The organism is Shewanella sp. 125m-1 (assembly GCF_052977065.1).
In genome coordinates, this window is sequence record NZ_JBRILT010000011.1 from 57672 (window position 1) to 103564 (window position 45893).

Consider the following 45893-nt stretch of genomic DNA (forward strand, 5'->3'; position numbering starts at 1 on the left):
ATTAGGACTAATACATGGTTGGAGTTACTGCCGCGAATACTGACAGATGTTGCCTGACCCGCACCGCCATTGCGCGATACACTAACACCCGGAAGTGTTTCTAATACGTCAGCCACAGACTTTGGATTAAGACGCGCTATCTCTTCACGTTCAATGGTATTAATGACGGTTAGCTGCTGATCGGCGCTTCTATCAAAACGAGAACCGGTTACGGTAATCGTTTCATCAACATTTGCTAAGTGAGATGCGACTTCTTCGGCCGAAACTGAAAAGGCTGATAAGCTAACAAGACTACTGACTAGTAGTGCGATTTTTGATGGTTGTGTTCCCATTTACCTTTTTACTCCTAAAGGAAAACGGGGCAAATACGTCACGGTGACACGACCCATAAATGAAAAAAATCACTCGTTTATTGGTTCGTTTAATTGCCGCATTTCGAGATCTGCCCGCCGAAATCATCGAAATCACTTTGCTGGCCGGTCTCCGGACTTAGGTTCTGTATTAACGTATTAATACCCGAATACAAGCTTTCAACACCTATCCATTAAGGCGCACTTGTCTCTCACCATTCACCGTTGCGGGGGCAGTGTCAGAATTTAACTGACTTCCCGATTATCCCTAAGTTACAGCCGTAACCTGAGGCACCAATAAAGTTGACTAAATATCGTTATAAGTTTTTGTTACTCAAAAGTGAACAAATATCACTATCAAGAGTGCCGCGCATTATAGACGTCTATACGGTTAAATGTCTAACTTAACACCACTTAAAACCCGTATTTAAGCCGAGGAATATTCACCTTGTACCTAGCGATCTAATGTTTCACATTAATATCAGCAACATATAATTATCACATTGAGTCTACCAAGCCTTTAATACAAGCTCAGAGGGGTAATACTAGATAAAAACTCTTGCTGATTTTGCGCTTTGATGGGAGGATTTTCTTTGCTAAATGCGTCACCACGAATCGATTTATGAATTAAATACAGATCCAGTTTCCCCCTGATAGCGGTGTAATGGCCAATCTCTCCTAGAGTTTGCACCTCATCATAAGCAATACCTGCTACCGACTTAATATGAGAGTTGGGCATCTTAGTGCAGCCGATAATCGCGCTTGCAGCTTCATGGCCGTTGAGTGGCTCACTTTGCAAGGTTTCAAACACCGTTTCCCCTTGGCAACTGTCGAAGTATACCTCTGCCATAGTCTCTAAAAATTTTTGTGGGCTCACATCTTCAGCGATCCCTTTAAACCCTTGCACACACAGCATAGATGACCAGGTTTGTAACGCTTGAGAAGCGGGAACAAACTCAGCAGAGAACATCGTCTCTTGTTGATTTGAATAAGCGAGTTTCCAGTCTAACGGCAAACTAAAATTAAATGTTTGACTAAAAATCGCTAGTTGCTTGGGAGTTTTATCGACGTGCGCTGTAACCGCTTCATCACTTAAACCGTATGATGGAAAAGCTAGAAATATTACACATAACAGGCCTGCTGCCATGCGCGGAGATAATGACGTCATACCTTTACAATCCTTGTTGGGGGTACTTTTATGAACAGATATTCTATCTGTGCATCTGTCAAAGTGGTACTTAAAAAGTCATTAAATTGAATCCGCATAAATGCACAGTCATCTTCAATGGCTATCACCTCCGCCCTTCCATATTTAACAATAGCTTATATACCGACAGCTAATCTAGAACAAAAAAACACCAAAAAGTACTTGCGCAATACAATTACATTTGTAATCTTAAATATACATTACAGCTGTAATCGTAAAGAACATTCAGCAAAGGATGACTTTGAAAGAGGCCGACTTTGAAAGAGAGCAACTATGAAAAAGGTTTTACTATGAAAGAGGTTTTACTATGAAAGAAATCAGTAATGCCGAGCTGTGTGTGCTCAATATCCTTTGGCAATCATCGCCAATGAGTGCTAACGATGTCATCAGTGAATTATCTCGCAGCAATGACTGGCACGAAAAAACGGTCAAGACGCTACTTAACCGCCTAGTAAAAAAACAAGCCATTGGCTTTGACAAGCAGGGCCGCTCATATCTTTACTTCCCTCTCATCGAACAGAGTGAATACCAGCTTAAAGAGAGTGAGTCTTTCATCGAGCGCTTATTCTCTGGTCGCGTCGCTCCCTTAGTGGCCGGTTTTGCCAAGCAAAACAAGCTCAGCGCCGAAGACGTGGCCGAATTACAACAACTGATTGATACCTGGCAAAAGGACAACAAATCATGATGCTATGGATGGCACAGCAAACCCTGTTACTTACTCTTGTTTGTGGTGGTTTACTCATAAGCCACCGCTTTTTACAGCAGCGATTGGGGGCACGTAAAACCTACCAGCTATGGTTAGCAGTTCCCGCTTTACTGATAAGCTCTGCGTTAATCGCAAGCATGCCCAACACTCTTGCTGCAGCCCAGGCAGAACAATTCGCTCACTATAGTGTTATCGCTAGCAAAGCTATGGCTACAGTTCAAACCAGCGATTACGCCAAGATTGCGCTGTCGATATGGTTAGTTGGCATTGCGGCTATGGTGACTCTGCTCAGCCTACAAGCGATAGCTTTAACTCGCATATTAAGCACTGCGACTAGAGTCCATCACACTGGCGCCAACTTACCGACCTATAGCCACCCCGGTGTGCAATCACCTATGCTCGTCGGGGTCATTAACCCGAAAATCATACTGCCCTCTAATTTTATTCAGCTTAACGCCGATGAGCAGCAATCGATTATCGCCCATGAGCAATACCACCACCAGCGCCGAGATCTGCTCAGTAATTTATTGGCCTACAGCGCACTCAGCCTGTTCTGGTTTAATCCTATTTGTTGGCTCGCTTATCGACGCTTTAGAGATGATCAAGAGTTAGCCTGTGACGCCTTTGTCACTCAATCATTGAATAAACAACAAAAGATCTGCTATAGCCAAGTGCTGTTAGCCTACTCCCAGCAAGCTCATCACGGCCTGCTACACACACATTATGGAAATAAAAACATACTCAAGGAGCGTATTATGCAAATGAAGACATTTCAACAAGGTCAGAGCGGTTTTGCCATTATCGGTTTGACTATCGCATTAGGGATCAGTGGCTTGCTGCTCAATCAGCAGGTGCAGGCCGGCGATCACAACCATGACGCTGTTCACCCAACAATCCGTATCGAGCCTAAGTATCCTATTGAGGCAGCTAACGCTCACCAAAGTGGTTTTGTTGTCTTACAGTTTGATATCAGCCCAAGTGGTGCGGTTAGCAATGTCAGCGTTGTTAAGTCATCACCTGAAGGGGTATTTGATAGCTCTGCGACAACTGCACTTAAGCAGTGGCAGTACAGTGAAAGCAGTAAAGGCCTTAAACAGGCAAAGGTACAGCTCGACTTTATGATTGATCCACCAGCGACTGACGTTGAGCGCATCAAAGTTACGCCTTAAACAAGCGGTTATCACTTAAACGAGCTCTGATAAAGAATCTCGCGATATACATGTGATGTGATAAAAAATAGCTAAACCGATAAAAGCGCCAGCAGCTGGCGCTTTTATCGGTTAAAAAATAATGATATCAATAGGTCACACCTCAACCCTTGTTTATTTAAACCTTAGCTTATTTAAACTTTAACTTATTTCAATAAAACGACCGCTTCTTTCAACGCCGCTACAAGTTCAGGATTTCTCAACACTTGCGTTTCCATATCGAAGTTATCAAAAAAGCTTGGCACTGAGAGCGTTGCCCTGACATCTGCAGCAAAGTATGGCGCAGATCCTGAAGCTGCAGCTAATACGCTTGATGCACCGCCCGGCCCCGGAGAGGTAGCAAGTAATAGCATTGGCTTGTTTTGAAACACTTTCATGTCGATACGTGATGTCCAGTCAAACAGGTTTTTATAAGCGGCAGTGTATGAACCATTATGCTCAGCAAAAGAGATAATAATGGCGTCGGCTTCACCAATCTTGGCAAAAAACTGCTGCGCCAGCTCTGGGTGACCAAGCTCTTCTTCTCGGTCCTGACTAAAAAGTGGCATCTCATAATCGTTAATATCAAGAATTTCAACCTCAGCTCCCTGCACTAATGATGCTGCATAGGTTGCAAGTTGCTTGTTGATTGACTTAGTGCTGCTGCTAGCTGCAAAGGCTAATAGTTTCATAATAGGACTCTCATATTCAGTGACTGCAGTTAACTCTGCAAATTGCGTTGGGTTCAAGTACCGTGCTCACAATTAAGCAAAGGTTAAGTTTAGAACGACAACTCGATGTAGAGCAGTGTATATTGATGACAAATAAAGATTAATAACCTCAAAAGATATTTACTATTTCCATATGGCTTTTAATTAAGGGGGATATGACTATAAATAAACTATTTGATGGAATTGTAATATTTGTCCAAGTCGTAAAAAGTGCTGGCTTCTCAGCCGCGGCAGAGGCTTTAGGTCACTCTACCTCTTATGTGAGTAAAGAGGTCAATAAGCTTGAAGCTCGACTTGGGGTCAGGCTACTCAATAGAACCACCCGCTCTATCGGCTTAACACCCGAGGGAGAGGCTTACTATCAGCAGTGCTTACAGTTAATAATTGATGCCGAACAGGCGGTGGGCTTGGTCACTCAACACGATGTCAGCCCCCGCGGTGTACTTAAATTAAGTTGCCCGGTCGGCTTTGCGCAAAACTACCTTAAGCCCATTATTTCTGAATACCTGCAGCGATACCCCAATGTAAGTTTAGACTTAGATTTAAGCGATAAACGCACCGATGTGATTGCCGACGGTTATGATTTAGCCATTAGAGCATCAGCACACCTTGAAGAGTCGAGCCTTATTTGCCGCAAACTTTATAGCTGCAAAGCCTACACTGTGGCGTCGAAAGCGTATATTTCACGCCACGGAAAACCCCACCATCCCAGAGAATTAGAAACACACTACGGCATCTGCTACTCCAATCATAAGCAGCCAAGCCGCTGGGATTATATTGATCATGACGGCAAACATTTTGTCGTTGATATTCGCCCAAAAATACTCTGCAACAATGGTGATATGCAGCTGGATATGGCACTGGCGGGTCATGGTATCACTCGTTTACCGAGTTTCTATATGCGAGATGCGCTTGAAAGTGATCAGTTAGAGATTTTATTTGAACACTTGCCTAATTCCGATATCGATGTTTTTGTCGTTTACCCGAGCCGTAAACACTTATCGCCTAAAGTCAGGGCATTTATCGACTTAGCGGCTAAACACTTAACCCGCTGCTAATGTTAACCTTTATGCCCAAATTTTAAATTTATTACTTTAAAGTAAACCAATACCGAACTTATAATAAATAACATTTCCCAGTCACAGTTAACGCTTCTTTTTAACTGTGCTAAAAATCTTTCCACTGGGATCTCAAACTACTTAGGTGATGTGCGTGCTAAAGAAAGCTCTTGCAATGTCCAGCTCAACCCAGATGTTAGTGGCCATGTTTGTTGGTTTTGCCGTGGGGCTGTTTTTCGGGGAATCCATCGCTTGGATGGCGACCATAGGCACAGGGGTGATCTTGCTGATGCAGATGACGGTACTGCCCTATATCGTTGTGTCACTCGTTGGCGGTATTGGTAAACTGCAAAAAAATACAGCCAAACTTATTTTTAGCCGCGCCGGTCTTATCATGTTGCTGCTTTGGCTATTAGCGATTGTAATGATTGCTTTAATGCCGCTGTCTTTCCCCGTTATCGAATCGGCCTCCTTCTTTAGTACCAGCAGCATTGAACCTGTTACACCAATCGATTATTTCAAGCTGTATATTCCCTCTAATCCCTTTGAGTCCATGGCTGATGGTTATGTACCTGCCATGGTGGTATTTAGCATCGCTATGGGGCTTGCGCTTATCGGCATGCAAGGCGAGCATAAGCAGCAAATACTGACCTTTATGCATACCAGCTCAGAAATTTTTTCGCGCATTACTCAAGGTCTAGTGAAAATTCTACCTATCGGTATTTTTGCTATGTCGGCCTCGGCAGCAGGCACCATGGGAGTCGATGAGTTTGCCAGTATGCAGGTTTACCTTATCAGCTACTTTGTGCTGTGTTTGCTACTCACATTTTGGGTATTGCCCTGGATTGTAGCTTCGTTGACGCCCATTACCTTTGCTCAAGCACTGCGAATTTCAAAGTCGAGCCTAGTCACCGCTTTTGCTACCGGTAACATCTTCATCGTAATCCCGGTGATTGTTGAAGAGTGTAAGCAGGTGATGCGCGAGCACGACGACTTATGCGAAGACGGCGCCACCTTGATTGAAATTTTGGTGCCTATCGCCTTTACCTTCCCTAATATCGGTAAGCTCACCGTTATTATGTTTATCTATTTTGCAGGTTGGTTTAATGGTACTCCTGTTGATATTACCAGTATCCCTTCGCTTTCTATCAGTGGGCTATTAGCGCTATTTGGCAGTGTCTATGTGGCCATTCCGTTTATGCTCGACTTAGTTAAACTCCCAACTGATCTATTCCAGTTATTTGTCATGTCTGGCTTTATCACAGGTAAATTTAATTCTATTGCGGCGGTAATGAACCTGTTTGCACTCACCTTATTAACGGCATCGCTGTTTCAAAAATCACTCAAAATACGCCCACCGCAACTATTGAAGATGAGTTTAGGCATTGGTATCAGTGTGTTTGCAACCTTATTAGTTTGCCGTGTCGGCATGGGGATGTTTATTCATAGCCCAGAGATCACCAGTGGCGTTATCGCCAACATGCAGGTGGCCGATAAAGTACCGACCAAAGTAAAAAAACAGTTCCCGATTGTAGGCCAAACTCCCGCAACCCCCATCCGAGGGGTACAAGCGATTCGAGATGCGGGCACCCTCAGAGTGGGTTATATCCCAAGTAACGTGCCCTTTAGTTATTACAACAATGCTGGACACTTAGTCGGGTTTGATACCGCTATGGCGACGAAACTTGCAGAAGACTTAAAGGTGAAAATTGAATTTATTCCCTTTAAAAAAGACCAACTGGTCGCCTCTCTAAAAGCGGGTTTTTTTGATATTGCCATGTCAGGCCTTGCCATGGACATCGAGCAGATGGATGCCTTAAGTTACGCTAACCCAGTGCTTGAGCTTAACCTTGCTATAGCGACTAAAGACTATTTGGTGAACGACTTTAAGAGTAACGAAAAAATTAAACAGATGCAGGGCATGACCATAGCTTATGTTGAACATAGCGATGCTATCGAAGAGGCTAGGCGTTTCGCCCCCAACCTCAAGTTTGTAAAAATTGAAGGCTACAAAGACTTCTTTAGGCAGAAAAAACACAAATATGATGCGGTAGTGATCAGTGCCCAGGCAGGCTCAGCCTGGACCTTGTTCTTCCCGGGCTACGGTATTGCACTGCTGGAAAATAAAACACATTATCCTGTGGCGTACGCGGTCGCACAATATAACCAGTCGCTGCTCAACTACATCAATAATTGGCAGCGCTTACGTAAAGTTGATGGTACCCAAGCAGCTATTTACGATTATTGGATGCTAGGTAAAGGCGCTAAAAAAGTAGAGCCGCGTTGGTCAATCATTCACAATGTACTGCACTGGACAGACTAATCACTAAATGAAGCTGGTGCCCAGTGAGTTTAAGTTTGAGCCAAGTGGTTACTTAGCAGACTATTGCTTTAAGGGCTATGTCGGCGTTGGCGTCGACAATTGCTTAACTTCAACCTCGCTCAGATAGCGCCACAGCCCCAGCTCAACATCGAGTTTAAGCTCGCCTATCTGCTCACGATGCAAGCCGTTGACGCGATTCCCCACTGCGGCAAACATCCGCTTCACCTGATGATACTTGCCCTCGGTAATGGTAAGTAACACCTCTTTAGGCGTGACAATCTCAAGCTTCGCTGGGAGTGTTAGCGCCTTTTCATTTTGCAATTGCACACCCTGTTTAAACTTTTCAGCAACGTCTTCGGCAACTGGGTCTCTTAAGGTCACTCGGTAGGTCTTTTCACACTGTTTGTCGGGTCTGATAATATCAAACGACCAACGACCGTCATCGGTCAGTAGCACTAAGCCTGTCGTGTCGGCATCAAGCCTACCTACAATGTGTAAATCTTCCACTCTTTCGAGCTTAATACAGTTAAACAGGCTTGGATAATCGCCATCCACATTCGAGCTTAGCGTATGCATAGGTTTATGCAGCATGATGTAACGCGATGGCCGCGCCACTAATCTGCCCCCTTGATAGCGGATCTCATTGCTTTCATGTACCTGAAAAGCCACATCCGTGATGGTCTCGCCATTGACGCTAATTTCAGCGCGCTCAATACAATCGCTAGCCTGAGCACGACTGAGATCGGTACTTTTACAGATAAATTTGTCTAAACGCATGTTACTTAGTTATCACCCAATATTTTTACTGTACTTTTTTACAATACGACTCACCGTACTAGCCCCTGTATTAGCGCAAAGAGGACTCATTGTACTAGCCCCAGCATTAGCGCCGAGACGACTTACTGTAGTTAGCCCCAGTATTAGCTCCAAGAGGACTTACAGCACCCCAATACTAAGCTGGATTATCGCAAGCAGCCAAAATTGCACAAGCGCTCATTTTAAAATGGTCAGTATTTATCGACTCTTATAGAGGTTCAGCTATTAAGCGGCCGCGATTTCAGGCACAATACCGGCCTAAGAAAAGGCTGAAAAAGCCAGTTACTTTGTCGTAAACGCTTAGGAACCCCAAATGACGCAGATCACCCTACTTACCCCTGACGATTGGCACCTACATTTTCGCGATGGCGATATGTTACAAGAAACGGTTCCCGCAACAGCGCGCCTGTTTCAACGTGCGATTGTTATGCCTAACCTTTTACCACCTGTCACCGATGCGAAGATGGTAACTGAGTATCGTGAACGTATTTTGGCTGCGCGCCCAACAGGTTCGACTTTTGAACCGCTTATGACCATCTTCTTGACCAACAACACCACAGAGCAAGACATCATTGATGCTAAAGCTGCCGGCGTTGTTGCTGCAAAGCTTTACCCTGCAGGTGCAACCACCAACTCAGACGCGGCTGTCAAAACGCTTGATGCGCTGTTCCCTGTATTTGAAGCCATGGCTAAACACGGTATGTTGCTATTGGTACACGGTGAAGTCACTGAATCGCATATCGATATTTTCGACCGTGAAGCCATATTTATTGAGCGCTACCTTGCCCGCATCGTTGCCTCTTTCCCAAGCCTAAAAGTGGTATTTGAACACATCACCACTAAAGATGCGGCTGACTTTGTTATGTCAGCAGCGGACAATGTGGCGGCAACGATTACCCCGCAGCATTTATTACTTAACCGTAATGACTTGCTTGTAGGTGGCGTTCGCCCACATAACTTCTGCTTGCCAGTTCTTAAGCGCAGCACCCACCAAGAAGCGCTTCGCGCTGCGGTTGCAACAGGCTCAAGTAAGTTCTTCTTAGGCACCGACTCCGCGCCGCACGAGAAGCACCGCAAAGAGTCAGCTTGTGGCTGCGCCGGTTGTTATAGCGCGTGGAGTGCATTAGAGCTATATGCACAGGTCTTTGATGACTTAGGTGCACTAGATAAACTTGAAGGCTTTGCCAGTAAGCATGGCCCTGACTTCTATGGCCTTGCTCGCAACACCAGCACGGTGACGCTAGTGAAAGAGAAATGGACGGTTCCGAGCGAAATCATCTTGCCAAACGGTAATCCAATCGTGCCATTCTTCGCCGGTGAAGAAGTTAACTGGAAAGTGAAGAACGCTTAACAAGCATTCTTCACTTTTATTAAGATTGAAAAGCTCGCTTATTGCGGGCTTTTTTGTTTTTAAAGTCTCGTTATGTCGCCAAATGTATGCATATTTGCGCCACATACACATGTTGTTACCTGCAGACATCAACTGAATTGAGAATAAGATAAAGATACACTTGTATACAAAGTTAACACATCATTTATCATCAGCTTGCGCTTAAATAGCTCCATGCAAACGCATAACTTAAAGTCTTTTTAAGTCCCCCACGCAAGGAGCAACCGATGAAGAAAATGATTACATTAACCGCGATTATACTGACCTCAATCACTTTTAATGCATCAGCCGCAATGGAACCTAATTTAGAGAAAACACTCATCGCAGTCTGTAAAACAGGCTTAAATAACAACCTCTTTTTGTATAACAGAACCATGCAGGAACATAAAATCAACAAGCGCAGAGTGTTTCCAAAACTCGTGTGTAACGGTCAGAGTTTCCATCAATTCGCACTCTCTAATGGCGCTAACAAAATTGCCGCTAAAATTGCCCCCTATAGCTTAGGTACAACAACGATTACCGATATCGCAATGACGCCCCCACAAGACGCAAACTACTCAGTCACGTTTTAACACCATTAAGCTAACGAAAAGCCACCAGCTTTTCGTTAGCTTCTCTGATTTAAGATGACTGCGACTCTCGCCCTATCGCATCACCTAAAGGCTCAAAATAAGCGATGAGCGCATTAAAAATCTGCGCTCTATGCTCAATACTTGGGTAACCTCCAGCATCAAATAAGGACGACTTTAAGGTTTCATCAACCAAGTAAGGGTTACAAATCTCTTGATAAGACTCAATGCAGCTCTCAAAGGCCCGCGCCATTAACTCGGTTGGCCGCGAAAAATACTGAGTACCGTACTGCTTATCGAGCACAATTGCCCGACTAACATAGTCATGGCCATCGTTGCCATTATCAGAAAGCATCGTCACCTCAAATACCCGCTCTAAACGCTGATTCAACGGATGCTTTATCGGTTTAACATCGGCTATCCAACTGTGGCTAGCAAAGGAGATCCCCCGTGGTGACGTATGGTAGGATTTTGGCGCAATATAATGGTCAAACGCATGCCAGAATTCATGGGCAAGCGCCCCAGCTCCTGCATTTTTGGCCAGTGCTAACTCACACCGGTGCGGCGCATAATGGGCCTGTACGCCTTTTTGACCACCACTACCAAAAGCGAGGTTTAAGGTTTCGCGCAGGCCGATTGCTTTAGGAGGGAGTTTTAAGATAAACGCCAAATCTGCTAACGAATCAAAAATCAGGTTAGCCGCTTTATCCCGCTCCTCGTTTTCAACCCACTTACCAAGGCGAATATGACCAAGACCGAATACCTGTTTGATATCAACAAAACTCACTTGCTCATCGAACCGATAATCTGGACCTATACGTTTATAACTGCGGCTTTTTAACACTTATCGATTCCCAGCTGAGACTGTTATGTGACTTTAAGGCCATCATTATAGAGCAACCAATAACGACACACGAATGCGTATATCAGCGTCACTTTAGCTTAACGCTAGCCTAAGACACGCCATAAACGATATAATCTCGCCCATTAGTTTCAAATTATATAGGCCTTAAGATGGCGCGCACTGCAGCCGCATTACACATTTTGGTGAAACACCAAACACTTGCCGAAGATATTATTAAGCAGCTCAATAAAGGGGCTAAGTTTGACGTACTAGCCAAGAAGCACTCAACCTGCCCATCGGGTAAGAAAGGCGGTAGCTTAGGCGAATTTAAGAAAGGCCAGATGGTGCCGCAATTTGATAAGGTTTGTTTTACTGGCGAGTTAATCACTCCACACTTGGTTAAGACCAAGTTCGGTTGGCATGTGATAAAAGTGTTGTACAGAACATAAATCAACCAAGTTACTGGCAATGATCACGTAACTAAAGTGTTGTACAAAACTTAAGGTTAGAGCATAGGCCCTAGAACCTAGGACGCTTCGCTGCGAGGACGGGCTTCGCCCTGCTAGGAAAAGCACAAGCTTGACGGGCTAAAGCCCGACCTACAACAGCCACCGCTTTTCCGACTTTCCTAGGACCTAGGACCTAGGACCTTTCTTAGCTTTTCAACCCGTTCCGTAAGTGACGCAGTCACGTACGCAAGACCGCAGGCCGTCCGCCTTAGCTTTTCCGACTTTTCTAGGACCTAGGACCTTTCTTAGCTTTTCCTAGCACCTATCTTTTAAGCTTATAAATATTACCGCTATCAGTACTGAAATAGATATCGCCTTTGGGCGAGACTTCAATATCACGAATCCGCTCGCCAAGCTCTGACATTATTCGCTGCTCTGCAATAGCCTCATCAGCATCATTAATGCTAATCACATTGATGTGAGTTAGCTTCAATGCGCCAGCTAGCAGCTTCCCCTTTAACGGCGGAAATTTATCGCCTCGATAAAGCACTAAACTACCGGGTGCGATAGAGGGGATATACACCTTAACTGGTGGTTCAACCCCTTCTTTTAATTTACCGTCGCCAACACTAAGCGGCCCCCAATACTCTTTACCGTGTGAGGTTATTGGCCAGCCATAATTTGCGCCCTTTTTAATAAGGTTAAGCTCATCGCCGCCGCGGGGTCCATGCTCAATTGACCACAGATTTTGGCTATCAGCATCAAAGAATAAGCCTTGTGGATTGCGGTGTCCGTAGCTCCAGATCTCATCAAGCACCGTTGCATTATCGATAAATGGGTTATCACTTGGCACTGTGCCATCGGGGCTTAGGCGTAAGATAGCACCAGCATGAGTTGTTGTGTTCTGGCCGTTATCGCGTACACCGCGATCGCCAATGGAAAAGTAAATACTGTTATTATCAAAGGTAATTCGGCTACCAAAGTGCCTGCCGGTATCTGAGCGGGAGTTTGATACAAACACATCTTGCCAGGCAGACAATTTTCCGTCTTTATATATCGCACTTGCTAGTGTGGTGGCGCCCTCACCTTGAATATCTTTACTGTAAGTAAAGTAAATTTTATTCGCTTCGAAAGGAGAGAGTGCGATATCAAGCAGACCACCCTGACCTTCTGCCCAAACATTGGCAGGCTCAAGCAAGGTCTTATGCTGCCCTGTTTTAAGGTCCAACTGTTTAATCGCCCCATCTCTTTGGGTAACGAGCATAGTGTTAGTATCAATGTAAGCCAAGCCCCACGGAGTGCCCAGTCCACTAGCAACCTTTTCAACCTCAAATGCCTGAAGGCTAGTTACCGCGACAAGCGTTAACATCAACGCGCTTATTCGTTGGCATATTTTCATCGTCATCCCTTCCTTTGGTCATTTGATGTTATACCAAACCATAACGCTTTATGAGGCTGTAGAGAATAGTTTTAGCAATAAACTCAAACGGTCTGCCAGGTACAACTTACTTATAAATGGTACCGAATAGGCAATAAAAAACGCCCTGTTACGTGAGTAACAAGGCGCTTTATTAACACTCTAGCTTGTATTAGCGGATTGCCGATATAAGGTAGTCGATCACGGCTGTCTCAGGTGTCGATTTATGCTTAAGCTCAAATAACGGGATTGGACGCTCTAACATATTACGCTCAACCATTTCGTTGATAATCGGTAAATCAAGCGTACCCGCTTTACCTGCTAGTAAGTTATCTAACGACGTGGTTTTGCTTAAGTTAACGATATCTCTAAAGCCTTTTAAGTAAAGGAAATCTTTAGTTAATCCACCGCCACGGTAAACACGTGTGGTTAAGGTAAAGGCTTGCTCTGTTGTTTGACCATATTCACGCTTAAGCGTTTCAAAGGTCATAGAGAAATCACGCTGCTCTAACATCAGATTCACCGCAATAACTCGCAATGCCAAGATCTTAAGGCGATTTAAGGTCAAGTTGCCCGAGCAATACTCACTGTAAATTGCCACACCTTCTTGAGTATGGGTGTTACCCACAAGCCCTAAGGACAACACCCTTAACTTTTGGCGGCGAGCATTAACAGTGGTCAGCATATGCACGCCCAGCTCATGGTAGGCAAACGCAATCAACTCTTTGCTAGTAAACATGGCATCTTTGTTGATTAACAAGCTACCACGCTCATTGTTTACCATCGCCTTAGCAACAATACGCGATGACTTTTCAACCTTACACTTAAGACCCCATTCATCCGCTTGCTGTTGGAATGAGTTCACCGCATAGGCAGAATCATAAATGGCCTCTTCGTCATCACCTTCAAGATCGGGTGCTCGCAGTAAGAACTCAGCATTAGCAATATCATCTTTATCTGGCTGACCGTAATACTTAAGCGAGTTATAAACAAACTCGTCAGTGCCAATAGAGCATAACAGATCAATTTTTGTTGCTAAGTTATCAATCACATGGCGATAAAGCTGTTGAATATCCGCATCCATAATATTGGCCACTGGCAGCTTATATAGTTGCTCGCGGAACTGATATGGGTTTAGGTTTAGCTGCTTATAGCTAAACTCTGGCGCTGCGACACCTTTACGGGCTAAAAACTTTTTCCGCTCACTGGCAATATTAATCGGGTTAATATATTTCAGTGTGGCGACGTTACTGGCTAGCTTAAATAGGCTCTTATCAAGCGACAAGATCTCAGGCGGTAAGCTTGACGATAGTAAGTCAACATTTCTGACCGATTTTCGCTTACCAAAACGGCGCATAAAATAAGCCGCCGTCTCAGAGATAGCCTGCTTAGTGCCCGCTTTCAGCTCCTCTAAAACCAATGGGTATAGCTCACCAGAGGTTTCATCCATAAACACTTTTTTCACTTCAAGTGGCAACACTAAGGTGTTATCGAAATGCGCGTTCACATGTGCGATAAGATAGCCGCGACCTTGGAACACTTCATCTCTTGCTGCGCGTACAGCAAGGTTCGGTAACTCAATTTTACTCAGCTGCTTTTCAAAGTTCTGGCAAGTCGTCCCCCAACGTTCAATATCAATCTGGCTGGTTCCAATATTAAATGTTGGCGTATCGGCTTCAATTTTTTGGTAATTATATGAGTGAACATCAAATACAATGCTGTTTTTGAACTGCTTCTCTAAACGCGCAACCAATGCACTCAGTACATTATAAAAAGACTGATGTTTTGCATGGCTTTCGTTACGCTGCTTAATGGTTAATGGCTTTTCCCAGGCCGTTTTAAAATGAGTTGAATGCGCCTTTGGGCGGTTCAAGTCATATTCAAAACGTGAGTCGTTACCCACTAATACAATAGGAAAAGACGACAACATTTCTGCGGTATAAGGCGCCTCAGCATAAAGACGTTCTTCATCGGTTAATTTGCAGTTCTTTTTCAGTTCATCTCGCAGACGATGGCCGTTATGGATAGCGGTACACACAAACGGCGAGTACTCATCAATCTTGACCGTAAATGAACCAGACTCAACTTCAGCGTGGAAACACTCACCTTTATTAATTAACGTAATACATTCTTTTTCAGATAACGTGAGCATCTTCTATCGCCTTTCTAAATTCTGTTTTTCTTGTGTTTAATGCTTGTTTGGCATTGATTACACTTTCAATAAAATCAATAACTTTCTTTTGAAGCTTAACGTTATTCAGCTTGTTTATACGCATAATGCCACCAGGGCTTTGTACGTTAACTTCAATCAACTTTTCACTGATAACATCAATACCTACAAAAAATAAGCCATCACGCACTAACTTGGGGCCAATATGCTTGCATAGCTCTTTTTCTTTCTTGGTCAATGTGTGCTTAACCACACTGCCACCCGCATGAATGTTGGAGCGAACCTCTCCTTCTGCAGGCACACGCTTCATGGCACCAATAGGTTCGCCATTGAGCATTAAAATACGCACATCGCCAGCTTCAGCACCCGCTACATATTCTTGTAAAATAACGTAGTTGCCGCCTTTGCCACTGTTAATATAAAACTGCAGCAGTGAGTGGAAACTCTTTTGCGCCGCTTTCTCAACTAAAATAACCCCTTGACCGCCAAAACCATCTAGCGGTTTCATGATCATCTTGTCCGTCTTTGACTCACGCAGCACCTGCTCTAAATACTCAGGTGTTTTCGAAACGTGAGTAACCGGAATAAAGGTATTATTGGGGTCATCAAATGATGCGGTATAGAGCTTATTATTGGCGATACGCAAACCATCAATATCGTTCATGATGAACACATCATCACGCACAGAATCAAGGAAGTTTAGCGCGATAGGATCCAGCGGCGGGCTGGCACGCATAAAGATGCTGTCAAATCCAGCCAGTGGCAACTGAACCGTTTTAAACCGCGCCTTCTTATAAAAAGACACGATGTTACTCGGCGCTGATGCCTCTTTATTGAATACTTGGCAAAATGCACTGGCTTCAGAGTCACGCATGGTTAAATTACTTGTGGTGGCAAGCGCAACGGTATGCCCCCTTGCAACACACTCATGAATTAACCGCAGCGTTGTGTCGGTCTCCGGCACAATCGTCGACCACGGATACATCAAAAATAGAATATTCAATGGGATCTCTTAATAAAACGGAATGCTCTAAAGATCTTGGGCCAGGTGGTGGCTTGGGGAGGAGTAGAGTATTCAAAATAAACAACACAATGACTTAGGTGAAATGACCTAAACCGGACTATGGCATCTATCTATCAATACAAGTTGAACTAGATAAGGTAGCGGTAATTTACACCAAAACTTGCAATTGGAATATAAAAATATTCACACAAAATAAAATAAATTTATTCACTAATCACACAACAAGTCGACAAGCCCCGATGTCCTGTAGCATAGGCTTTCAGGGCTTTTGGGTTATACGTATATGTAGCTATATAGAGCAGCGCTAAGCACGACTGACAGGGTCCAGAAAGTAGATGAATGCAGAGGCCGTTACCGGGAGCGCTACCGCTATGGATACTATGACGATGGATACTAGCGCTGAGACACAATTAATGACCTTGCCTTAACAGCGCAAAGTCATCAAAGGTCACCAAAAGACATCACTCAAAAAACATCATCAACCAGAGATACGCGAACGTTCGAGTCAATAGCAATTTATTGGCACTGACACACGGCAGACGCTCCACATGGATCAGCCTGAGCCACGGTGCACATACCACTAGTATTGCCCGTCCCCACACACCAGGCATTACAATCAAATACATCAGGGTGACCGGTATCATCGGTATGACGGTGCAGCACATCTTTACCTGGGTTTGACTCCACCAGCAAGCCATTTTCAAGGCAGGCTTCTCCAAAGGTTCTTCCGTTTAAGTTACCTTCTATATCGGTAGCCACGTGACATCCAGCCACATCAGGGGCCACACCGTCGGTATCTTTCCACCAGGTTGTTTCACCGGCTATCCAATCTGTAGGTTTAAAAGCAAAGGTGCCCTTTGCCCCGGGCATATCTTTAGCGCCTTTAGAGGGAGCATCATAGTGCTCTTGAGCACTTAACATGGCACAAAAGAAAACACTGATGATGACTAGTAACTTTTTTAACTGGCTCATTTTGGTACCTTCATATAGAGCGACTCTATAAGGCTCTTTAGCTTTTCGCTAATCCTGCAAGTGGTAAAGAGTGGACTCTGAATAAGTAAAAGACTCAGCTAAAAAACTTAGTCGTGATTTATCAAATGTTCAAGCTGAGTTAACTGCTGGCCCAAGGCTTTAAATAGAAAGCTTTCTATTTAAAGCTTGAACTCCCCCCTTGAACAAGTGTGCTTAATCAAGAGCGCCGGCAGTCATCCTAATCCGCAAGCTAGGCCTTAATTCAAATCCATCAGCATGTTAAAAACATCAAGTGAATAGATTTATGGCTATGCTTTAAGCAACTTTCGACGTCAAATTTTTAGTGGTGCACACCTTAAGGGGGGGAAATGAAACCTATCATTGCCGATAACAAACCAGCTAAAGTCACCCTAGTACAGGGAAAAGAGTACTACTTTTGTCGCTGCGGTCGCTCTAAAAGCCAGCCTTTTTGTGACGGTTCCCATGCTGGTACCGAGTTTACACCTCTGGCATTCACTGCTGATAACAACGAAGAAGTCTATCTGTGTCAGTGTAAATACAGTGCTAATCCGCCTCTTTGCGACGGCTCACATGAACAATTTGTTCAAGCCGATGTAGGTAAACAAGGCCCTGAAGTCACTCTTATCAGCGACGCGCCTCCCCAGGCTACCAATACGCCAGCAGAGCCGACCCTTGAATATATCCACCTACTGGCACGAGAAGGCTTATCTAAAGTTGGCCGCCATGGCCCAATGACCGCGATGGGCGTACCACGCAACGAGCTCCCACACTGGGACGATTTACAATTGATGGTGGCACAAATGGCCACAAAACCTTTAATGGAAGACATAGAAGTATCAACCGAGCTCATCATTGGCCCACAGGCACGTAAACCACTTAAATTAGCCATCCCACTGTTTGTTTCTGATATGAGTTTTGGGGCCCTATCTGAGGAGGCCAAAATAGCACTCGCCCGTGGCGCTGAACTCGCAGGCACTGGGATCTGCTCTGGTGAGGGAGGGATGTTAGCGGAGGAGAAAGCCGAAAACTCGCGTTATTTCTATGAACTGGCCAGCGCAAAATTTGGCTATAAAGAAGCCTTGCTGAGCCAAGTGCAAAGCTTTCACTTTAAAGGCGGCCAAGGCGCAAAAACAGGTACTGGTGGCCACTTACCCGCGAGTAAAAATGTTGGAAAAATATCTGAAGTGCGTGGTTTACCTGAAGGCACTGATGCTATCTCGCCCCCTACCTTTACCGATCTTAAAAGTAGCGCTGACTTTAAGCGGTTTGCCGACCGTGTCCGAGAAGTATCGGGCGGTATTCCCATTGGCTTCAAGCTCAGCGCTAACCATATCGAACGCGATATTCAATTTGCTTTAGATGCCAGTGCCGATTACATCATACTTGACGGCCGAGGAGGCAGCACCGGAGCGGCACCTGACATTTTTCGCAACCATATCAGTGTGCCGACTATTCCTGCGATTGCTAGAGCAAGACGTTACCTTGAGCAGCAAGGTGAGAGTGGTCGAGTCACGTTAATTGCCACTGGCGGTATACGTACTCCCATCGACTTTGTCAAAGCGCTCGCCTTAGGCGCCGATGGTGTAGCAATATCAAATAGTGCAATACAATCAATTGGCTGTGTTGCCGCGCGAATATGTAATACCAACAACTGCCCTTCTGGCATCGCGACTCAAAACCCTGAGCTTCGCAAAAGGCTTAACATTGATAACTCTGCCAAGCAATTACAGAATTTTTTTAACGCTTCGGTGCAACTTATGCAGGTCATGGCCCGCGCTTGTGGCCATGACGACTTGAGTCAGTTTAATAAGGACGATTTAGCCACATGGCATATTGAAATGGCTCGATTAACCGGGGTTGAATATTCCGGATTTATGGCGCCTTAACAGTCCACAGAGCACTATCCAAGACTTTAAAGTTCCATTAATGGTTAATACATTATTTTTAAAAGCCCTAGTGAGAAACTAGGGCTTTAATATTTACAACGTTGACAACTAACAAGAGTAGCCCCTTTACTGCTCCACTCCCCGCATATAGGCTTTATCAGCCAGCGCCAACATGGCTAAATCCTCTTTAGTGTCACCATAAGCATAAATGATATTGTACTGGCTTAAATCAAACTGTTTACTGACCTTGTCAGCTTTGACATGGCAACTGCAATCATCAGCACTGTAGTAGCCAGTATAGCGCTGATCATGGTAGGCCATTTCGCTGCAGATAAGCTCAATATTCATCATCTGACACCAAGGTTTAAGGTAGAGATCTAGTGAGGCTGAGACGAGGACAATGGTCGCACCATCTGCTTGATGTTGCTTGAGGGTTTGCATTGCATCGAGTCGAATATGGCTGGGGATGATCTTATCTGCATAAACTTGCCCTATGGCCTCAACTTGCTGTTTATTGCGGCCAGCAAACGCAAAAAAACTCACAAACGGCCGAAGCCTTCTCGCAGGGATAATACCTAACTTGTATAGCAGATAAAGCGGTGACATAAATACCATGCCAAGCACTAATCGCACAGGCGTGGCAGAGTAAAGGATAAATTTGGTAAACATATCTTGTTGAGTCAAGGTGCCATCAAAATCAAACAAAACCAATTTCAAATCGTTCTCCTAACGCCTAACTCTTAATGCTTAATGCTTAATGCTTAATGCTTAATGCTTAATGCTTAATGCTTAATGCTTAATTAATGTCTAACATCTAACTCTTAACTCTAACTCTCACTCTAACCCTAGCCTTAACCACAAATTAATCAGGCATTTTAACTGAGGTTAGGCTATCTCTTCTTCAATAATATCCACGAGTTTTAACTGTTCATCATGACCAAAGGAACTGTTTTCTGCGTTAGAGACCAAAAATACATTTTCGGTACATTCCCCTAAGGTACTAATTTTCGCCGAGTGGATACTCAGGTTACGTTCAGATAATAGATTACAGATCTGCTCTAAATAAATAGGGTCATCTAAGGTATTTACCTTTAGTAGGGCTCTATTTTTCTTTGTGGTGTGCAGCACTGTTACGACCGGAGGACTATCGAAATTCTTCAATGCTCTTGGCGTCATGAGTTTTCTAGGTCTGTCTTTTTGGTCAATAGCGCGATAGATCCGCTTAACTATTTGCTCTAACCTTGGCTCATCATCAATAGGCTCATCTTTATGATCTAGCACCTTAATTATCTCCAATACTTGACCATTTTTAGTCTGCATCATCTGTGCATCTTTCACCTTAAGCTTCGAACTTGCTAACGTCTTAAACAGGTCAACAAACAGCTTAGGCCTATCCTCGGTATAAACAAAAATACTGGTAAAGCCGTTTTCACCATTTTTACCCACCAACACTCGAGTCGTGCCCGCTTCCCCCGCCAAAATACCTTGGCTTATCTCAATGATATCCACTAACGAATTACCACTAAAGAAGTTATTCGGTAAACTGTGCCAGAAGCGATTAAGGCGATCTTCCTCAACCCCCTGTTTTAGCAACTCAGCCTTGGCATCCGCCTGGTTTTCACGGATAACTGTTCGCACTTCGAATATATTTTCAATCCCCTGCTTTAACGTCTCACGAACCGCCATATACAGTTGAGTTAACTGGCTTTCTTGCCAGTCATTCCAGTAGCTTTCGTTGGTCGCCATCATATCGGCAATGGTAAACAAAAACAGTGCGTTTAGCTTACCCTCCGAGCCAATGGATTTAGCCAAGTGTTTTATAACATCAGGATCGCTAATATCTTGGGTTTGAATGGCACTAATGAGTACATCTTGATTCGCCACTAGCCAATAAATCAGCGCTGTGGTCGAGGCTTTAAGCAAATGTTCCTCGGCTAACTCTTTCGCTTGAATTGCACTTAATTCGCTGTTTTCAATCGCCTGCTTCCCAGATAGGTGATGACAGAGTGTGGCAAATACCAGTGCGAATCGATTACCAATATTTTGATAAATACTATAGGTAAGGCTGTTTTTCTTATTGAGGGCAAAGCTATCGATATATTGGATCGCTTTAAAGGTGTGCTCATCCACAGTAAAAGCGTTATGCATGTCAAACTGCATCTGACCTTCAATAGCATGCCACTGTGAGCAATACGCAGCGAGTACGCCGTAACGGTGCATTAAACCTAAACATTTACGCAGTCCCTTAGGGTGCGCCAAAATCGCTAAAAACTCTTCACGACACCCTTGATAATCTTGTAACTCACCCAATAAACCACGGCGAGTTTGCCTAAGTAATCTAAGGGTTTGCGGCGCAATGCCATCAATATTATCGTTCTCAGCAATAAGCTTGAACATCCGCACCACTTGGCGTTTATCAATAAACGCCTGAGTAAACTTAACCTCAATCAGTCCGTTACAAACACTGAAGTATTTATCAATTGATTGCAGATTGCCGCGCTCGGTTTCGTTTAGCGTATCAAGCTTAAATGAGTCACAGATAATTTGATTTAACTCTCGCACACGCGTCATGGCTCTAAAGAGTTGACGCATCATACGTTCGATCGCCAACTGGCTATTATCGCCTTGGCCAAACTGCATAAACTCGGCCACACCTGCTTGATGCTCAAATAACAAAACATCCTGCGCCGATTGTGTCACGCAGTGAAGCGCCCATCTAACACGGCAGATGAAGTCATACGCTTCGAGCAGCTCATACACTTCATCTTGCTGTAAAAAGCCTATGGTTTTAAGGGCGTTGGCATTAGCCAATGAGAAATGCTTTTGCGCAATCCACATGATCGTATGCACATCGCGCAATCCACCAGGGTTATTCTTAAGATTGGGCTCTAAATAAAGTGCGGTGTTTAGCGCTTTATTGTGCCTTAATTGCTGCTCAGCCATTTTAGCATCGTAGAAAGACAGGCTGGTCCATAGCTGATTTTGATAAAGCTGCTCTTTAATGGTTTGCGCATGTTTTTTGGCGCCAACTAAACAGCGGATATCGAGCAGGTTGGTGGCAATGGTAATATCTGAGCGGGCTGATTCTGTCGATTCAGAGAGTGTTCTAACGGTTTGGCCTATATCTAAACCAAAATCCCAGAGGCGGGTGAGAAAAAGTGATAATTGTTCTTGCTGATGTGGGGTCAGTTCTTGCTCGACAATAATGGCTAAATCGATATCAGACCTTGGATGCAGTGCCCTTCGACCATATCCTCCCACCGCATTAAGTGACATAGAGGTATTATGCAGGTTGTACATCTTCCATAATGCAACCAACATTTCGTCTATATGCTTAGCGCGCCTCTTAAGTAGAGTTTGCACAGGCAGCGTTAAAAACTGCTCGTTAAGCTTTTCGTCGAAGGTTTTTATATGAAACTTCAACTCCGAGAGAGAATTCAGTTCCACTATATTAGACATAATAAGGTACTTTCCTATTCGCTATATAACCACTGGTTTATACCTTAAGACACCAAGGTAGATGACAACATTCAACGTGCTATTTAGTTCGCTGAAAACATGATTTGACTGGATTAATCGCGACACAACCATAACAATTACAGGACTTTTTTTCAACAAATCACAGATTTAGCTAGCGTTACCTAGCAAGATAAGCCTACCTTTATCAACAAAAATGAATAGCCGTTGCAATAACATTGTGAAAGTATTTTCGCTAACCCACCGTCATTCCCCCTCTATAACCGCCTTGAATAATAAAGAGTTAATCATATTTACCGGTTAGTGCTAATAGAGTAATCTGTAGCGTTAAACAGACAAGACTCGCGTTATCAACGCCTCTAAATATTGCACGAAAATAACAGACTAAGGCGCATCAATGAAACAGAAAATAGTATTAGTGAAGAGCTATTTTGCCAAGATTGAAACCGATAAGCGTGAGGAGATGTGGGCCGCGAAGCCGAAAACATCTGACTTTGAATATTCAACCTGTAAGATTGATAACGAACGCCTCAATGATGATCTGCAACAAGCTATCGAAGCCTTGAATAATGATGGCTTTAAAGTGCAGCAGATAACCCCTGTGACGTCTGGAGATTATGTCTTTAAAGATCACTTCAGCGACCCTCACCTACTCGGTAATGGCGTCAGCACTGAAGGTGGCTATGGCTATGGGTTTTCCTATACCGATAGTCTTATTATCTTGGCAGAGCAGCTAACAACCCCTGTCCTACAGGCTGAGATAAAAACCGAGCCTAGCATCAACGCGGTTATTGGTGTCGATTAATACTGTTAGCCAATAACAATAATGGCAAAGTTAATCCCAGTAGCAGTAATGCTACACATTCTGGAATAGCACTTCGAGAGAAAATGTAAGGATGAATTGATTGATACGCTCTGAAAACTCATCCTCTTTACTCCAATTATATTCAGGAGTGATCGAATAGAATAGCCAATCCCTGGCAACATTCTGCCGATAAGTGAGGCTGACACTGGCATTTTTCACATAATGATAAGGCTCATTAACGCCATAAATGCTGGCTTGGTAACTTAGCGCTTGTTTATTATTGATGTATTGATACAGCTTGGCACTTGAACCAAACTCCCAACCATTACCACGACTCTCGTACTGTGCTACCGCACTCCAGCGCCCCACAAATGTTTCGTTAAAAGCATGCTCAACATCAAATTCAGTCGACTCCCCCGTCACCTTTTTCTCCTGATAAAGCTTCTGAGTTAACCGAGTCACTGTACTGTCAGAAATGGGATAAGTGTAGCGCCAACGCGCTTCTACTTTAGGTTTAAAGTTAGCCTTAATATTAAAACTGACACGATCTTTGGCGTACCAGTCGTACCTCAGTCCAATGTCTCTTTCATTTTTGTCATTTGGAGATTTAATAAACGCAAAAGGGTCATCTTCGCCTGTTGAGTCCAAAATAAGCTTTACACGTTTAGTGACACCGGGTAAATGCAATCTAGCGTTAAGGTTAGCCCGATACTTAAACCCTTCTTTTTCATAATAAGAAAAGTCGTTATACCAGCGCACTATAGTGCCTGCTCTAGCATCCTCTTCGACGCGCTCATCCACAAAAAAGCTATCAAACCAAATAGCAGGCTGACAAAACTTAGTATTGAGGTAATCAAAAGCCCTATCGATTGTGCCTTCCATCTGCGACTGGCTATAGCAAGGATCGTCTTCAGCACTAAGAGACGACGGATCTTCATCCTGGCTCTGATCATTCGTTTCGGCCTGAGTATCCCTCTTTGTAGTATCAGCCTGAGTATCGCTCTTGGCAGTATTAGCCTCTGCCCCCCGTATTTCAGAGGCATGTACCGGGACAAATAAGCTGTGATAACACGCTAAAGCCAGAGGGAAGAATAATCGCTTATACAACAAGTATGGTACTCAAAACATGAAAGAAATGTTTCGCAAGAGTATCACTCATCACATCGGCTTTACATCTGGATTTTCAACCTTAACCCGCGAATATGACCAATAAGTTGCACCATGCTGCACTAACAATAGTTTTGCTCATCTATGGCGTATTTAAATAAAAGTGTCATACAAGCTCAATAAACTGGCGTTATATGGAGTAAGAATCTATCTAGCAGGATGCGCTAGCGCGATTAGCTCAACGATGTATTTAAGCTGAATCAAAATAGGATAGGCAGTGTCTTCAATCAATCCAGATTTATTTATCGACAAAGAACTCTCTTGGTTATCTTTCAACGAACGGGTATTACAAGAAGCGTGTGATAAGGCTGTTCCGCTAATCGAAAGGGTCAGATTCTTAGGGATCTACTCCAGTAATATGGACGAATTTTTCAAAGTCAGAGTGGCAGCGGTGAGGCGTGAAATATTACTCGCTTACCCCAACGCATCAGATAAAAACCAGAAGCTGATGAATAAGATCCAAGATAAAGTGCTTAAGCTTCAGGAGCATTTCGATGACACTTATCATGCCTTGATGAAAGCCCTTGCACGAGAAAACATCTTCTTGATTAATGAGAAACAGCTCAGTGACTTTCATAGTGCCTGGCTAAATAAATACTTTAAAGATCAGCTTATTCGTCACATCGCCCCACTTATCATCACCAAGCAGAATAAGCTTATTAACCATATTGATGATGACTCGACTTACCTTTGCACAAGCTTGCAAAAGGGAGAGGTGAGTCGCTATGCATTTGTAAAAATCCCCAATACCAACTTACCTCGCTTTATTGAGCTTCCCCATGAAAAATCAAGTAAGAATAGACATTTTATCTTACTAGACAATATCATTCGCCACTGTATCGACCAGCTGTTCCAGCCTTTCTTTGACTACGACAGCATCCAGGTCTATTCAATGAAAATGACCCGAGATGCAGACTTTGATATTACTGAGGAACTTGAAAAAACTCAGTTAGAACAAATGAGTAATGCCATTCGCAAGCGTTTACAGGCACAACCCGTAAGACTGGTTTTTGACCGAAACATGCCAAGCTCTATGCTAAAGATGTTAAAACGAAGCTTAAGCATCAGCTCAACCGAATGCTTAGTGCCTGGCGGGCGTTACCACAGCTTTAAAGACTTTATCGACTTTCCGGTATCGAGTCGACGCAAGCATAGCTATGAGACCCTTAGCGCCATCGAAAGTAGCCAATTCAATGCTTTCAACAACTGTTTTGACGCCATAAATCACAGCGATATTGCACTGAACTACCCGTATCATAAATTCTCTCACTTTACTGAGTTGGTGCGTCAAGCCGCATTCGATCCGGCTGTACATTCAATTAAGATTAACCTTTATCGCGTCGCCAAAAACAGCCACATCATGCAGTCTCTTATCGATGCTGTACAAAACGGTAAGCAAGTGACTGCGGTTATCGAACTCAGAGCCCGCTTTGATGAACAATCCAATATCGATTGGACCAAACGCTTAGCAGAGGCTGGCGTTAAGGTGCATCACGGGATCCCGAGCCTAAAAGTACACTCAAAACTTTGCCTGATCAGCCGTAAAGAAAACGACAAAACTCGGCTATACGCTCATATTGGTTCAGGCAACTTTAATGAAGGTACTGCGCGTTTTTATACTGACTTCTCACTGTTTACCGCTAACCAAGCCATTGCCCGAGAGGTTAAGCATGTCTTTGATCTACTTAAGCGTCCCTATCAGCGAGATTACTTTGATCACTTAATCGTATCGCCCTTTAATTCAAGGCAGCAATGGCTCAACCTTATCGATGATGAAATTGATAGCGCTAAGCTGAGCAAGCCCGCGGCTATCACGCTGAAGCTAAACAATTTAGTCGATAAAGTCATGGTCGAAAAGCTGTATCAGGCCTCTCAAGCAGGTGTGAGCATTAAGCTGATTATTCGCGGCATGTGCATACTCATTCCGCAACTTGCTGGAGTCAGTAGTAATATCGAGGTGTACAGTATTGTTGATCGCTATTTAGAGCATTCTCGCGTGATGCTATTTCATGCCAATGGTGAACAGAAACTCTTTTTAGGCTCATCTGACTGGATGACTCGCAACCTTGACGAGCGAGTTGAAGTTTGTACGCCAATTTATAGCCAGGCGCTCAAAAAGATGATTATCGATATCATCCATATCCAGCTAAGTGATAACACTAAATCTCGTATAGTCGATCAAGAGCAAAGTAATCAATACCGCTCCCGCGGTAATAGAAAAAAGGTACGTAGCCAAATGGCTATTCATCAATATTTACAACGCTACGAAGCAACTCAAGCACAAATACTAGCGAACTCTCCTGCGCCATTTGTTTATTGGCAAACTGACACCATACAAAAGAAGGCTTAATAGAACGTGGCCCCACAAGACAACTCAGTCCATTTTGTTGCTATCGATATGGGCTCTAATAGCTTTCACTTAGTGATTGCAAGACAGCAAGACGGCACGATTCAGATCTTACATAAAGAAAAGCGCCAGGTTCAGCTCGCAGAAGGTATTGCAGACAACGGCCAGCTAGATCAGCAAGCCATTGAGCGCGGCCTCACTTGTTTAACTGAATTTCATCAGCGCTTTTCAGGACTAGAACAACCCAGAGTGCGTCTGGTGGCAACCCATGCCCTTAGAGTCGCTAAGAATGCCCGCCAGTTTATTAAGGCCGCCTATAAGATCATCCCCTACTCGATAGAGATTGTATCGGGCCATGAAGAGGCGAGATTGATCTACAGTGGGATCAGCAATAGCCAAAGCCTGCAAACACGCAATTTGGTTATCGATATTGGCGGTGGTTCGACCGAGGTTGTGATAGGCAAGCAAACAAAAGCCACAGCATTAGCCAGCCTCAAATGTGGCTGTGTGAGTTATAACAAGCGCTTTTTTTCTTCTGGCGTACTCGACAAAGCCAGCTTCAAGGCCGCACAGACTTCAGCCGATAAGCAGTTTTCTTTACTACCCAATGCCTATTTTAAGGGAAACTGGCAATTAGTGCTCGGAAGCTCAGGCAGTGTCAAAGCGATATATGAAGCGATAAATCACCAACAAGAAACACCGACTGACATTACATTAGAACGCTTAATTACGCTCAAACAATATCTGTTAGATGCACGTCATATCGATAATATAAACCTGCCCAATCTTGACCCCAAACGCATTGCGCTACTGCCTGCTGGTCTGTGTATATTGATCAGTTTTTTCAAACGCCTCGCCATAGATACCATGCAAGTTGCCCAAGGGGCTTTACGTGAGGGGATCTTGTACGAGCTGGCACAAATAGGCCAACAAAAAAGCATTAAGCAGCGCACCGTTACCAGCTTGGCACAGCTCTATCATGCCGATCCTGTCCAGGCGAGTAATGTCAGTCACTCTATCAATCATCTATTTGAGCAAGTCAGCGAGGACTGGCAGATTTCGCCTTACCTTTGGTTGCTAGAAAGCGGAGCCGAACTACACGAGATAGGCATCCATATTAACTCACGATCCCATCATAAACATGGTGGCTATATTATTGAAAATAGCGATCTTCCGGGTTTTAGTCAGCATCAACAGACCCTGCTCGCACTACTTGTGTTAAACCATAGAAAACGCATCAATCAAAATAGAGTTGAGCTACTGGAGCCAGAAGATAAATTACTCATAACCAGGTTACTCGTTATCTTTCGAATAGCTATCGTGGTTAACTTAGGACGGATTAGCACTCAACCGGTACAGTTGAAAATGGCTGTTAAAGATAACCATGTTATATTAATCATCCCTGACATGCCTGATGAAGAAAAACTGCTATTGAGTCGAGATTTAGCGGTTGAGCAATCGAAGATCGCCAAACTAGGCATTAAGCTTCACTTTTAACCCCAGAGAAACACCCTGTGAAGCGTAATAAAAAGTAACAACATAAAGAGCGGCCCTAAGGCTGCTCTTAGCTATCGATTGTTAAAGCTATTGTTATTGCGTTAACCAAACAAACTTAGGCAGTTGCGTGAGATCTAAACAGTTTCCCTGCTCAGCTATCGCACTGTGAGTTGGCGCATTGTGCGCATCTTCATTAAGTGCAGCCAACAACGCTTGCTGCGATTCACTCTCGCCATGCACCAGCACAAGAGGCGGCGAGTCGTTAAAATGTCGATACCAGCGCAGCAGTTCAGCCTGATCAGCATGAGCCGATAACCCACCAATCGTATGTAGCCTCGCTGCAACATTAATACTTTGGCCGCTGATGGTTAAACTTGTCGCACCATCGACTAACAATCGTCCTGGCGTCCCCTGCGCTTGATAGCCACAAATAATCACATCAGACTGACTATTAGCTAGGTTATGCTCTAAATGACAACGAATACGACCACCGTTACACATACCACTGCCCGCGATAATAATCAGTCCTTGGTGAATATGGTTGAGCTCCATTGACTCTTCAGTGGAATCGATAAAATCCACATTCGATAGTAACGGGTGCTTACCGGGCGATAAGCGGGTGAAGCGCTTAAAATCCTCATCCATTAAGTTATAATTCTCGACATAGATCTTGGTCGCTTTTATTGCCATAGGGCTATCGAGACAAATACGCCAGTGAGACAGATCCCACTCTTTAGCGTAGAGGTGAAACAGATAGAGCAACTCCTGGGCTCGGCCAACTGAAAATGCAGGCAGTAAAATATTGCCACGGCTCTGCTCTATGGTACGTGCAAATATTGATTTAAGCTCTTCTAGCGTATCGTCCCAACTACGGTGTAACCTGTTACCGTAAGTGCTTTCCATCAATACCAAATCCGCCGTATCGATTAAACTTGGGTCATCTAATATCGGCATGCCTTCACGGCCAAGATCGCCGCTAAAGACGAGTTTTTTAGTCGCTTCGCCCTCACCTAGCCAAAGTTCCACCACAGCGGAGCCTAAAATATGTCCCGCATCAGACAAACACACCTTAAGCTGTGGGATCACTTGCGCTTTCTCGCCATAATCGAGCGCCACAAACTGCTGCATAACACGGTCAACGTCGCCATCATCGAATAACGGCTCTAATAAAGGTAAATCATTCCTTGCACGCTTCTTGTTGAGTCTCTCTATATCTCTGGCTTGGAGCATGGCGGCGTCTCTGAGCATTACCGCACAAAGCTCTACCGTCGCCTTATGGCTATATATAGGCCCAGTAAAGCCTGACTTTACCAGTAAGGGCAGCCGCCCAGAGTGATCGATGTGGGCGTGGCTTAATACCACCGCTTGGATCTGTGACGGCGTGAAAGCAAAAGGGTCATGATTTCGTAACACATCAGCCTTACTGCCCTGGATCAGGCCGCAATCGAGCAACACTTGCTGACCATCAATATTGAGTAGGTGACAAGAGCCTGTCACCTCTTGCGCAGCGCCAAGAAAAGAGAGAGTCATCTGCATAGCAATCTTCCTTATAAAGGCACCGTCCCCCTTTGGGTTACTTCAATATGGGGTGAGTCAACTCTGGTGCTTATCATTAAAAGATAAACCCTTAAGCTGATCCCGACTAGTTGGAGATCAAAATAAAGGAGCTTTAAAATCCACTGCCTTTATGACAATCATCAATGCCAAGGCTTTAAAGTCAGTTGACGCCAAAATTAAAGCTAAGGTTGTCAAGGTCATGGCCTGTAAATGTTACTTGTTCTATCGAGAATAGCTGCTTGGTTAACGACACAATCCGTACAATCGAATAAGTGTAATCGAGAGAACCAAGCCAGCTCAATAAGTAAGTTGTAACGTAAAATAGGCTGCAAATATCGCCCAGATTTTAGGTAAGATGAGCAGTTGTTACGTAAGCTTAATTGTGAAAGAAGTATTAAACCTCAACAAGTAACCTTGAAATTAATCCTACGATTAGCTTTACTTAGCTTTGTAACAATACTGTCCATTAACGATTTAGGGGTTGATATGTTAGGCGAAAACCACTCAATAATGCATGAGTTTCCTGAGTACCAAGATATCATTGTTAAGCTTTGCCAAACCGATGAAGCTTTTGCTAAAGATACCAAGCACTACAATGCGCTAGATAAAGAGATCCGCGAACTTGAATTAAGAGGCGCGCCTATTGATGACGACGCCATGAATCAACTGAAGCATGATAGAGCAGAGTTAAAAGACTCACTGTTTCATCGCCTCAACACCAACGCTTGATTAGTTAACACTTAATCAGCCAAAGCTAAACCAATTAAGACTTAATCAACTAAGGCTTAATCAACTATGGCTTAATCAGCTAATGTGAGTCAGCAAGTTCTGAGTCATTAGCTGACAACAAAAAGGGAGCCGAAGCTCCCTTTTTTAGTCATTGTTATTCATTACTGAGGCATGCTGCCTTGAATAATTGTCGCACTATTATGACTGCCCGTTGACGTTACAATGGCAGTGTTCTTTACATTATATTGAGTCACAGAAACATGGTTACCTACGCCACCATAAACATGCACATCAGTAACATGAGACTCACCCGTTTGAGCAACAGTGATATCATTTTGCTCTCCCCACCATGATTCAACCGATGCCTCGTTGAAGTCACCTTGCTGAGAGATATCTACAGTAGACTGATCATGTGCTGCATCAGCATAAACGCGGTTACCCGTGCCGTCTTGAGAAACCATAAGTAAATTATCACGTCCCCAAGTACCCGCTCCAACGGTGTCACCATAACCACTTGGTGTATTACCACCGCCCATGATGACGTTATGAGTACCTTGCTGGTCAATCGTTATTTGGCTACCGCTACCAAAGCGCGTACCTGCAGCTGCAAAGTTACCTAGACCATTTTGATTGATGCTAATGCTGTTACCGTAGCTGTCGTCTGCTTGTTCTACTACAGCAGTGTTGCTTTCGCCAAGTTGAGTAATGATGGCTGAATCACCGTCACCCAATTGGCTAACTGTTGCTGCATTACCGTTACCCGCAGTGCTGCCACTCTGAGTTAGTGAAAGCTGGTTATTCATACCACCTTGAGTCACGTTTGCAACGTTCGATTCATCAAACTGAGTAATAATTGCAGATTGCACAGTACCAGTTTGATTAACTGTCGCGCTGTTGCCAAAATCTTGCTGGTTTAACGAAACAACACTTAAATCACTTGCTTGAGTGATGCTAGCGCTTTGGCCTGCACCTGACTGATTCACTGTTGCCTGGTTTTCATTACCAATTTGATCAATCGATGCGGACTGTGAAGTCCCCGCATCCGCAGTTTGATTGACATAGATGTTGTTAAGGTTACCAGTTTGGCTAGCGCTTAACGTATTACCTAAATGCTCTGAACCCGCTTGATTAGCAAAAAGGCCGTTACCATTGCCTGTTTGTGTTGCGGTTACACTGTCTTTAGCTTGTTGGTTAATAAAGCCTTGGTTGTTATTACCAATTTGATCAAGGTTAGCTACAGCCTCTTCACCAGTTTGAGTAACACTGGCAATGTTTGCATCGCCTAACTGACTAACATTTGCCGTGGTTTGCATCGCTGTCTGGCTAATATAACCATTATTGCCTGCACCATTTTGATTCAATGTCGCGGTTGTTGAATCTGAGCTATCATCAAAATCATCAGCATTGGTGAACTGATCAATAGTACCAATGTTCGCACTGCCTGTTTGGTTTAACTCTGCAGTTGCATAATCAGCATCACCTTGTTGAATCGTTGCGTTATTACCGCCACCCACATTTTGAGTAATCGTCGCACTTGCATGATCTGTTGCCATGTTATTGATAAATGCCGTATCACCAGAACCGTTTTGAGTAATGCTTGATAGTGAACCATCGGCACTGTCTTGGAAAATAGTCGCGTTGTTAGTATCACCATTTTGAGTGATGATTGCAGTCGCTTCTTCCTGCGTACCACGTTGCTGTCTAATGCTTGATACGTTCGCATTACCCGTAGTGTCGATTGTTGCCGTTGAGGTGCTGATCTCGTCATTTTGCTCAATATTAGCACGGTTACCTTGACCTACTTGGTCGATATCAGCCGTTGCATTTGCCGTTTCAGTTTGCGAAACAGATGCTTGGTTCGCACTACCATTTTGATCGACTGTCGTAGTGTTATTCACACTTTCGTTGGCTTGAAGAACATATGCTTGGTTACTGTCACCATTTTGAGTGACATCTGCGTTATTGTTGTTGCTTCCCGTCGCATAAGCGCTTGTCGATGCAAAAATAGCTGATGAGACCAGCAGTGCAATTTTAGTGTATTTCATATCCCTATACCTTTCCCTAAATTAACAATTTTGAGGTAACAGACCGAGCCCGCTTACCACGACAAGGAGCAATTGCAATAATATAAACTCCAAAAAACAATTCTGAGTACTCGGCTGACAGCAAAAGATAGTCACTAGCTCGCAACAGGGGTAACCAGAATGTCGCCACAGATTATGCTTAGAGAAAAGCGTCCTTGAATCCGCTCAAAGTATTAAGCCAAACTAGCCTAAAGTTGTAAAAATCTCCCACACATAGACTTAACTACTAGTTATTTCGAGGGGAAGCAACCAGCCTTCACAGCATTAAAAACTAATAAAAATCCGATACCAAACACTATTAACCAAACAGTGTCAAAATAACGCCCCGCAGAAGTGTATAACGTATCCAAAGTGACAGTTGCCCCTATATTCTATTTTGGTGAATATGGCCGCGACTCCAAAAGTAAAATCAGCTACATGTGTTCAAAAAACTTCAGTTCTAACGTCACATCCTCTCGTGCTAATTGCTATGAATATACTAACTTGATTAGCTTGACTAGCTGCAAAGCTCGATAGTATTTAAGCCTATAAACTGAAGCCCTATTAGTCATTACATCGGGCTATGGGGAGGTTCGGTAAATTTTTATTTAATTGCCTAGCTTGCTCAAGATCAAAGTATTAACCTTCTAATGTCACCACTTCCCAAAAGTCATTGAAACATAAAGCCATTATCAATATATTCAGCACCAAAATTGTCAGTAAATCGATTGAATATAGCGTAAAAAACTCGAATTAGAGGTACAGACAATAAACTGACCCAGTATTTGGAATAAGGATAAGCAACAAATGACATCATTGAAGTTAACCGCAGGCTTACTGGCATCAAGCCTGTTAGCCTTAAGCGGCTGCGCCCTAACACAAGCTCCAAAGCAAGTCAGCGAGGTTCAATTTACCGACCCACAATTTGCACAATGCGTTCAACAAAACGGCATCACGGAACTGGCCAAAATCACCCAACTTAGCTGTAATAGTCAGCAAATAACCAACGTAGACGAAATTAGGTTTATGCCTGCTCTGACAGCATTAGTGTTGCTGGATAATCAAATCAGCCACATTGATGTCAGTCATCTAGAGCAACTTGATAGGCTTATCGTAGGTAATAACCAGCTTACTGATATTGATCTGTCTAACAACCCATTACTCATTGCACTCAATATTTCAGGCAATAACATTACCACTGTCGATGTGAGTGAAAACCCACAGCTTATAAGCCTTTATGCCTATAAATTACCACTGACTCAAATTGATACTTCTACGCTACCAAAACTAAGAGATTTAGGCTTAAGCCGCCATCAGCTGACCGAGATTGACCTGTCTCATAATCCTGAATTACAGACATTAAATCTATCGGTTGGCACCTTGAGTAAAATAGATCTGTCCCATAACCCTAAACTTAATCACCTTTACCTACCGAGCAATCAACTTACCGCGCTGGATCTCGAACACAACCCTGATCTCAGAGTTGTTGCGGTCAGAAATAACCAGCTCAAGCAATTGGATTTAAGCCACAATCCACGCTTAATAAAAGTCAAAGCCGATTACAACCAGATTGATGATATGACATTGAGCCCTGCCGCACCTTTAATTGAACTAGAGCTCAACAATAACCGCATCACAGAGTTAGACATTTCAGCCTTTAACAAACTGAATAAGCTCGTTGCATTTAATAACCCGCTACAAAGTTTGATACTTGATCCGCAATATCATCCTAAAATGCTATCGATAGAAGGCACACCGGTTTCAATCGCCAATAACGCCTTAAATCAACAGGATATCTCAAACCTATTATCGCCCCGAGTCAGTATTATTGAAGCCGGTACCATTACCCAGAATGGGGCTCAATATGATGTAAATTCCAGTCAATTAGTGATGCCAACACTTGGCCAATATATCGGTTATCGTTACGCGGTTAATTTACCTAAAGATGCCTCAGGTAAAGTCGATTCTCACCTTGCCAAGCAAAACCAGTTTCCCATTACAGTTCGCATGACTCACCCAGAGATTGTCGACCCTAAAAGTGGTAAAGGCTTCACCACCTCAAGCTGGACGGACACCATGTTCAAGCACGACCGTAATCTGGCGATGTGGTATTTCGGCGACGCCCATGAGTTAGTAACTGGGCGATGGACACTTGAAATTCTTTATCGCGATTCAGTGGTCGCCAAAAAGTCTTTCATGTTGGTGAATATGGATGAAAAAAACGTGCTAAAAGGCGGGAAGAATAAGGCTGTTGAGCAAGCCTTAACGCTAGAGAAGTTAATCACTCAAGGTGAGTATTACCTTTGCAATCAAGATAAATACCGGAGTTGTTTAGGTTTTAAAGATGTCAAAAGCTGCGCTATTAAACTGCAGCCGTTTAAATCTCAATGCTTGAAGGACGCATTAACTGCGGTTAAACAACAATCGGCACTGCCAATGAACGACCAATTAAAAGAGTTCTTTAGTCATTACATCGCCTGTATGGGCAGTCAATACATCACCACTACCGAGCTTGATCCGCAGCAGGTCGGTAGTTGCTTAAAGCGTTAAAAACACGCATTAAAAAATAACCATTGTCGTTATAAGTAGAAGCCCTACCGCTCCCTAATGAAAGAAAACCCGCACCTAGCGGGTTTTCTTTATATCTAGCTATATCTATCAACATATATACCTATCATGCACCTTTACACTTCTTTAATTGCAGTTGATAGTGAGATTGATTATCATTCACGACAGTTTAATTGCCGTAGCCTGTTTACTTAACCTATTAAAAAATAATTTTACACAGGTTGCTACGTTAAAACCCTTTCAGGGTCTTTTGGCAAAATGTGCCTAGACCGATTCGAGAATATCAATATGAATGTAGTACCTTTTTTAAAGTGGTTTCATAATTGGGTAGGTTTTTTTATCAGTATTACCATGCTGATTGTACTGACTACCGGTGTCTATCTTGGTAGCGTCGACATGTATAAAAGGCTTGATGATAAAGGTCAGCAATATGCGTCGCTATCTATTGAGCAAAAAGCGCATACCGTAGAAGTCTTATTTGAACGTTATCCAGCAATGAGCACCGTTCGCTTTCCAACAGAGCACAGCCCTTATATTCAAGCTGCAACTCGCGGAAAAACCATCGCATTAGATAACCAACTTAATGAGCTTTCTATCAGCTCATTTGGTGACATTCCGGGTTATGCCACTGTATTTTGGCTACACCGTAACTTCTTATTAGAAGACTTTGGCGGCAAGTACATTAATGCTTGGGCGTCCCTGCTTGGCGGCGTGGTCACACTTGTCGGTATCTATCTTTGGTGGCGAGTACGTAAGGGCTTTAGATTGAAACAGAGTATTCCAACGAATACCCGTTCAAGCAGCTTAGTTAAGAGCCATATCCAGCTAGGCCTGTTTATCTCTGTACCGCTGCTTATCTTGTGCATTAGTGGTTTTTTAATTACTTACAAGAGTTTGTGGACCGGAGCACTTAAGCAACCAGCAACTGAAATGGTCTACCCGATTAGCCAAGCAAACAACTGGCAGAGTCAGCTACAAACAGCGCAAGATTTATGGCCAGAATCACACTTAGTCGCGATTAGTAAACCAAGAGTTAAAAAGGGAGAAACACCGACAGAGCTTAACTACAGTATACGTTTTGATAGTCATAGTGGTGTTTGGCTGCGTGAAGCCGACCGTATAACAATGAGCTTCGAGCAAGGTGTGATTAAAGACGCCATAAAGCACAGCGATAGACCGCTTTCAGGCCAAGTGGCAAGTTTTGTTAGACCACTGCATGACGCTTTAAACATGCCGCTCAGCTACTCCTTGTTTATCACCACTGTATCGCTGGTTGGTAGCTTAATCTTAATGTTCAGCGCAGTGACTTTCTATCGCCGTATATTTAAAAAGAGCATCAAACGTATTAATCGAGAAGTAACGGCATAGGTTTGTCACCGCTTAATTTACATTAAAAATAGCAGCCACTTGGCTGCTATTTTTATATCAGTAAAGCTAGGTGTCTTCGCATTCAGTCCTTCACTCAAACTTATTAACAATTCAAATGTTGACATTTTATGGCAATTCTACAAGATAGCTTGGTTAACAATAATAAAAAGTTTATTGCAAAATCATAATAAGAACCGTTACAAAAACGATAAAAACTATTGGCAAGGAAGAGATTAACATAATGAAAAAGTCCCTTATCGCAATGGCCCTAGCAACCTCCTTTTTGGGTGGCTGTGGCACGTCAGATGTAAATAACGAACCCCAAGCAAAAGTGACTGAAGCTGAAGTCACTAACACTGCTAACAACAAAGCAGAACTCGGGAGCTTTGGTGTCGATCTCAGCGCGCGTAACGAAGCCGTAAATCCAGGCGATGACTTCTTTATGTATGCTAGCGGCACATGGTACGACAACTATGTAATGCCAGCTGACAAAACCCGCTTTGGCGCCTTTACCGGTCTTGCTGAGCGCAGTGAAAAACAGGTTAAAGAGATCATCGATGATATCGCTAGCCGCACTGACCTTAATGCCGAAGAACAGCTAATCGCCGATTTTTACCAGTCATACATGGATACTGATACGATTAATAAACTCGGTATCACCCCTATCCAGAGCACGCTAGAGCAAATCAGTGCGATTAAGTCTACTGACGATTTAACTAAAGTATTTGGTCAAGCTTGGTTAACGGGCGCCACCTCCCCAATATCTGGTGGCATGTGGTTTAACCGTCTTGATCCAAACCAGTATGAAATGTCTATTGGTGCCGGTGGCTTAGGCTTACCCGATCGCTCTTACTACCTAGAAGACGCCGAGCGTTTCGTTAAAATCCGTGAAGCTTACGTCAATCATATTGCTGAAATGCTGGCCTTTGCTGGTATAAAAGATGGTCAAGCACGTGCAACCGCTATTCTTGCACTAGAGACTAAGATGGCTGAAGGCCAATGGCCACGTGAGAAGCGCCGTAACCGCGACCTAACACTGAACCAAGTGAAGCGCGCTGATTTAGCAAAAGACTACCCAGGATTTGATTGGGATGTTTATTTTGAACAAACTGGCTACCAAGTACCACAGCTAAATATCTCTCAGCCAGATCCTGTCAAAGCGATGATTGACCTCGTTAATACGCAACCTCTGAATGTATGGCAGGATTACCTGACCTTCCACACAGTCAGTAACAATGCTGGTCTTTTATCAGAAGATATTTACGCGGCCAACTTTGGTTTTTATGGTAAAACTCTAAGCGGTCAAGAAGAGCCTCGTCCACGCTGGAAACGCGCGGTATCAGAGATGTCAGGCACTCAGTCACTCGGCTTTGCTATCGGCAAGGTGTATGTGGCGCGTTACTTCCCAGAGTCATCTAAGCAACAAATGGCAGAGCTGGTTGAAAACCTGCGTACCGCTATGGGTGAGCGTATTGACGGCCTAGACTGGATGGGCGCTGAAACTAAGGTCAATGCTCACGCTAAGCTTGCAGCATTTAACCCTAAAATTGGCTACCCTGATGTTTGGCAAAAGTTTGATGGTTTAGCGCTCACCAACAAAGACCTCGTAGGCAATATTCAAAATCTGCGTCAGTACTTCAATGCTGATAGCGTAGCTAAAGAGCTTAAGAAAACTGACCGTAACCGTTGGGGTATGACACCACAGCGCGTTAATGCCTATTACAACAGCTCGTTTAACGAGATTGTATTCCCAGCTGCAATTCTACAACCGCCATTTTTCGATCCCAATGCCGACCCTGCCGTAAACTATGGTGGTATTGGCGCGGTTATCGGTCATGAAATGGGTCACGGTTTTGATGACCAAGGTTCAAAGTCTGACGCTAACGGGATCCAACGTAACTGGTGGACAGATGCTGACCGTGCTGCATTTGAAGCCAAAGCCGATCAGCTTGCCGCGCAATACAGTAAGTATGAACCAATCCCAGAAAATTTCGTCAACGGCCGTAACAGCCTAGGTGAAAACATTGGTGATGTTGGTGGTTTATCAATGGCTTACCATGCATACAAGTTGAGCCTAAACGGTAAAGAAGCTCCTGTGATTGATGGTGTAACTGGTGATCAGCGTTTCTTCCTTGCTTGGGCACAAGTATGGAAAGAAAAACGTACTGAACAAAGCATGCTAAACCAGCTACGTGCAGGCACCCATGCTCCGGGCCGCTACCGCGCTCAAGCACCACGTAACCACGATGCTTGGTACAAAGCATTTGACGTAAAACCGGGTGACGAGCTGTATTTACCAGAAGATCAGCGCGTACGCATTTGGTAATGGGCTAACTCACACTTTAACAAGTCCACTGAAGTTAAAGTAAGTTAAGTTCTCCCTTAAATGCCAGTCAGTCACCTGACTGGCATTTTTTATTCCTCATCGCTCTCAATCAGATTAAACGGTTATATTCATAACTCGATTTTAAGGGTTTAAAAAAGAGCAACTGACCCGATATCTATACTGTTAACACAAAGCAATCAATGTCGCTCGGCGCTAACAACAAATGCAGTTAACAATTGTCGTTAACAGAGCTAATACCTATTAGGACAGAACATGACAAACCCATACACACCAGCAAAAGTTTGGACCATGGATAATGAAAATGGCGGCGAGTGGGCCAGCATCAACCGCCCAGACTCTGGTCCAAGACATAAACACGTATTAGCCAAAGGTAAACATCCGCTGCAGCTGCATTCACTGGCGACACCTAATGGCCAAAAAGTCACGATTATGCTAGAAGAGTTACTCGCCAAAGGCGTGACTGGGGCTGAGTATGATGCCTATCTAATTAACATCGGCGAAGGCGATCAGTTCGGTTCAGGCTTTGTCGATATCAATCCAAACTCTAAAATCCCCGCCCTTATCGATACCACAGAGACAAAGCCAATTCGTGTGTTTGAGTCGGGTAATATTTTGCTTTATTTAGCCGAAAAATTTGGCTACTTTTTACCAACAGAGCTGGCGGCTAAAACCGAGGTCATGAACTGGTTATTCTGGTTACAAGGTTCTGCACCTTACCTTGGCGGCGGCTTTGGCCATTTCTATGCTTACGCACCAGAAAAGTTCGAGTACCCGATTAACCGTTTCAGTATGGAGGCTAAGCGCCAACTTGACGTGCTCGATAAACAACTCGCCAATAACGAATTCATTGGCGGTAATGAATACAGTATTGCCGACATCGCAATATGGCCTTGGTACGGTAATTTAGTGCTTGGCAACTTATACGATGCCGCCGAATTTTTAGATGTTGCCAGCTACCCTAACCTACAGCGCTGGGCTAAACAGATTGAACAGCGCCAAGGCGTGCAGCGTGGCCGTATCGTTAACCGCTCATGGGGTGAGGAGTGGGAGCAATTAGCTGAGCGCCATAGCGCCGCAGACATTGACGCCGTGTTAGCAAAGCAGCCTTAACGCTAAGTTAATAACTTGCTTAAGGACCTGCTTAAGGGCTTGCTTAATTACTAAGTTAAAGCTTGAGCTAAGGGCTGAGCTTAAGAAAAAAAGGCGGCGGGTCACATCGCATTCGGCGCCTTTTTGCATCTGCAAGCGAGGGCTTCCACTAGCGTCTCATCCCCTATGCAGTCACTATTAGACTGTCACACTTAGACAATCATTCTTAGACTGTCATAATTAGAGAGTCATAATTAGAGAGTCATCACTAGCTACCGACACCACTACGGCTTAAACGCTTAATGATATCTTGATGCTGCGGGTAATCCGTCAACAAGGTTTCTTGGCTAAACAACTCAAAATCATCAAAGGTAAAACCTGGAGAAACCATACAACCGACCAGTGAAAAGCCTGGCTTATTCATCGCCGAACCAAAAACAGAGCCCTTAGGGACTAAAAATTGTGGGCGCTCGCCCGCAGTCATATCTAAGCCTAATTGTGCGCTGGTCAGCTCCCCTTGCTCATCAATCATATAAATCGTTAATGATTCACCTGCGTGGAAATACCACATCTCATCCGCCGTTAAGCGATGAAAATTCGATACTTCGCCTGTACGCAATAAAAAATAAATACTGGTCCAAAGCGCACGCGTATCGTCGAACGCTTGTTCTGAGCGATATGACGAGCGAAAATAGCCACCTTCAACATGTTGTTCTAATTCGAGATGTTCAATAAATTTTTCAGCGGTTTGCATTGCAACTACCTATTATTTTGGTTGGGAACGTTTTAATTGAAAACGTTGTTGTAGGGAACGTTTCTAAAACAGAATATCCCGAAAGTGTAATCCAATACCGTAATAAAGACTGCGAGCAAAATTAGAATTTCGGGCATTGCTAATACTTTCTAATACTGTAAAAGGTGCAATAAATGGTGCAATAAAAAAGCCCAAACTCATTAAGCTCGGGCTTCCATAATCTATCCATAAAATAACGAATTTAGTGTTTGCCGGTCACGCCGTCACGCACCATATCTTTGCCAGTTTCATACACTTCATCGGTTACCCAACGGGCATGTAACAGCTTATGGTTATTATCAAATACGGCAACAAAGTGACGACCATCGGCATTATTAGTCGCCATGCCAACACCAGCTACACCTTCAAGACCCAAACCACCCGTTTCAATCGACACTAATAAACGTCTTAGGTCATCCAAATTATCGATAACTTTTTGCTCGTCACTCATCTTCAATACTCTTGTGTTCGTTACTTAGCAAATGGACCATATGACCCAAAGCCTACTATGTGGCGTACTTTACAGATCCTAGCTTCTGATGAAAAGACTGTAAAATGAATAAGCCAACGAATGTATCTATTGTGGCTAAATGAACGCTTATCTCTATTTCACTGGCTGCATTTTAATCGGCTGCATATTGAGTCTATTAGCTTAGTCACAAAACGCGGCTTATTTTACTCAATCTGATTGCGCGCATGTAATACTCCCGCCGTGATAATACCAATCAGTTTAAAGATTTGGTCGCTCAGCGAGAATTTAGCGGTTATGAGGCAAGGTCATTAAATGCTCCAGCATGAATGACATTCACCACATCTGACCTTCAAGGATGGAGGAAATGTCTTATGTATGTCTGGAACATACAAGACCATGTGGTTTGCGATGAGTGAAGAGCATAGTTGAACTAGGGTTTAGCTCCCTCTTGTTCATTAAGAGTCACAGCAGCTGAGCCGCTAAAACTCGCCATTCTGGAGCGATTTTGGCTGCCTACTTCTGCGTTGAACAGCTTTACAAGGGAATAACCATTCTTTCAGCTATTCGCCTTGAATTAGTTTGCCAAAAATCGCTCTGAGTAGAGCAACTTCTTATACTGATTGATATAACCCTACAAACAATAAGATGGATGCATACTGATGTCTGAGATTAAATTTGGTGTATTAGGACAGTATTTTCATTGTCCTGTGAAAGGTGATTTTGAGTACGCAGCTCAAGCGCTAATCTTGGTCGATAATAACGGTATTATTAAATCCGTTCTCACAGAAAAAAACGTCGATTTTGACCAGCAAATAAGTGCATTATCGAACAATAAGCAACTCATAGAATTGAGTCCTACTCAATATCTCATGCCCGGTATGGTCGATTTACATGTACATGCGCCGCAATTCCCACAAGCGGGGAAAGGGCTAGATCTGCCACTGTACGATTGGCTGCAAGATTATACTTTCCCGCTTGAAGCCAAGTTTGAAGATATGGGCTTTGCCAAGAAAGTTTATCCAGAGCTAGTGCAATCACTGCTCGCTAACGGCACCACCAGCGCCGTGTATTTTGCCACTATCCACAAAGACACTTCAGTTGAGCTTGCTCGTGAATGTGTAAAGCAAGGCCAGCGTGGCTATGTTGGCAAGGTCAATATGGATGAAGCCAGCCAATGTCCGCCATATTATATCGAAGCATCTACCCAAGATGCCCTTATCGAGACCGAAGACTTTATTAAGCAAGTCTTGGCACTTGAAGGCAACGAGCATCAGTTAGTATCACCGGTTGTCACCCCGCGTTTTGTGCCAAGCTGCACCAGTGAAATGCTACAAGGGCTGGGCACATTAGTACAAAAATACCAATGTCATGTGCAAACCCACTGCTCTGAGAGCGACTGGGCACGGGATTATAGCCAAGAGATGTACGGCAAGACAGATGTTGAGATCTATAACGATTTTGGCTTAATGACCAGCAAAACCATTTTGGCGCACTCGATCTTTTTAACCCCAGAAGATCACCAAATGATTAAGGCTACAGGCGCAAGTATTGCCCACTGCCCGCTATCTAACATGTACTTTGCCAATGCGGCAATGCAGACTCGAGAGATTTTAGATAACGAACTTAAATGCGGTCTAGGTAGCGACTTAGCTGGCGCGCCAATCCCATCTATATTCCACACTTGCTTAGATGCCGTGAATCACTCTCGCGTACGCGAAGATGGCACTTCAACTTATTTGCCAGCTGATACTCGCGGTGAAAGCGGCAGTCGTATTTCATTCTTAGAGTCTTATTGGATGGCAACGGTTGGCGGCGGACAAGCCATTGATGTCAAGGTAGGCTTGTTCCAGCCAGGGTTTGAATTCGATGCGCTGGTGGTTGATACCAGCGTCACTGACAGCAACATCTTTATCCTCGATGAAATGGACAGTGCTAAAGATAAGCTTGAGAAAATCATCACCCTCAACAGTCGCCAAAACATCCGTAAGGTGTGGGTAAAGGGCCAGATGGTGGTTGAAAAATAATTGCCTAGTGACTACTAAGCCACGGCTATAAAAAAGGCTCAGAAGGATTACCTTCTGAGCCTTTTTTTATGCTTAACGCTTTTTTACAAGCGACTCATTAACACGGGAGTGATTAATGACCATCAACAAAAGCAAATTTGAAAATAAACAGTAGTGCAACGATAGCCACCCCTGGGTGAATTTCACGCCAGCGATTTGTGCCTAGCTTTAACACGCAATAGGTAATAAAGCCAGCCGCAACGCCTTCGGTGATAGAGAAGGTAAATGGCATCATCACTGCAGTAATAAAGGCTGGAGCTGACTCAGTTAAGTCTTTGCCATCTATTTTTGCTAGTTCAGATGACATTAAAATCCCCACATAAACCAAGGCGCCAGCAACCGCATAACCTGGAACCATTGCCGCCAGTGGCGAGAAGAAAATAACCAGGATAAACAGCAGACCCGCAACGATAGCAGTTAAGCCTGTGCGGCCACCAGCAGCAACACCGGCAGAACTTTCAATGTAAGCGGTCACTGTAGATGTGCCCATATAGGCACCAACCACAGAGGTTGCAGAGTCAGTAATCAACGCTTGCTTCATACGCGGAAAACGACCACGTTTATCGGTGAAACCACATTTCTCTGTTACACCTATCATGGTGCCAGAACTATCGAACAAGCTCACCAAGGCAAATGAGAAAATAACGCCCATCAGCGCCACATCAAGTGATCCAGCCAAGTCTAACTGACCGAAAGTATTAGCAATGCTCGGCGGCATAGACACAATACCTGTGTACTCAATATCACCCATCAAGGCCGCTATGGCGGTCACAATAGCAATAGACACCAGCACTGCAGAATGAATGCCGCGAGAGGCCAAAATAACGATAATAAAGAAGCCTAGCGCGCCCAAGACACATTGTAGCGAGCTCAAATCACCGACCGTGATCATAGTTGCAGGGCTTGCCACCACTATCCCCGCGTTACTAAAACCGACCATAGCGATCAGTAAGCCAATACCGCTAGGAATACCGATGCGCAGACATTTGGGAATGTTAGTTAAGATCCACGAGCGGATCCCGAGTAAGGACACGATGGCAAAACAAACTGCGCCCCAAAAAATGGTGCCCATACCGACTTGCCAACTGACGCCCATACCGACTACTACGGAGAAGGCAAAAAACGCATTCAGCCCCATGGCTGGTGCCAATGCTATCGGTAAGTTAGCAATCAAGCCCATACCAATACAGCCAATCGCACTGATCATACAAGTCACCACAAATACCGCACTGGCATCCATTCCTGCTGCAGAAAGGATTTGCGGGTTCACAAATACGATATAAACCATGGTCATAAAGGTGGTAATGCCTGCAATGACTTCGGTTGATACTGTAGTGTTATGGGCTGATAGTTTAAAAAAGCGCTCTAGCAACCCGCCTTTAGCTGGCACCTGCGCATCATTAACTGCGGCTGCGTCAAGGTTGTCGTTACCAACAGAGTTGGGTTTGTTGCTTGCGGTACTCATGAATAGATTGTTTCCATCTTTAACTCAGCGAATCTGCGCCCCAAACAGTAGGTATAAAGTGTATCGCGCTAACTTTTTAGTAAAAAACGCACGCACTTAATCGCCAGAAATATGCTTTCTGCCGACGACGACTTATTGATTATGATATGACATTACGAGATGGCGATATTGTAGGCTACGAGCCCCTTAACCATGAGTGATTAACTTCACATATTTCAGAGTTAATTTGAAAACAACCAATCTTGGCAATGCAAGCCTAAATAAGGCTTATGAGTGATAGCTGCTATCAATATTGCTGCGAAAGCCGAGTGCACAATCATGCCAAGTACTGCTTTCACTGTGGTCAGTCTCAACAAGCACAGCAAGAACCGATCGTCACTCTTAATGCCATAGTCGTTAATAGCATTAATAACATAGACGTTAAAGCCGAAACCACTACTGAATCAGCAAGTGAAATAGTCGTATGCGAGCAACTAAGTTGCGCCAGTAGCCAAGCCCCAACGGCGGAACCGATAAAGGCTGCGAGCCCTCGTAAGAGCCCAGCGCAGATGCCACAGTCTGTGGTCAACTATGACAAGACCTGCTTTAGCGCCTAATTTGTGGTGGCACTACGACTGGGGTTAACGGTTACAGCGGCCTATTATAGTAGCGAGTACCTTATCTGCGCTTCTGTTCTTGGGACAATCATGTCGACCGTTTACGGCCTAAGCTTGCGTAATGAACGCCGCAACCTAAAAGCGACAAATCAGGTAATTAAACCTATCATGGACATCCTATATCGGGTTCGCGATGGTAAGCAGCAACTTTTAGCCTTCTTACATAAGCTTAGCTAGAATAAAACGAGAGTTAATCTTGAAAGCCAGCAATTAATTGCTGGCTTTATTATTTGGAGACTGTAACTAACTTTGTGTAACTGCTTATCAAACTGTACTCTAAAAAGAGTCAAGGATAGGCATATACTCATGA

Annotated in this window: 36 protein-coding genes and 1 riboswitch (1 of these 37 only partly in view); of the genes, 19 read left to right on the plus strand and 17 right to left on the minus strand. The window is 43.9% G+C overall.

Going from position 1 to position 45893, the window contains the following annotated elements; all coding sequences use genetic code 11:
* Together ACVBIK_RS07435 and ACVBIK_RS07440 are read right to left on the minus strand one after the other, a co-directional pair.
* Window positions 1-332 carry the start of a TonB-dependent receptor domain-containing protein gene (locus tag ACVBIK_RS07435; RefSeq protein WP_447160729.1) on the minus strand. It extends 1522 nt beyond the left edge of the window, so only the first 332 of its 1854 coding nucleotides appear in the window; its start codon is at window positions 330-332; its stop codon lies beyond the left edge, outside the window.
* 125 nt (window positions 333-457) lie between these two features.
* Window positions 458-664: riboswitch (cobalamin riboswitch) on the minus strand.
* A 206-nt stretch (window positions 665-870) separates the two neighbouring features.
* On the minus strand, window positions 871-1518 hold the full coding sequence (locus tag ACVBIK_RS07440) for a hypothetical protein (RefSeq protein ID WP_447169398.1): 648 nt from the start codon (window positions 1516-1518) through the stop codon (window positions 871-873).
* A 346-nt stretch (window positions 1519-1864) separates the two neighbouring features.
* Between ACVBIK_RS07440 and ACVBIK_RS07445 the strand changes: the two genes are divergently transcribed.
* Both ACVBIK_RS07445 and ACVBIK_RS07450 read left to right on the plus strand, forming a co-directional pair.
* Window positions 1865-2242: a BlaI/MecI/CopY family transcriptional regulator gene (locus tag ACVBIK_RS07445; RefSeq protein WP_447160727.1), complete on the plus strand. Its 378-nt coding sequence runs from the start codon at window positions 1865-1867 to the stop codon at window positions 2240-2242.
* Entirely contained in the window at window positions 2239-3432 is a 1194-nt protein-coding gene (locus tag ACVBIK_RS07450) for a TonB family protein (RefSeq protein WP_447160726.1), read from the plus strand. Before ACVBIK_RS07445 ends, ACVBIK_RS07450 begins: the two co-directional genes overlap by 4 nt.
* 185 nt (window positions 3433-3617) lie before the next feature.
* Here the strand turns inward: ACVBIK_RS07450 and ACVBIK_RS07455 are convergent, their stop codons facing one another.
* A complete protein-coding gene (locus ACVBIK_RS07455) occupies window positions 3618-4142 on the minus strand; it encodes an NADPH-dependent FMN reductase (protein ID WP_447160725.1) in 525 nt (174 codons plus the stop codon).
* A gap of 194 nt (window positions 4143-4336) precedes the next feature.
* Here ACVBIK_RS07455 and ACVBIK_RS07460 point away from each other — a divergent pair, with 194 nt between their 5' ends.
* Together ACVBIK_RS07460 and ACVBIK_RS07465 are read left to right on the plus strand one after the other, a co-directional pair.
* Window positions 4337-5239 (plus strand): LysR family transcriptional regulator, encoded by a 903-nt coding sequence (locus ACVBIK_RS07460; protein ID WP_447160724.1) that lies wholly within the window; start codon window positions 4337-4339, stop codon window positions 5237-5239.
* Window positions 5240-5414: 175 nt separating this feature from the next.
* Complete coding sequence (locus ACVBIK_RS07465) at window positions 5415-7562, plus strand: cation:dicarboxylate symporter family transporter (RefSeq protein WP_447160723.1); 2148 nt, start codon at window positions 5415-5417, stop codon at window positions 7560-7562.
* A gap of 75 nt (window positions 7563-7637) precedes the next feature.
* Here ACVBIK_RS07465 and ACVBIK_RS07470 read toward each other — a convergent pair whose 3' ends face one another.
* Entirely contained in the window at window positions 7638-8339 is a 702-nt protein-coding gene (locus tag ACVBIK_RS07470) for a pseudouridine synthase (protein WP_447160722.1), read from the minus strand.
* Between the two features lie 352 nt (window positions 8340-8691).
* Between ACVBIK_RS07470 and pyrC the strand changes: the two genes are divergently transcribed.
* Entirely contained in the window at window positions 8692-9729 is a 1038-nt protein-coding gene (pyrC, locus tag ACVBIK_RS07475; RefSeq protein ID WP_447160721.1) for a dihydroorotase, read from the plus strand.
* Between the two features lie 266 nt (window positions 9730-9995).
* Complete coding sequence (locus ACVBIK_RS07480; RefSeq protein WP_447169399.1) at window positions 9996-10340, plus strand: DUF3718 domain-containing protein; 345 nt, start codon at window positions 9996-9998, stop codon at window positions 10338-10340.
* Between the two features lie 49 nt (window positions 10341-10389).
* On the opposite strand, the gene ACVBIK_RS07485 is transcribed toward ACVBIK_RS07480, so the two are convergent.
* Window positions 10390-11181 (minus strand): CLCA_X family protein, encoded by a 792-nt coding sequence (locus tag ACVBIK_RS07485; protein ID WP_447160719.1) that lies wholly within the window; start codon window positions 11179-11181, stop codon window positions 10390-10392.
* A gap of 170 nt (window positions 11182-11351) precedes the next feature.
* Here ACVBIK_RS07485 and ppiC point away from each other — a divergent pair, with 170 nt between their 5' ends.
* On the plus strand, window positions 11352-11630 hold the full coding sequence (gene ppiC / locus ACVBIK_RS07490; protein ID WP_012156435.1) for a peptidylprolyl isomerase PpiC: 279 nt from the start codon (window positions 11352-11354) through the stop codon (window positions 11628-11630).
* 322 nt (window positions 11631-11952) lie between these two features.
* On the opposite strand, the gene ACVBIK_RS07495 is transcribed toward ppiC, so the two are convergent.
* The 4 genes from ACVBIK_RS07495 to ACVBIK_RS07510 form a co-directional block, all read right to left on the minus strand.
* Complete coding sequence (locus tag ACVBIK_RS07495; RefSeq protein ID WP_447169400.1) at window positions 11953-13029, minus strand: PQQ-dependent sugar dehydrogenase; 1077 nt, start codon at window positions 13027-13029, stop codon at window positions 11953-11955.
* Window positions 13030-13219: 190 nt separating this feature from the next.
* The gene (locus tag ACVBIK_RS07500) at window positions 13220-15199 is read right to left on the minus strand and encodes a flavohemoglobin expression-modulating QEGLA motif protein (RefSeq protein ID WP_447169401.1); all 1980 of its coding nucleotides are present in this window, start codon (window positions 15197-15199) and stop codon (window positions 13220-13222) included.
* The gene (gene gshB, locus ACVBIK_RS07505; RefSeq protein WP_447160716.1) at window positions 15183-16220 is read right to left on the minus strand and encodes a glutathione synthase; all 1038 of its coding nucleotides are present in this window, start codon (window positions 16218-16220) and stop codon (window positions 15183-15185) included. The genes ACVBIK_RS07500 and gshB overlap by 17 nt, the downstream gene beginning before the upstream one ends.
* Before the next feature lie 537 nt (window positions 16221-16757).
* Window positions 16758-17213 (minus strand): hypothetical protein, encoded by a 456-nt coding sequence (locus ACVBIK_RS07510; RefSeq protein ID WP_447160715.1) that lies wholly within the window; start codon window positions 17211-17213, stop codon window positions 16758-16760.
* Between the two features lie 368 nt (window positions 17214-17581).
* On the opposite strand from ACVBIK_RS07510, the gene ACVBIK_RS07515 reads away from it, so the two are divergent.
* On the plus strand, window positions 17582-19120 hold the full coding sequence (locus ACVBIK_RS07515) for a glutamate synthase-related protein (RefSeq protein WP_447169402.1): 1539 nt from the start codon (window positions 17582-17584) through the stop codon (window positions 19118-19120).
* A 126-nt stretch (window positions 19121-19246) separates the two neighbouring features.
* Here the strand turns inward: ACVBIK_RS07515 and ACVBIK_RS07520 are convergent, their stop codons facing one another.
* Together ACVBIK_RS07520 and glnD are read right to left on the minus strand one after the other, a co-directional pair.
* The gene (locus ACVBIK_RS07520; protein WP_447160713.1) at window positions 19247-19837 is read right to left on the minus strand and encodes an HAD-IB family hydrolase; all 591 of its coding nucleotides are present in this window, start codon (window positions 19835-19837) and stop codon (window positions 19247-19249) included.
* Window positions 19838-20005: 168 nt separating this feature from the next.
* Entirely contained in the window at window positions 20006-22579 is a 2574-nt protein-coding gene (glnD, locus tag ACVBIK_RS07525; protein ID WP_447169403.1) for a [protein-PII] uridylyltransferase, read from the minus strand.
* Window positions 22580-22994: 415 nt separating this feature from the next.
* Here glnD and ACVBIK_RS07530 point away from each other — a divergent pair, with 415 nt between their 5' ends.
* Window positions 22995-23402 carry a hypothetical protein gene (locus ACVBIK_RS07530; protein WP_447160711.1) on the plus strand — a complete coding sequence of 136 codons (408 nt, stop codon included), beginning with the start codon at window positions 22995-22997 and terminating at the stop codon, window positions 23400-23402.
* 51 nt (window positions 23403-23453) lie between these two features.
* Here ACVBIK_RS07530 and ACVBIK_RS07535 read toward each other — a convergent pair whose 3' ends face one another.
* Window positions 23454-24509 (minus strand): hypothetical protein, encoded by a 1056-nt coding sequence (locus ACVBIK_RS07535; protein ID WP_447160710.1) that lies wholly within the window; start codon window positions 24507-24509, stop codon window positions 23454-23456.
* Between the two features lie 277 nt (window positions 24510-24786).
* On the opposite strand from ACVBIK_RS07535, the gene ppk1 reads away from it, so the two are divergent.
* The gene (gene ppk1, locus ACVBIK_RS07540) at window positions 24787-26919 is read left to right on the plus strand and encodes a polyphosphate kinase 1 (protein WP_447169404.1); all 2133 of its coding nucleotides are present in this window, start codon (window positions 24787-24789) and stop codon (window positions 26917-26919) included.
* 6 nt (window positions 26920-26925) lie between these two features.
* Window positions 26926-28413, plus strand: coding sequence for a Ppx/GppA phosphatase family protein (locus tag ACVBIK_RS07545; protein WP_447163969.1), 1488 nt, complete (start codon window positions 26926-26928; stop codon window positions 28411-28413).
* A 93-nt stretch (window positions 28414-28506) separates the two neighbouring features.
* Here the strand turns inward: ACVBIK_RS07545 and ACVBIK_RS07550 are convergent, their stop codons facing one another.
* On the minus strand, window positions 28507-29949 hold the full coding sequence (locus ACVBIK_RS07550; RefSeq protein WP_447160708.1) for an MBL fold metallo-hydrolase RNA specificity domain-containing protein: 1443 nt from the start codon (window positions 29947-29949) through the stop codon (window positions 28507-28509).
* A 507-nt stretch (window positions 29950-30456) separates the two neighbouring features.
* On the opposite strand from ACVBIK_RS07550, the gene ACVBIK_RS07555 reads away from it, so the two are divergent.
* Window positions 30457-30699 carry a YdcH family protein gene (locus ACVBIK_RS07555; RefSeq protein ID WP_447169405.1) on the plus strand — a complete coding sequence of 81 codons (243 nt, stop codon included), beginning with the start codon at window positions 30457-30459 and terminating at the stop codon, window positions 30697-30699.
* A gap of 161 nt (window positions 30700-30860) precedes the next feature.
* Here the strand turns inward: ACVBIK_RS07555 and ACVBIK_RS07560 are convergent, their stop codons facing one another.
* The gene (locus tag ACVBIK_RS07560; RefSeq protein WP_447169406.1) at window positions 30861-32744 is read right to left on the minus strand and encodes a beta strand repeat-containing protein; all 1884 of its coding nucleotides are present in this window, start codon (window positions 32742-32744) and stop codon (window positions 30861-30863) included.
* Window positions 32745-33569: 825 nt separating this feature from the next.
* Here ACVBIK_RS07560 and ACVBIK_RS07565 point away from each other — a divergent pair.
* The 4 genes from ACVBIK_RS07565 (at window position 33570) to yghU (ending at window position 40155) form a co-directional block, all read left to right on the plus strand.
* Window positions 33570-35312, plus strand: a complete 1743-nt coding sequence (locus tag ACVBIK_RS07565; RefSeq protein WP_447169407.1) for a leucine-rich repeat domain-containing protein — start codon at window positions 33570-33572, stop codon at window positions 35310-35312.
* A 306-nt stretch (window positions 35313-35618) separates the two neighbouring features.
* Window positions 35619-36698, plus strand: a complete 1080-nt coding sequence (locus ACVBIK_RS07570) for a PepSY domain-containing protein (RefSeq protein ID WP_447169408.1) — start codon at window positions 35619-35621, stop codon at window positions 36696-36698.
* A 241-nt stretch (window positions 36699-36939) separates the two neighbouring features.
* Window positions 36940-39024: a M13 family metallopeptidase gene (locus tag ACVBIK_RS07575; RefSeq protein WP_447169409.1), complete on the plus strand. Its 2085-nt coding sequence runs from the start codon at window positions 36940-36942 to the stop codon at window positions 39022-39024.
* A 273-nt stretch (window positions 39025-39297) separates the two neighbouring features.
* Window positions 39298-40155 carry a glutathione-dependent disulfide-bond oxidoreductase gene (yghU, locus tag ACVBIK_RS07580; RefSeq protein ID WP_447163975.1) on the plus strand — a complete coding sequence of 286 codons (858 nt, stop codon included), beginning with the start codon at window positions 39298-39300 and terminating at the stop codon, window positions 40153-40155.
* A gap of 247 nt (window positions 40156-40402) precedes the next feature.
* Here yghU and ACVBIK_RS07585 read toward each other — a convergent pair whose 3' ends face one another.
* Entirely contained in the window at window positions 40403-40888 is a 486-nt protein-coding gene (locus ACVBIK_RS07585) for a cupin domain-containing protein (RefSeq protein WP_447169410.1), read from the minus strand.
* A 241-nt stretch (window positions 40889-41129) separates the two neighbouring features.
* Entirely contained in the window at window positions 41130-41378 is a 249-nt protein-coding gene (locus ACVBIK_RS07590) for a hypothetical protein (RefSeq protein ID WP_447160700.1), read from the minus strand.
* A gap of 680 nt (window positions 41379-42058) precedes the next feature.
* Here ACVBIK_RS07590 and guaD point away from each other — a divergent pair.
* Window positions 42059-43423 (plus strand): guanine deaminase, encoded by a 1365-nt coding sequence (gene guaD, locus ACVBIK_RS07595; RefSeq protein ID WP_447169411.1) that lies wholly within the window; start codon window positions 42059-42061, stop codon window positions 43421-43423.
* A gap of 112 nt (window positions 43424-43535) precedes the next feature.
* Here the strand turns inward: guaD and ACVBIK_RS07600 are convergent, their stop codons facing one another.
* Window positions 43536-44834: an NCS2 family permease gene (locus tag ACVBIK_RS07600; RefSeq protein ID WP_447163997.1), complete on the minus strand. Its 1299-nt coding sequence runs from the start codon at window positions 44832-44834 to the stop codon at window positions 43536-43538.
* 362 nt (window positions 44835-45196) lie between these two features.
* Here ACVBIK_RS07600 and ACVBIK_RS07605 point away from each other — a divergent pair, with 362 nt between their 5' ends.
* On the plus strand, window positions 45197-45523 hold the full coding sequence (locus ACVBIK_RS07605) for a hypothetical protein (protein ID WP_447169412.1): 327 nt from the start codon (window positions 45197-45199) through the stop codon (window positions 45521-45523).
* 90 nt (window positions 45524-45613) lie between these two features.
* Window positions 45614-45760, plus strand: coding sequence for a hypothetical protein (locus ACVBIK_RS07610; RefSeq protein WP_447169413.1), 147 nt, complete (start codon window positions 45614-45616; stop codon window positions 45758-45760).
* Window positions 45761-45893 lie beyond the last annotated feature (133 nt).

Coding starts and splice junctions, on each gene's coding strand:
- ACVBIK_RS07460 (WP_447160724.1), top strand. CDS start 4,337: ATGACTATAAATAAACTATTTGATGGAATTGTAATATTTGTCCAAGTC.
- ACVBIK_RS07575 (WP_447169409.1), top strand. CDS start 36,940: ATGAAAAAGTCCCTTATCGCAATGGCCCTAGCAACCTCCTTTTTGGGT.
- ACVBIK_RS07480 (WP_447169399.1), top strand. CDS start 9,996: ATGAAGAAAATGATTACATTAACCGCGATTATACTGACCTCAATCACT.
- ACVBIK_RS07530 (WP_447160711.1), top strand. CDS start 22,995: ATGAAACAGAAAATAGTATTAGTGAAGAGCTATTTTGCCAAGATTGAA.
- ACVBIK_RS07500 (WP_447169401.1), bottom strand. CDS start 15,199: ATGCTCACGTTATCTGAAAAAGAATGTATTACGTTAATTAATAAAGGT.
- yghU (WP_447163975.1), top strand. CDS start 39,298: ATGACAAACCCATACACACCAGCAAAAGTTTGGACCATGGATAATGAA.
- ACVBIK_RS07455 (WP_447160725.1), bottom strand. CDS start 4,142: ATGAAACTATTAGCCTTTGCAGCTAGCAGCAGCACTAAGTCAATCAAC.
- ACVBIK_RS07565 (WP_447169407.1), top strand. CDS start 33,570: ATGACATCATTGAAGTTAACCGCAGGCTTACTGGCATCAAGCCTGTTA.
- ACVBIK_RS07585 (WP_447169410.1), bottom strand. CDS start 40,888: ATGCAAACCGCTGAAAAATTTATTGAACATCTCGAATTAGAACAACAT.
- glnD (WP_447169403.1), bottom strand. CDS start 22,579: ATGTCTAATATAGTGGAACTGAATTCTCTCTCGGAGTTGAAGTTTCAT.
- ACVBIK_RS07610 (WP_447169413.1), top strand. CDS start 45,614: ATGTCGACCGTTTACGGCCTAAGCTTGCGTAATGAACGCCGCAACCTA.
- ACVBIK_RS07465 (WP_447160723.1), top strand. CDS start 5,415: ATGTCCAGCTCAACCCAGATGTTAGTGGCCATGTTTGTTGGTTTTGCC.
- ACVBIK_RS07570 (WP_447169408.1), top strand. CDS start 35,619: ATGAATGTAGTACCTTTTTTAAAGTGGTTTCATAATTGGGTAGGTTTT.
- ACVBIK_RS07515 (WP_447169402.1), top strand. CDS start 17,582: ATGAAACCTATCATTGCCGATAACAAACCAGCTAAAGTCACCCTAGTA.
- ACVBIK_RS07440 (WP_447169398.1), bottom strand. CDS start 1,518: ATGACGTCATTATCTCCGCGCATGGCAGCAGGCCTGTTATGTGTAATA.
- ACVBIK_RS07450 (WP_447160726.1), top strand. CDS start 2,239: ATGATGCTATGGATGGCACAGCAAACCCTGTTACTTACTCTTGTTTGT.
- ACVBIK_RS07605 (WP_447169412.1), top strand. CDS start 45,197: ATGAGTGATAGCTGCTATCAATATTGCTGCGAAAGCCGAGTGCACAAT.
- ACVBIK_RS07550 (WP_447160708.1), bottom strand. CDS start 29,949: ATGCAGATGACTCTCTCTTTTCTTGGCGCTGCGCAAGAGGTGACAGGC.
- ACVBIK_RS07495 (WP_447169400.1), bottom strand. CDS start 13,029: ATGAAAATATGCCAACGAATAAGCGCGTTGATGTTAACGCTTGTCGCG.
- ACVBIK_RS07470 (WP_447160722.1), bottom strand. CDS start 8,339: ATGCGTTTAGACAAATTTATCTGTAAAAGTACCGATCTCAGTCGTGCT.
- ppiC (WP_012156435.1), top strand. CDS start 11,352: ATGGCGCGCACTGCAGCCGCATTACACATTTTGGTGAAACACCAAACA.
- ACVBIK_RS07445 (WP_447160727.1), top strand. CDS start 1,865: ATGAAAGAAATCAGTAATGCCGAGCTGTGTGTGCTCAATATCCTTTGG.
- guaD (WP_447169411.1), top strand. CDS start 42,059: ATGTCTGAGATTAAATTTGGTGTATTAGGACAGTATTTTCATTGTCCT.
- ACVBIK_RS07555 (WP_447169405.1), top strand. CDS start 30,457: ATGTTAGGCGAAAACCACTCAATAATGCATGAGTTTCCTGAGTACCAA.
- ACVBIK_RS07560 (WP_447169406.1), bottom strand. CDS start 32,744: ATGAAATACACTAAAATTGCACTGCTGGTCTCATCAGCTATTTTTGCA.
- pyrC (WP_447160721.1), top strand. CDS start 8,692: ATGACGCAGATCACCCTACTTACCCCTGACGATTGGCACCTACATTTT.
- ACVBIK_RS07510 (WP_447160715.1), bottom strand. CDS start 17,213: ATGAGCCAGTTAAAAAAGTTACTAGTCATCATCAGTGTTTTCTTTTGT.
- ACVBIK_RS07590 (WP_447160700.1), bottom strand. CDS start 41,378: ATGAGTGACGAGCAAAAAGTTATCGATAATTTGGATGACCTAAGACGT.